Source organism: Cellulomonas sp. 73-92 (assembly GCF_001898175.1).
GTDB lineage: Bacteria > Actinomycetota > Actinomycetes > Actinomycetales > Cellulomonadaceae > Cellulomonas.
On the sequence record NZ_MKTH01000026.1, the window covers coordinates 1 to 54,829 of the forward strand.

Here is a 54,829-nt window from a genome sequence, read left to right on the forward strand (position 1 = left end):
CCCCCACACCCAAACCGGCACGAAAGCCGGACCCCGACCCCTCACGAAAGCACCCCGGCGGATCCGGGTTCAGTGGTGTCGGGGTCGGTCCAGTTGGCGGCCTCGCCACCGGGCCAGGGGGTGATGCGGGTGGGGCGGTCGCGGTCCAGGCGTGTGCCGGAGATGGCGACCCAGTCGCGCAGCCGGTCGCGGGCGAGGGCGAAGTCGTGGTGCCAGGCCAGGGCCTGGTTGCCCTTGGCTTGCGGGTCGTAGCAGAACAGCCAGTGCTGGCGCAGCGCGGACAGCTCCCAGACCAGCTCTCGGTGGCGGTGCCACAGCGGCGGGATGACCTGGGCGGGCAACCCGTACTCGTGGCGCAGCCAGTCGACCCAGGCGTTCAGGTCGAGCAGCTCCTGCTCGAGGTCTTCGGGCGGCAGGGTGCGCCAGTTGACCGGTCGGGGGACCTCGCCGAGGACCTGGCTGATGTGCTGCTCGTACTGGGCCCGCACGATGCGGCGCAGCTGCTCGCCGGTCTCCTCGGGCAGCAGCGGCAGCTGGTCGTCAGGGGTCTGGGTCATGGCGGGCAGCTCCCGGTGCTGGTTCGGCGGAGCGAGGGGATCAGGCGGAGGGGCGCCGCCGGCGGGAGGCTGCGGGTCCGGCCGGCGGCGCCCCGGCTCATCGGGCGACGGCCTGACGCGTCGGCGTGGTCTGGCTCGTCGTGGCTGGCTGGTCGGGAGTGACGGCGGCCTGCCGGGCGGCCAGCGCGCCGGTCGCCGGGGCGCGTTCGCCACCGCCGCGGCTCGGGGCGTCCCGCTCGGGGGTGTCGCGTTCGGGGCGAGTGCGGTCGACGGTGTAGGTGGTGCGGTTGTTGTCGTGGCCGATGCGGGAGGCGACGAACTGGTCACGCTCGACGTCGCGGCCGTCGACGTTCTGGGTGTAGCTGCGGGCCTCGCCCTCGGCGATGAAGTTGTCGCCCTTGCGGAACTGGTTGTAGGCACGCTCGGCGGAGCGGCGGAACATCACCAGGTCGGTGAAGGTGGGCTCGAGCGGGGTGTAGCTGCCGTCCTCCTCGCGGCGGAACTGCTCCTGGCCGACGCGGGCGTAGAAGCGGGCGTCGCCGGTGGCGGTGAACGACAGCTGCGGGTCGGAGGTGATGAACCCGGACAGCGACTGGCGGGTGTGCAGCGCCATGAGGTTCCCCTTTCGCGGGTGTGGACGCAGCCCGCGGCGCGGGCTCGCCGGTCAGGTACGCCACGCGCCCCGACGAGAACGGGTAGGTCGGCTAGACGCCCTGGTGGAGGGCGGTCTCGACGGCGGCGCGTTGCTCGCGTAGCTGGTGGGCGTCGCGGCGGGTGGTCCAGGCGCGTAGGTCGGTGATGATGGGGCGGGCGGTGCGCAGTAGGACGACCCCGGTGCCGAACGGCAGGGTCCGCAGCACGTCCGGCGGCAAGATCGCCAGCCGACGTAGCGAGCGTTGGGTGGAGCGGGCTCCGTAGGCGTCGGTGGTGACTGAGTCGGTGGACTCGTCGCGTTCGCCGATCAGGGTGGACAGGTCTTGCAGGTCACGGCTGTTGGAGGCTCCGCCGAGGACGACCTTGACGATCGAGGCGTCCCAGATCGCGTTGGCGTTGTTCTCTCCCCACTTCTCCCGTGCCTGGGCCAGCGACTGCAGGACGGGCATGGTGGTGATGCCGGTGCCGCCGCCTTCGGCCATCAGGGTCGGCAACGACGGCAGCGGCGCCAGTGCGCCGATCTCGTCCAAGGCGAGCAGCAAGGGCGGGTCCAGCCGGGCGCCGGCCGAGCGGGCGGCCAGCCGGCGGGCGGTCTCGACGAGGTCCTCGATGAACGCCGCGACCAGGGACGCGGCCGCCCCGGCGCCGGCTCCGGTGGCCAGCAGGTAGAGGGTGCCGTGCTGGCGCAGGAACTCCGCGGGGTCGAACTCCTCACCGGGATGCGGGCAGACCGCGTCCAGCACCCGCGGGTCGGCCAGCGCGGCCAGGGCGAGGGAGACGCCTTGCCAGATGGAGTCGCGGGTGCGGGGGTCGGCCTGCACCATCGCGTCCAGGGACTCGGCCCAGCCGTCGGCGGCCTGCGGGTGGGTCGACAGGACCCGGACCGCGTCGGCGGCCAGGGTGGGGCTCAACGCCCACTGGTACAGGGTGCGCGCGTCGCGGGAGTCCAGGGCAGCGGCGTGCAGCAGGGACTGCAGGGCGCTGGTGGTCTTGCCTTCCCAGAACCCGGCGTCCTGCACCCCGACGAACCCGGTCGCGGCCGACAGGCCTCGGGCGCGGATCATCGCGGTCAACGGGTCCTGACAGCCACGCACCGGCGACCAGCGCATCCCCGCCGGCAGGCCCGGGGCCAGCTGCTGGGGGTCGAACACCGCGACCGGGCCACGGTCCTGACGGGCGGTCAGGGTGGTGGTCAGGTTGTCGGGGCGGGTGCTGGTGGTGATCACCGCCCCCGGGGCGTCCAGGATCGCGTTGATCACCAGGTGCAGCCCCTTGCCCGACCGAGGTGGGCCGATCACCAAGATAGAGTCCTCGACCGTGGCCCACACCTGCCGGTCCTTGCTGCTGCCCAGCAGGTAGCCGACCTGGTCGGGTGCGACCTTGCCGGACAGCGAGGGCCGCAGCGTGCCGGCGCGTTTGAGGATCGAGCGGGCCGAGGCGGCGTGCGCGACCTCGCTGCCGGTCGCGGTGCCGGACAGCCGGTGCGGGTCGCTCGTCGAGCGTGCCCGCCGCACCGCCCGCCACCCGAGCACCGTGGCAGCGGCCCCGGCAGCGAGCAGGAGCACCGCGACCGCCCAGTAGGCGACCGGGTTGAGCCCGGGGGCGCCCAGCGCGCCGGCCGGGTCTGCCGGATGGGCCAGGACGGCCAGGCCGGCGCTGAATCCCCCGGTCGGCCGTGGTCGACCGGTGACGGCGGCCGCGACTGTCCCCGCCAGCCACAGCACGCCGCCGAGGCCAACAACGGCGAGCACGGCGCCGAGGGCGAGGTTGACCAGTGTGTCGTCGCTAGCACGCGGCTGTGCCCGGACAGCCATGACGGTGTCCTTCCTGGCCGCGCGAAGGAGCTGGGCGCAGTCAGGGGACAGGTGCGATCAGGCGGTCGGTCTCAGCAGGTCGGCCCGACGCTCATGGCAGACGGGGACATGCAGCGGAGGGGCCTCACCGCCCCAATCCAGGGCGGCGGTCGTGGCCCGGCGGCGGCTGGCTGACGGTCGGGTCGCGCCGCGCGGTCGGACCGAGCTCCATCCCCGAGGTGGACCAGGGGGGCTCGAGGAGGCTGCGGACGTCGTCGTAGTCGGTGATCAGGGTCGCCAGGTGCTCGCGCAGCAGCCGGTGGCATCCGGCCGAGGCGGCGCTGGTCACCGGCCCGGGGACCGCACCGACGGGTCGACCCAGCCGGATGGCCTGTTCGGCGGTCGTCAGCGCGCTGGACCGGTAGGCGGCCTCGACGATGACGACCGTGTCCGACAGGGCAGCCATCAGCCGGGCGCGCTGGGTGAACCGGGTCCGAGTCGGCAGTACGCCAGGTGGGGCCTGGCTGACCAGCAGGCCGCTTTGCCCGATCCGGGCGAGCAGCTCCTGGTTGCCGGCCGGGTACGGCCGGTCCAGCCCTCCGGCGAGCACGGCGACGGTTGGCCCGCCGCCGGCGAGCGCCCCCCGGTGCGCCTGGGTGTCGATCCCGTAGGCGCCGCCGGCTACCACCTGGCAGCCGTCTCGGACGGCGGCCTCGGCCAGGTCGACGGCGACCTGCTCGCCGTAGCGGGTCGCGGCCCGGGACCCGGTGAGCGTGACCCGACGAGCCACGGGCGCCGACAGCAGGTCGACCTCGCCTTTGGCCCACAGCGCGATCGGTGCCCGCGGTCCCAGGGCGCGAAGCCCGTCCGGCCAGCGCGCGTCGCCAGGGATCAGCACCGCGAGGCCGTCGCGGTCGGTGCCGTCCAGCACGTGTTGCGCCTGTGCCAGGTCCAGCCGTGAGGCTGCGTGCCGTACCCACAGCTCGCCGCTCACGCGATCGAGCTCGTCGGGCAACGCGGCGCCGGCCGCGATCGCAACGGCGCCGCGGGCCCCCACCAGCGCCACGAGCCGGCCGGTCAGGGGGTCGCCCGGCTCGCAGAACGTGGCCAAGATCATCCGCGCCGTACGCTCGTCGCTGGCTAGTGTCTCGATCCCCTGCACGCCGGGCTCCTCGTCCCTCCGCGGTCAGTACGCGCGGTAGGTGCGACGGGCACCCCGGGAGCGGCGTGGCCTTGACTGGCGGCCCTGACCGGCCCGTCCGCGGCAGAGCCGCACCCGGAGTCCGTAGTCACCGCTTACGCGATATCATCATCGCGGATATGAACACTCCAGCGCCGCGTCTGTCTCCACTGTTCCGCTCGGACACCCAGGCGGAGATCCTGGCGCGCCTGATCCTCAACCCCGACCGCAGCTACACCACGGCCGAGCTGGCCCGCGCCGCCAGCGCCCCCTACGCCACCGCCCACCGGGAGGTGCAGCGCCTGATCGACGCCGGCCTGCTCACCCAGGAGAAGGTCGGCCGGGCGATCCGGCTGTCCGCCAACCAGTCGGACCCCGCGTTCGCCCCGGTCGGCGAGCTGCTGCGCCTGTCCTATGGCCCAGCCGTCGTCGTGCCCCGGGTGCTGGCCGGCCTGGCTGGCATCCAGGAGGCGTACCTGTACGGCTCGTGGGCGGCCCGCCGAGAGGGGGAGAGGGGCAGCCCCCCCGGCGACATCGACGTACTCGTCGTCGGCAACCCACCCCGTAGCGAGATCCACGACGCCGCCGCCCACGCCGAGCAGGTGCTCGGCCGGGAGGTCAACATCCGCCTGGTCTCACCGCAGGCCTGGCGCGAGGGGACCGACCTGTTCGTCAAGACTGTGCGCGATCGGCCTCGCATCCGCCTCGACCTGCAGGAGAACTCATGGTGAGCCGGTGGGAACGCGGCCGAGCCGAGGTCGACCAGCTGCTCACCCAGGCCCGCCTGACCCGCGTCGAGCCCAACCGCGAGCTCGCCGACAGCTACCTCGACCAGGCACGCGCCCACCTGAGTGCAGCGGCGGCGGTCACCGACCTGGACGCGGCGGGCGCGTTCGTGCTCGCCTACGACGCCGCGCGCCTCGCACTGGCGGCGGTCCTGGTCAACCAGGGGCTACGCCCGCGCGGGGAGGGCGCGCACGCGGTGCTGCTCGAGGCCGTGCTCGCCCAGCTCGAACCACCACGCCAGCAGGAGTTCCGCGAGTTCGACTGGATGCGCCGGCTGCGCAACGACACCCAGTACCCGGACGCCGACCGGCCCACCGCGGTCGCCGACGACGTCGCCCAAGCCATCCCCGCCGCCCAGGCGATCCTCGAGCGCGCTGCATTGCTGCTGGACCACATGCCGCCCTACTGACCGGTCGGACCCATGTCAGCACCACGGCCGCGTAGTAGTCGGCGCCACCCGGGCAGGAGCCGGCACCTGCGACTCGCCTGTGGACGCTACTTCTTCGCGAACGTCCCCAGCGAGGCGGCGTATAGGTCGGGATCGCTGCAGGTGGTCTCGGTCACCAGGAGCACCGAGTCACTGATGATCCGTGTGTACTGGCCGCGGCACGGGATGGTGATGACCTTCGTGAGCCCCGCCTCCCACGCCGGGATCAGCGCCTGCAGTGACCGGCGCTCGGGTTCCTCGGCCAACGACCGGGGCCGCTGGCTCTTCAGGGCCAAGAGTCGGGCTCGTGACCATGCTCGGTAGCTCTCGTCGAACGCAGCATCGCCGAAGCGCTCACGCCAGGTCGGCCCGACGAGCTCACGAAGCAGCTCCGCACGCTCCTGCGGCTGCGTCGCGTTGCGGATCTGCTCCTCGAACCGTGATGGCTCGAAGGGCACCGCAGTGTGACTGACGGCGGCTTCCCACACCTCGGGCCAGGCCGCCTCCCACGCGGCACGATCCTCCGGCTCTCCCGAACGCGCAGGCACATCGACGAGCAGAGGAGGTTGGTCGCCGGCTGGGTGCAGCCCCCACGCCTCACGAACCCAGAGCAGCTCCAGGAGCTGGTCCCGGTCGGGGTCGATCGACAGGACCATGTCGTGCGGCCACGGATTGCTCCCCAGCGGAGTGACCGATCGCACCGCACCTCTCCCTTCCCACGCACCCAGGCTCGCGAACCAGTATCGTCCTCGCGCTCAGCACAGCACCGGATGCCACCGGCCCTCCACCTCGCCGCGGGCGCATCTGGTCGCTCCGGTTCCGCGAGCAGCGCCTTCGGCTGATAGGCCGCGCCGGTGGTGGGCACTCAGGTTCCCGAGATTTCCGAACGGGAACCGCGGAACCCGTGGCCTTCAATCTCTATGCGTCGAAGTTCGTTGGCTGCTCGGAGCTGCTTCATGGGGCGCCTTCCCTTGCGGTTGTAGGTTCTCTGGGTCGGAGAGCCGGGATGAAGAACCGTCACTGTGGGTGACGGTTTGTCGGTATGGTTGACGCATGGTCGGCCAGCGCGAACCCGAGCGGTCATGAAGCTCGTCGCGCTGCGCGGCGGCGCTGGTGACGATGAGGTGCTGCGGACTGCGCAGGATGTCGAGGACTTCGAGCAGGAGATCGTCGACGAGTACGCGATCGCAATGGCCGCCGCAGGTCTCAGCGACGGGCATGTGAGCCATACGCGCGCGACGGTCATCGAGTTCGCCCGGTCGCTGACGGGGCCGCTGTGGGAGGCATCGTTCCAGGACGCGGACCGCTTCCTCGCCGAGCAGCGCCGGATGGGCCATGCCGTGAGCACCCGGGCGGGCAAGGCCGGCGCGCTGGCGCAGTTCTTCGAGTTCGTCATCGCCCGCTATCAGGGCCAGATCCACCGCATGACCGGCGTGGTGGTCGCCCAGCCGATCGACGACTTCAACCGGCAGTCCGGTGCCTCGCTCGGCAAGGTGCGGGTGCCGCCAGCGGAGGCCGAGGTCGACGAACTGTTCGCCGCGTGGCGGCAGTCGATCCCCGACGCGCGGAAGTATCTGCCCGCCGCGCGTGACTACTTCGCCGCATCGCTGTGGCGCAGGGTGGGCTTGCGGATCACCGAGACGGTCATGCTCGACATCCGCGACTGGCGGCCGGACCTCAGCAGTCTCGGCAAGCTGCATGTCCGGTTCGGGAAGGGCTCGCGCGGCCGCGGGTTCAAAGCCCGCCTGGTCCCGGCGATCAACGGCGTCGACGAGCTCATGGACTGGTGGCTGGCCGAGGTGCGGCACCAGTTCGGCGACGACTGGAACAACCCCGACGCCCCGCTGCTGCCCTCGGAGCGATTCGACGAGGACCTCGGCCGCTGCGGCCGCGCGGGCGACTATGCACTGCGACGCGGCCTGTCCATCCAGACCGAGCGGTTCCTGCCGGCCTGGTCGGGACGGCTGACGCCGCATGTGCTGCGCCACTACTGCGCCTCCTCGCTCTATGGCGCGGGGATGGACCTGAAAGCGATCCAGGAGCTGCTGGGACATCAGTGGCTCTCCACGACGTCGGGCTATATCCACGTGCGCAGCGAGCACGTCGAGCTGGCCTGGCGCAACGCCAACCAGCGGGTCGAGGCCCGCTTCGCCGAGGAAAGGTGAGCCGCCCGTGCAGTGGAATCTGAGGATGCGAGCCGCCGAGCGCGGCATCTGGAAGTCCGCCGAGCTGCGGCGGATGCTCGCCGCCGCGGGCCTGGAGATCAGCGCCGGGAAGATGTCGGGCTGGTGGGCCGGGACCCCGCCGACGATCCGCCTCGACGAGCTCGACGTGCTGTGCGCGCTGCTGGAGTGCTCCCCGTCGGACTTGATGACCCCGGAGCCGGGCAAGGTCGCCGCCCGCCGACCGCAGAAGGCCGAGACCATCAACGGCGAGAACGACGCCCCGCCCCGGATCACCCCGCGCTTCGGCAAGCCCCGCTCCGAGCCGCCGTTGTGAGTCCGGCCGCGGGCAAGGACGCGCCGCTGCGCGTCCCACCGCTGTGCAACAAGTGCCAGCGGCGCCGGGTCGCGTGGAGCAAGCCCCGCGTCGACTTCTGCTACCACTGCCTGCCCGGCGGCCCGTTCACCCCGCCGCCCTGCGCCCGCTGCGGATCGACGACCGACTACTTCAGCCAGGGCCTGTGCCAGCGGTGTCATCCCCGCGCGCCGGAGAAGATCGGCTCCTGCAAGGACTGCCTCGCGTGGGGCGTGTTCCCGCAGCACAACTTCCTGTGCTGGACGTGCCGCTGGTGGCGGACCCACTACCCGCGAGGCGTGTGCGACTACTGCGGCCGAGACACCACGGTCGGCGACCAGGGCGCCTGCCGGCTGTGCTTGGAGCAGGCGCGGATGCTCCAAGAGCCTGGCCGGGCGCTCGACCTCGCCGGCGCGAACAAGCACGGCCAGCAGCTGTTCTTCGCCAACATGCAGTTCCAGCGATTCAACACCCGTCGCGCCGAGCTGCCGCCGCGCCGGGTGAACAATTGGAAGACGCCCGGAGGCTGGGGCCGCCCCGGCCCGCCGCCGAAGCGCCTCGCGCTCGACGAGTGGGTCCAGCCCACCCTCATCGACGTCGAGCCCGACCCAGAGCGGCTGCTGCAGCGCGCCCTGATCGAGAACAGCGAGCTGACCCGATACTGCGCTCCGATCGTGCGCGAGCATGCCGAACGATTCGGCTGGTCGAAGAAGCAGCGCAACGACGTCGTCCGGTCGCTGCGGCTGCTCCAGACCATCCGCGACAGTCCGACCGCGAAGATCCGGGCCTCCGATGTGCTCGTGCTGCCCCGCTGGGGTGGCAGCATCGCGTCCGCGCTCGACGTGCTCGAAGCCGCAGACCTGCTCATCGACGACCGTCCCCGCCCGCTCGAGCTCTACTTCACCACCAGGACCGCGGCCCTGCCGCCGGTCATGCGTGAGCAGCTCGAGACCTGGATGAACGTCCTGCTCGGCGGCGCGACCAGCGCACCACGGCAACGCTCCCGGCACCCGCTGACGGTGAAGACGCATCTCCGCTCCGTCGTGCCCGCCGTCACCGCATGGGCCGACGCCGGCCACCAATCCCTCGCCGAGATCACGCCCGCGCAGGTGCGCGCCGCGCTGCCCGAAGCCGGCGGCAGCCAGCGAGCCCTCGCCGAGCGCGGCCTCCGCTCCCTGTTCAAGACCCTCAAGGCCCGCAAGCTGATCTTCGCCAACCCGGCCCGCGGACTCAAAGGCACCCAGCTCAACGGCACCGTGCCGCTGCCGATGGACACCGCCCTCATCCGCGAGCACTTGAACTCGCCCAAGCCGGTCATCGCCCTGGCCGTCGCCCTCGTCGCCTTCCACGCCCTGACCGCCAAGGAGGTCTCCGAGCTGCTGCTCACCGACATCGTCGACGGGCGCCTCACCCTCGACGGCCGAGTGATCCCGCTGGCCCAGCCCGTCAGGGAGCGCCTCGCCCGGTGGCTCGACTACCGCCAGCAGAAGTGGCCGAACACGCAGAACCCGTACCTGATCGTCAACCAGCGCACCGCGCCCAGGCTCATGGCCGCCGGCCGGACCTATCCCTGGCAGCAGGCCGGCATCGGCCCGCAGAAGCTCCGCGAGGACCGCATCCTCGTCGAGGTCCGCGCCACCGGCGGTGACGCCCGCCGCCTCAGCGACCTGTTCGGCCTCGGCATCGAGAGCACCAACCGCTACGTCGACACGCTCGGACACCCCGCCCTCACCGGCGAGGACTCGCAGGTTCCGGGAACTTCGACCCCGACGTAGGCTGTAGCCGTCGTGGACCTTCATGTTCCCGCCAAAATCGTCAAGAATCGCGGGAACATCTAGCTTTTTTCGCTGAAACGTTGGCTGGTGTCGAAGGCGGCCAGCTCGGCCGGATGCAGCTGAGCCTGCACGAGATAGGACCTGTCCTTGATGCGCCACAGGCCCTGTCCGGTGCCCAGGGTGGGCAGCAGCTTCTGTTCGGTGCCGGTCAGGGCGAGCAGGTCGCCGGTGATGCCGAGCTGGTCGCTCTCCTGCCGGTAGATGATCCGGGTCTCGGCGTTCGCCAGCAGGCTGGAGGCCAGAGCGCGGGTGGCCGTTCCGGCGTCGCCGACGTTGTCCAGGTCGCTCAGCTTGTGGAAGATCAGCAGGTTCGCGATGCCCAGATGCCGGGCCAGGCGCCACTGGGCGTCCATCCGGCGCAGCAGCGCCGGGTAGGCCATCAGACGCCAGGCTTCGTCGTAGATGACCCAGCGTTGTCCGCCGTTCGGATCGGCGAGGGCAGACTCCATCCACGCGGACGAGCAGCTCATGAGGACCGACAGCAGGGCGGTGTTCTCTGCCAGGCGGGACAGGTCGAGGCTGACCATCGGCGCGGTCGGATCGAACCGAACGGTAGAAGGCCCGTCGAACAGACCTTGCAGATCGCCGGCCACCAGGCGGCGCAACGCATGCCCGACCAGCCGCCCGTCCTCAGCGAGTCGCCCGTCGGGGTCGTCACCCAGGTCGGGGGACAGGATCCGGTCGACCACCATGGGCAGGATCGGGACCGATGCTTGGGCGACGGTGGCGCGCAGTGCCAGGTCGACGGCGGTGTGCTCGAGCGGGGACAGCGGCCGGGTCAGGACGGTCTCGGCCAGGGCGCCGATCAGGTCGCGGCGGCGGGCGGCCAAGGTGGTGGCCCACTCGGTGTCGGACAGGCCGGAGGGTCGGTAGCCCTCGTCGAGCGGGTTCAGCCGGGCGGGCAGGCCGTGGCCGAGGACGATGGCCCGTCCGCCGACGAGCTCGGCGATCTTGGTGTGCTCGCCTTTGGGGTCTCCGGGCACGTAGACCCGTCTCCCGAACGGGATGGACCGGGTGTACAGGCTCTTGGCGAGGGCTGACTTGCCGGCTCCGACGATGCCGGCGAGCACGAGGTTGGGGGCGGTGATCACGCCGCGCTGGTAGAGCACCCACGGGTCGTAGACGAACGAGCCTCCGGCGTACAGGTCCTGCCCAACGAACACCCCGTCGGAGCCCAGGCCGGCCTCGGCCAAGAACGGGTAGGCGCCCTGTAGGGCGGCGGTGGTGTCCTGGTGGGCCGGCACGCGCAGCCGCCGCCAGGAGCGCAGCCCTGCCGGTCCGGGCTCCCCGGCACGCGGCAGGTACCGGATGCCGACCGCCTCCGCGCGGGCCGCGGCCTGTTCAGCGTTGTAGGCGGCTCGCCGGGCTGCCCGCTGGCTGGCGCGCAGGTCGTGTGCTTGGCGCCGGTGCTGGCGGCGCACCCGCCGGCTGGTGTGGTCGGGCTCGACCAGGAGCGCGGTGTGCAGTCGGGTGGGGTCGTGCGGGTCCATCGGGGATGTGCCTTCGACGTCGCGGACGGGCGGACGTCGATCAGGTGCGGCTCACACCCCCCGGGCCAGGGGCAGGGCGGCGGCGACGAACCCCTGGGCTTGCTGGCCGACCAGGCGGCGGGTCTCGCAGGCGGCCTGGATCGCGGCCTGCTCGATCGCCGCGACCGCACCGTCCAGCTCGCTGCTGGTGGGAGCGGAGACCGCGATCAGGCCGCTGTAGCGGACCAGGGCGTGCCCGGCGGTCAGGTCGGCCTCCTGCTGCAGCACGTCCTGGAACTCCGCTGAGAGCGCAGCGTCCTCGATCTGGCCGATCCGCTGACGTTGGGCGGTGTCGGACAGGTACTCGGTCTTCTGCTTGCGGATGTCGCGGGCGGCCTGGTCGAACCGGACCGGGTCGCACAGCAGGCTGAAACTGCGGCGGATCCCCGAGCTGAGCAGGATCGGGGCCAGGAACCCGGGATAGACCAGGGAGCGGGGCCACTGGCTGATCCACAGCACCGCATGGAAGGCGCTGTCCGAGCGGAGCCGGTCCCAGGACTCCTCGACAGCCACCGGCCCGGCGGTGGCCAGGTCCCGGCCCGCCTGCTCGGCTCGGTCCAGAGTGGGGGCGGTCTGCGGGTCGTAGGCGGTGCGCAGCATCAGCGCCAGCTGGGCGGGGGTGTACCAGGGGGAGGGGCGCAGGTCGGCGGCCCGTAGCGCGGTGGTCAGGGTGGTCATCTCCTGGGCCAGCACCCGGGCGGCACCCTTCAGGCCGCCGCCGGCGGCGCGGATCGCCCGGCTGGCGGCGTGCAGGTCGAGGGACAGCGACAGGGTGCTGGTGTGCCGTTCGCCGGCCGGTCCGGCCCGCTCGATCAGCTCGGTGTAGGTGCGGGCCGCCCAGGAGCCGTCGTCGTGGCCGTGATCTCGCCACCAGGCCGCCAGTCCGGACCCAGAGTCCGGCAGGGTGCGCTCGAGAACCTGCAGCCGTCCGATCCGCCCTGACCGGCACACGGTGGCCAGCACTCGCCCCCAGGCGTGCACCCGGCGTTCCTGCTCGGCGGGGTCCATCAACGCGAACGACGGATGGGTCACCTCCAGCAGCACGGTCAACGTTCCGGCGTGCGGGTCGTGCACCATCACCGCCCCGGTCGTGAGGTCCTGGAGCTGGCGCAGCGGGGCCGCGTCGCCGGGCAGCGCCAGCGTGCCGGCCGGCCGGGGCCGGGTTAGGTGCCGCCGGTAGCTGGTCTGCCCCACCGCCCGCCGCAACCACCAGTGCCCGACCAGCGGCACCCAGCCCACCAGCGGCCGGCCGGCCACCTTGACCAGGGCGAGCCCGACACCGCCAGCCCAGGCCGGCACGGTGTACGCCACGGCCGGGCCTCCGACGTACAGGGAGACGACGAACACCGCGGCAGCCACCGCCAAGACCGTGACCTGAGGCACTGATAGGCCGAGCAGCAGGCCACGGGTGGTCAGCCGGGAGAACTTCACCGCCGAGAGCTCGACGGGACGGCTCGATGTGGCCATGACGCTCCTTGCACGAGAAAGACCGGCATCCACTCGGGCAGGTACGTTCACTGCGCTGGCGCGACGCGGCGGTCGCGCTGGTGGCCGTCGCGCGAGCCCGGTCGGGGCGTCGGGCAACCAGGTGCGCGTGCGTACGCGCTGGCGCCACCCGCGAGGGTCATGCCGTCTCGCTCGCTGCAGAGCGTGTGGCGGCTACCGGTCGCCGGGCTCGTCGGACGGCGGCCGCGGCGTGGCGGGTGGCCGGTCCTGAGCGCGCGTCGGTGGCGCCGCGGCCGGTGGAGCAGCAGGTGCTGGCGGCAAGTCCCGGGTGGTCGCAGCGGCCTGCTCTGGCGCGGGTGGCGGGGTCTGCGCCGCCTGTGCGGCAGCCGCCTGCTCGTCGCCCGCCCGCCCCACCCCGGCGCCGAGCCGAGGGCCGGCATTGGCCACATCGGCCACGACCTCAGCGCCAGCGACCGCGACCGCCCCCACCGGCCCGGCTGCCGCCCCAGCCGCCGCGGCACTACCGCCGGCGGCGCCGCCACCGGTCGCGGCACCACCACTGACCGCACCCGTTGTCGCCCCACCACCTGCCGACCCGACGACACCCGACCCCCCAGACGGGGTCGTCGAGACCGTGGGGCTGGCACCCGAGCCGGAGTCGCCGGTGTCTGTCAACACCTGGCGGACGGTGCCCTGGTCCGGCTTGCCGGGCGTCGGGATGGGCCGGTTCATCGACTGCTTGGCTTCCTGTTCCACGCTCATCGAGTGGTACATGTCGAACCCGGCGAAGCTGATCAGCTTGTACGTCATGTACGGGGCGAAGCCGGCGATGAACATCAACACGATGCCGGCCACCGGGTCACTGATCGAGGCCAGGTCGGCGTCGATCGGGGCGTTGACCTGGTTGATCGCCACCAGGAACACGACGACCACGACCAGCTTCGAGAAGATCAAGGCGAGCACGAAGCCGGCCCACCGACCGAACCAGCCGCGGGCGGCATCCCAACTGGATCCGGACAGGGCGATCGGGGCCAGCACGACCCCGACCAGGATGAGAGCCTTGCGCACCAGCAGGCTGAACCACACGATCGCCGCCGCGGCGATCGCCAGGAACGCCAGAAAGATCGTCACGATCGCCCCCGCACCCGGGGCGGCCAGGTTGATCGCCGTCAGCCCGGTCACCAGGACGGCGATCTTGCCGCCCATCTCCTGCAGGGTGGTGCCAGTGGCTTGGATGATCCCGAGGCACAGCTGGTCAACGACCTGCAGCAGGGTCGCGGTCAGGGTCAGGACGAGGAAGGAGCCGAGCACGCTGCGGGCCAGTCCGGTCGCCGCGCGGGTCAGGGCGCTGGGGTCGCGGCGGATCAGGCCGCCGATCAGCTGCAGGCAGAAGAAGATCAGCATCAAGAACACGGCGATGCCGAAGATCACGTTGTAGACACCGACGTAGGACGGGCTGGTCAGGTCGACCAGGGTGGTGGAGTCGAACAGGCCCCACACGCCCTGGAACATCCAGGACGCGGCCTGGGCGCAGGCCTGGGCCAGCCAGTCGAACGGCGCCGAGACCAGCGTGGCCGCGCCTTCGCCGGCCACGTCGCAGACGGTCGAGATCACGGGGACGTCGCAGATGCCGGCCATCACCCACCCCTCTCCAGGTTGTTGCGGGGGCTAGGAGACGGTCTGGCCGACGGTCCAGAAGAAGTTGATCAACGCGACCGAGGCGCCGGTGATGATCGCCGCGCCGCAGGAGACCAGCACCCCGACCTTGCCTCTCGAGGCCAGATGGGGATTGGAGCTGTTGGCGCCGAACCCCCACACCACGGCCGCGATGATCAGCGCCAACACGGACAAGATGAGCCCGACCGTCATCACCGCCCCGACGATCGTGCGCAGGGCGGCGATGCCGGGCAGGCCCGAGTCGTTCGGCGTGATGTCGATTGCCGCGATCAGGACCGAGGCCGCGGTGATGATGGTGAGGCGGGACATGAGGCGGCTCCTTCACGGCGCGGCCCCGCCTGGTTCCCGGGGCTCACCGTGACAGGTGCGCATGCTGCACCGGCTACTGCCTCGCCCGTCCACGTGGGCTCACAACGGACGGGCCCGTGGGTGGAGCCGCGCCCTGGTGCCGGCAGATCCAGCGGCCAACGCCTTGTACTGCCCGTCGGCGGCGACTGACGATTGAGGCCGTTCGTCGCGAGCCCGGCGGGATCGGTCGCCACTCCTTATGATCTGCGGTCGTCAGTTCCGGCACGGCCATGGCGGGGAGTCCTCGCGTCGAGGCTCTCATCAGGTGGCTGCGTCAGCGGTCCCACGATGCCTCGCTCGTAGGCGAGGATGACGGCCTGCACCCGGTCGCGTATGCCGAGCTTGGCGAGCAGGTGGCTGACGTGCGACTTGACCGTCGTCTCGGACAGGTACAGCTCGGCGGCGATCTCGGCGTTGGACATGCCTTGGCCCAGTCGTTCGAGCACCTGCCGTTCGCGAGGGCTCAGCGAGGCGAGGACGGGGTCGACGACCGGACTGCCATCGGGTTCGGGCAGGTGGTGGGCGAAGATGTCCAGGAGCCGGCGGGTGACGCGCGGGGCGACGACCGAGTCGCCGGCGGCGACGGCGCGCACCGCAGCGACGAGCTCGGCCGGGCGGGCGTTCTTCAGTAGGAACCCGGAGGCGCCGGCGCGCAGCGCGGCGAAGGCGTACTCGTCCAGGTCGAAGGTCGTGAGGATGAGGACTCTGGCGTCGGGGTCCGCGTCGAGGATCCGCCGGGTGGCTTCGATACCGTCGACGTGCGGCATCCGTACGTCCATGAGGACGACGTCCGGGCGTAGTCGTCGAACGGCGGCCACGGCGTCCGCGCCGTCGGCGGCTTCGCCGACGACACGCAGTCCGGGCTCGGCCTCCAGTACCAGGCGAAAGCCCATCCGCAGCAGTGCCTCGTCGTCGACGAGCAGCACCCGCACCACCTGGGTCCCGTTGGGGTCGTCGGCGCCGACTCGGGCTGCCCCGGCTGCCTCGTCGGGCTTCGTCACGTGTCGCTCCTGGTCGTGTCGAAGGTGGCCCGGACCTGCCAGCCGTGCCCGCTGGGTCCCGCCGACAGGGTTCCCTGGTGCAGGGCGACCCGCTCTCGCATGCCGACCAGTCCTCGGCCGGCAGTCGCCGCCGGCCGCTGGACCGGTCGGGTGACGTGGCCGCCGTCGTCGGTCACGGTGACGCAGGAGACATCGGTGTCGACATGGATGTCCACGTCGACCTCGTGGGCGTCGGGTGCGTGCCGCAGGACGTTGGTGAGCGACTCCTGCACGATGCGGAAGACGGTCAGCCCCAGCTCGTCCGGCAGGTCGGGACCGGTGCGGAGGACCCGGACCGGCAGCCCGGCGTCTCGGAAGCCGGCCACCAGGGCCTCGAGGTCCTGCGCGGTGGGTTGCGGAGCGGTGGGCGGATGCTCCTCGCGCAGGGCACCGACGACGCGGCGCATGTCCGCCAGGGCGGTCCTGCCGCGCTCGGCCAGGCCGTCGAGCGCGTCGCGGGCTGAGGCCGGGTCGCGGTCCAGGCTGGCGCGTGCCCCGTCGGCCAGGGCGATCATCACCGACAGGCTGTGGGCGACCACGTCGTGCATCTCGCGGGCCACGACGGCGCGTTCCTCCGCCGAGGTGAGCCGGGCGCGCTGTTCGGCGGCCAGCACGCGGGCGGCGCTGCGCTGGACCAGGGCGTCGACGCGTTCGCGTCGTGCGCGCACCGAGGCACCCGCTGCCAGGCAGACGACGCCGGCCATGGCCATGGCGATCCAGGTGAGCAGGTCACGAACGCTGAGCGGGCCGAGCACGGCCAGGTCGAGCGTGCCGGTGGCGGCTCCCCCCGTCGACGGGTCGCCCGGTGGTGCGGTCCCACCGCCGGCGACTCCGATCGGGATGGGTCCCCACCGGCTGACCGTCCAGCCCGGCCCGGTTTGCTGGGCGGTCGGCCAGGCCAGGCTGCCCGCCAGGAGCGCGACGAGCGCGCCAGCCAGCGCCGCCCAGGCGACTCGGGCCGGGCGGGCTGCGGCCACCGCGTACACCGCGGCGCCGACGGCTGGGACAGCGGCGACGACGGGCCACTGGCCTGCCGACCCGGCGACCGAGCCTGCCGTGACGATGACCAGCGTGGCGAGGGGCTGGCGGCGGCGCAGCGCCAGGCCGCCGCCGGCGGCGAGCATCCCGGCCAGGCCGACCCATTGGCGTGCGTCGCCTGCCCAGTGCCCTACGAGGTCGGGCACCGCGAACGCCAACAACGACGCCGCTGCGACCAGGCAGACGGCGACGTCGGCCACAACGGGGTGCTCGGCGACGATCCGTCGCACCCGTCCCAGGTGGCGGGCCTCGGCGGCTGTCAGGGGCCGGCCGGGGTCGGTCTCGGCCGCGACGACGCGTCGATCCGGCGGGGCCGCGGCGACCGGCTCCGCTACCGGGCGGAGCCGGCTCAGACGTCCCTCCGCGACAGCGTCATCGAGGCGGCCACGAGGCACAGCACCACCCACCCGACCAGGATGGCGAAGCCGGCCCACGGCGTGAGCACCACCGTCGAATACTCTCGCGCCGCGGCGATCTCGGCGTCGGCTCGCGTCAGCTGCAGGCCGGCGGTCTGCGGCAGGAAGGCGCCGATGCGCTGCAAGGCGGGGATCGACAGGCTCGTCAACAGGGTCTCGACGACCAGCAGCTCGCCGAACAGCAGCCCCAGCGAACCGGCGGTGCTGCGCACCATCGTCGCGACGCCCACCGCCAGCGCGGCGACGGCCGCCAGGTACAACGGGCCGGAGACCAGCAGCCGCAGCGTCTGCGTGCCGTCGAGACCGAACCCGTACAGGTCACCGCTGACCGCGAGCCCGGCGCCCAACGCCGCCGCGCCGCCGACGACCGAGACCAGCGTCGTCGTGGCGGTGACCACCACGACCTTCGCCCACAGCACGGGCCGTCGTGCAGGTACGACCGCATAGGTGGTGCGGGCCAGCCCGGTGGAGTACTCGCTGGTGACCGTCAGCACCGCGAGCACGAGGACGACCAGTTGGACGATGGACAGCCCGATGACCGGGAACCTGGCGGCGTCGAATGCCGCGACCGGCACGTCGTTCTCGATGGCGGTCGTGGTCATCGGCGCGAGCCCACCGACGACCGTCTGGGCGACGACCGCGGCGACGCAGATGCCCCAGGTCGAGCGCAGCGCCCAGAGCTTGCCCCACTCGGCGCCCACCACACCGGCGAACCCCACCCGTGCATGGCTCCACGCACCGAAGTCGGCGGTGGCGCGCGGCGCCACAACGGCGCTCATCGGACCGACCCGTCGAGTTCGGGGTCGAACTGGTACTCGACGTCCCCGGACGTCAGCGCCAGGTACGCCTGCTCCAGCGAGGCGCCGACCGTCGTCAGCTCCCGCAGCACGATGCCGGCCGCCGCGGCGGCCTCGGCCACCTGCTCGGCGCTCGCCCCGGTGACCTCTAACTCGTCGGCCTCACCGGTGACCACCTGCAGCCCACGGCGTTGCAGCACCGCCGACAGCTCCGCCGGCCTTCTCGTGCGCGCCCGCACGACCTGGCCGCCGGCGGCGGCGACCACCTCATCGATCGGCGCGTCGGCCAAGATACGACCCCGGCCGATCACAAGCAGGTGATCGGCCGTCTGCCCCATCTCGCTCATCAGATGCGACGACAAGAACACGGTGCGTCCCTCGCCCGCCAGGTGCCGCACGAGGTGACGCACCCAGATCACCCCCTCCGGGTCCAGCCCGTTGACCGGCTCATCGAGCACGAGGGTGCCGGGATCACCGAGCAGCGCGGTGGCGATCCCCAGCCGCTGGCCCATCCCCAGCGAGAAGCCGCCCACCCGCTTGTCCGCCACCGGCGCCAGGCCCGTCAGCTCCAGCACCTGCTCGACCCGACGCCGCCCGATGCCGTGCGTGCGCGCGACCCCGAGGAGGTGCTGACGGGCGGTACGGCCGGGATGGAACGCCTTGGCTTCCAGCAGCGCGCCGACGACCCGCAACGGCGCGCGGCACCCGGCATACACGGCGCCGTCGACCAGCACCCGGCCGGCCGTCGGCCGGTCCAGGCCGACCACCATGCGCATCGTCGTCGACTTGCCCGCACCGTTCGGGCCGAGGAACCCCGTCACGCGGCCCGGCTGCACCGTGAACGTCACGTCGTCCACCGCGACCGTGCGCCCGAACACCTTGGACAGCCCCTCGACCTGGATCACATCGAACCCCCTTGCCGCAGACCTGGCGAACGACTCGACGCTAGACAGTCGGCCCATGTCGCCGACACATCCGCCAGGAGGATCTGTCGTCGTCCCAGACCACATCCGAAGGACGAGGGCATCCCTCGCAGGTGCCAGTTCGGATCCGCCAACACACAGGCGAGAGGCGTCGTCGCCGACCCGTTGACTCGGGCCCTGCGCTGCCGGCGATTGCGTCGAGTCTGACGCGCGCGCTGTCGATCGCGTCCGCCGACCGGTCCCGGGTGGCGCACGTGCCGTTGCGGGGCCGGTCTACCCACCGGTGATCTCGAACCCGAGCGACGTCAGGCACATCGCGGCCATGTCGCCGGTGGCGTCGAACGGGGCGTGAGCGAAGCCGTCGTCGGCGTCGTGGTTGAAGTCGTCGACGGTGTAGGTGTCGTCGACAATGTCGTACTTGGTCAGGCATCTCACCGCAGCGTGTGCCGGGTCCAGTCCGTCAGGGTTGACCACCTGCATCCGGTACAGGCTCTCGATGACCATCACTGTGCCCTGGGCACAGACGTAGGTGTCGTTGAGGTATGCCTGGTCGTTCGTGACGTTCTGCGGCTGCCAGCGGTAGATGCCGTTGGACAACTTGACCGCGTCGATCGTGTACCCCTTGCGGCTGGTGCAGTCCAGGTAGCGCGCTACCGCCTCGGCGTAGTCCGCGTCGGAGATCGAGCCGCTCGCGATCGCGCGATCGAGGACGTCGCGCTCGAAGTCGGTGGTCACCGCGTCCCGCGCGAGCCGCAGCTCGTCGGCGAAGCTCGGCCCCGACGTGGGAACTGGAGCGCTTTGGGCGGATGCACATCCTGCAGTCGCCATGAGCAGTGCCAGGGCGAGCGCCCAGACGCCCTTGCGCTGACGTGCATGCACAGCATCCCCCTTGAGCTGGTAAGCAGAGTGGCCAGTGGTCCGCCGCTGACCTTCGACGTCAGCGCCGGACCACTGGCCCCTGGTTGGCGTTCAGTCAGCCGATGTCGCTGCTGACCTGGTAGTACGCCTCCCTCGACCCGACGCCGGCCGCGTGGGCCCACGTCGAACCCTGGTACCAGCCGGTGTCGAAGGAAGCGGAGCCGACGCGCGCGTATGAACGGGTCGAGCCGTGCGTGCAGGTTCCGTAGTCCACGCTCGCGTCCGCTGTGAACAGCGTGGTGCTCGCCTTGCCTGACCAGCAGGCCGCCGCCTGGGCCGGCGCACCGAGCCCCACCACCAGCAGCGGAACGGCGAGCAGACCCGCGAGCGCTCCTCCTATGACCTTCTTGCCCTTCATGTTCGATCCCCTCGTCGTACCGATGGGCTGCCTCGCCGCTGCCTCACGACGAGACGTCTCCCAACGTAGTTCGCTGACCATACGTATGTCTAGCGAAAGGCCGGAGACGTGGCGCCAACCACCGGATTGGCCCTATGAGGGCGGACCGGTGCGCAGTGCGGCGAGCAGTGTGACATCCTGCAGCGGTCGGCTCGTGGCCAAACCGTGGGCGACCTCATGCGCGCCCTGGATGAAGGCGAACCTGTCCAGGCCGCACTGCGCCGTGCGCTCGATGCCGACAGCTGGCTCGTACTCTGCGAAGCGCAGGTAGTCGAGCGCGAGAGCTCGCATCTGCTGTCCCGGGTGGTGCCGACGCCACAGGAAGCTGACCGCCTCGACGAGCAGCAGTCCCGGCAGGTGGTCGACCTCATGGTCGAAGAAGAACGGGTCGGCCACGTCGTAGCCCAGCCGTGTCACCGGCTGTCCCTCGGCACGGCTGTCGAGCACACGTTCGAGGTCCCGAGACAGGGACAGCGTCAACGGATCGGGAGCGTTGCGTCGAAGCGCTTGGAAGTAGCGCGGCGCGAGGACCCTCATCGATCCGCCAGCCGCTGCAACCTGCCCAGCTGCGCCGTCGAGCGTGAGGTCGAGCCGCATGCCGTCGAACACGCCGCGACGCCATGAGACGTCATCGATCGAGACGGTCGCCACCAGTTCGAGTGGCCCACTGTGCGGCATCGTCGCTGAGGACTCGGTTGCCCAGGTGTACCAGGCCGATTGCAGCGTGAAGGCCCAGTCGCGCGGAACCTGGTAGCCGAGGTGCGCGATCGCAATGCCGAGTTGACGGACCACCTCGACGCCGAGGACCTCGCTCAGGCGACCGTCCGGTACCGACAGCCTGCGGTGCCCGCGCGGAACCTGTGCCCCAGCGACCCACAGCGTCGGACCCAGCTGGCGAACGTCCGTCAACAGCACTTCGGCGTTCGCTCTACGGTGGACGAGGCGCCGGTCGACTAGGCGGTCGAAACTGACCTGAGCCACGCCAGCAGCATCGCTGGCGACTTGGAGCGTCGTCATGCGCCATACTCTACCGACCGAACGATCGATCAGTCAGCGAAACGAGAGGCGGATGCATGACCCAGCGCACCGAGCAACGCGAGCGGACTCGCGCCGCCATCCTGGACACGGCGGCCGCCCAGTTCGAGGAGCGGGGGTACCTCGGGGCGTCTATCAGGGACATCTCCGAAGCCCTGGGCCTGACGGTCGGGGCGATCTTCTTCCATTTCAAGACCAAGGAGAGCATCGCCACCGAGCTCATCGCGTCCTACTACGACGAGTGGGATGACCTCATCCGGGAAGCCAACCGCCGACCGAGCAGCGCGCTCGAAGCCCTCGTCTGGCTCTCGATGCGCGTCGCCGACCGGTACCAGCACGACATCCACATCCGAGCCGCGGTCAGGCTCATTCGCGACCACTCGGTGATCAGTGCCTCGTTGCCAACCCCGTACGTCGACTGGGTCAACGTCGCTACCGCGTTCCTACAGCGGGCTCAGAAGGACGGCGAGCTGGCCGAGCACGCGGCGCTCGACATCGACCAGCTGGCCTATCAGCTGGTCTGCACCTGGTTCGGAAACCAGCACATCTCCAACGACCTGACAGGGCGAGCCGACCTCAAGGAGCGCATCGGTCAGATGTGGACGGTCTATCTTCCGGTGCTCACCGGGCGCCCTGCCGACGACCTGCCCTTTGCTCCGATCGGCGTGAAGGCCGCAGGCGCGAGGTGAGCACCGGCGCCGTCGCGTTGGAGCTCTCCGGCGGAGGGCAGGCCCGACTGCCGACGCGCGAGCTCCGATGCCCGGTCGCGACGTGAGTCAAGGAGTCTCGTGAGCAGTGCAGCGCGGGTCCTACTGACCGGGTCGACGGGATTCGTCGGCTCGGCTGCACTCGCGGCGTTGCGGGAGGCCGGGGTGCCGCTCACCCGCCTGGTGCGCACCGAGACACCGGCCAACAGTGAGGAGCGCATCGTGCTCGGCGACCTTTCGGATCGCCGCGCACTTGTCCGCGCCTGCCGGGAAGCGACCGTGGTCGTTCACAGCGCGAGCTACGTCGGCCCCGACCCAGTTCTTCAACAGCAGGTCAATATCGACGGCACCCGCGCCCTCGTCGAGGTCGCCGGTGCTGCAGGGGTCACCCGCCTCGTGTACCTCAGCACCGCGGGAGTGTATGGATCCACCTGGCCGCCAGGCGCGCGGGAAGGGGACCTACGGCCGAACCCGGGCTCTGACTTGAGTCGCAGCCGGCTGGCCGCCGAGGAGATAGTGCTCGACGCGGACGGGATCGTGGTCCGTCCGAACCTCGTGCATGGGATCGGGGACCGCTGGTTCCTAGCACCGCTGCTGGCCGTCATGCGCCGCCATGAGGCTTGGATCGGAAGTGGTGACACGCTGCTGTCGGCAATCGGACGTATCGAGCTCGGCAAGGTGCTCGCGGCGCTGGCGTGCTCCTCGGCGCCTGCCGGGGTGTACCACGCGGCGGCGTCGAAACCGGCACGACTGCGCGAGCTCGTTGAGCCGATCTACGCGCACGCTGGTCTTGTACCGCCTACTCGACGCCTCACTCCTGAGGATGCGATCACTCAGTTGGCGTTGCAGGGCGTCGCCAAACGACAAGTCACGAAGGTCGCGACCGACAACTGGTTCGACACGACGAAGCTGTGGACCGCCCTCGCCACAAACCTCGTCTCCAGCACTGAAGCCAGCTTCGACAGCGACGCGATTGAGTGGTACGCAACGGCACTGAGTCCCTAGAGCCCAGCGGCCCATCGTGTCGAAACTTGTGGGCACCCCGATCCGCCCGGGCGAAGACCGGCTAGGTATGGCGTGCAGATTGACCAACCCGCCTGAACAACACGCCTGGCGGGAGCCTAGAGCAAGTCGCCGACATGCAGCAGAAAGTTCACCCAAGCCACTCCGGCTCCCGACAGGGCGGCGGCGAGCAGGGCTACGAGTACGCCGGTGCGGCCCCGAGCCGCGGTCTGGTAGTTGCCGGTCGAGGTGGACACGGCCCAGACGACGGCTGAGATGATCAGCGTCAGGACCGCCACGATCAGGGTCACGGTCAGCAGGGCGCCGACGATGCTGATGAGCGTGGCGCGGCCGTCGACGGCGTCGAAGTTCGGGTACACGTCCTGATCAGCCAGCCGCTTCGGGCCTGAGTTTGCGGGCATTGGCACCTCCAGAGGTGAGAAGGAGTCCGGGCAGTCACGCCGACAGATGTGCTCCAAATGGTCAACCGAGGTGTCCCCTCTTCTCGGAAGGCTCGGGTGGCTGTGGTTCATGCCGTACAGCGGGGGCCGCCAGCGGTGGGTGTGGTCAGGTGTTGCAGGTCGTGGTCGGCAAGCCAGGGTTCGGGGTCGATGGCGGAGGTGTCGGGTCCGCCGGGGTGTATCTCGAAGTGCAGGTGGGGTCCGGTGGAGTGTCCGGTGCTGCCGACGTCACCGATGTGTTGGCCGGCGATGACGTGGTCGCCGGCGTGGACGTGGATGCCGTTCGTGGTCATGTGCAGGTAGACCGACGCGACGGGCTGGGCGTCGATGGTGTGCTCCAGCACGATGCGACCGGTGCCGTCCTGGGTGAGGCCGGCCTGGAGGACCAGGCCGTCGGCCAGGGCGAGGATCGGTGTGCCGGCGGGGGCGGCCCAGTCGACGCCGGCGTGCAGCCGTCGTTGTCCGGTGAGCGGGTCGTCGCGCATCCCGTAACCGGAAGTGCGCACGTAGGTCCCCGCTGGCAGGGGGAACACCAGGCTGCCGGTCTCCGGCATCGGTGACTCGGAGCTGGTCGGACTTGGGCCGGGCGCCGTGGTGAGGGTGGCCAGGATGCTGGTGGCGGCCGGCTGGTAGGTCTGGTAGCGGTCGGGGAAGGCGGAGACCTCGACGGCTTGGGCCGCCTGACCGGGGGTCAGCTGCTGCCAGCCGGGGATGTCGAGCAGGCCGCGGGGACTGCCGGCGTTGGGGCCGGCGGGTCCGCCGTAGAACGCGCGGGCCTGGTACCCGGGGTCCATGAGCTGGGCGACGGTGCCCCACCCCGCGGCCGGGCGCATCTGGAACAGGCCGAGGGAGTCGTGGTCGGCCCCGTCCCCGTCGTTCGGGTAGGTCGCCGAGTCGGGGTAGGCGCTGGTGTTGGCCAGCTGTCGCAGCCGCGACTCGGTCAAGGCCGCCATCAGGGCGACGAGGATGCCGTCGTATCCGACCCCGGGGGTGCGGGCTCCGGTGTCGATGATGGTGGCGGCGTGGGTGAGCTGTTGGTGGTCCAGGCTGATCGTGGCGCCGGTGCCGGTGGTGACCTGCAGCGCGTCCGGCACCGCCAGCACGCCCAGCCCAGGGGTCAGGCAGGCACCCTGAGCGGTCAGGGCGGGGTTGGCCAGCGTGGCCGCCCCGAGCAGCCCGACCAGCGGGGCGAACATGATCAGCACGAGCCCGACGAGCAGCGTCTTCTTCATCTCGCACGCCGGCGGTCAGGGCAGGGGGTTGTTCAGCTGGGACAGCCGCAGCAGGGCGCAGTGCTCGCTGGCGGGTGGGCAGGACAAGAACACGGTGAAGGCGACCGGGTGCTCGGAGGTGACGGGCCGGTCGAACCAGACCCCGGCCCGATGCCGGGTGCCGGCGATGGTGTAGGCGATCAGGCCGTCGCGCAGGTGGCCGGCCGCCACCGCTTGCGGCCACTGGTCGGGCACGGCGACCTGCTGGATGCTCAGCCATTGCCGGGTGCGGTAGGCGGCCAGGTCCCGCCATGTCGTGGCCGACGGCAGGTAGTGGTCCAGGTCGTCGATCAGGCCGGGGGTCTCGATGCCCGAGGGGTCCGCGGCCGCCAGGAGCACCGCCCGCACGTCGGCGGGAGTCAGGGTGGTGAAGGTGTCCCAGGTGAACAGGGCGGCCGCGACGGCGCGCGCGAACTGCTCACCATCGGCGGTGATCGGCAACTGCGGAGGCGCGCTCGGGCCAGGTGCGGGCGTGCTCTTCTGACCAGTCGGCTGGCTCGATGCGATGACCATGGGGCTGTTGATCGGGTGCGGGGTGGGGCCGGCGAGCAGCCCGTAGACGCCGACGCCGGCCAGGACCAACAGCACCGCCCCAGCCACGACGGCGACCAGCAGGCCGCGCCGGTGCCGCACGGGGCTGAGGGTGGGGTCGGTCATGGTCGGCTCCTCCTGTCGGCTGGTCTGTCCACCCGACAGGTACGGGCGCGCCCCGCCGCACGGCTGGGTCAGGAGGCCACGGCGACCGGGCCGGGTGGGCGGGCGGCGCGGGCCGTGTCCAGGAAGCCGGTGGCGCCGGCCAGGTAGGACTCGACCAGGGCCCACTGGTCGGGGTCGGCGTAGCGGGCGAACTCGACCGGGTCGTACTGGTCCCACCAGCCGTGCTCGCGGCGCAGCAGGTCGACCAGCTTGCGGATCTGGTGGCGGGGACGGGCCAGCGGGTCGGCATCGGTCCACCCCGCCCGACCCGTGGTGCTGGCGGTGGCGTCCTGGCCCAGCTCGGTGATCCGGGTCAGGGCGCGGGTCGCCTCGGCCAGGGCGTCCTTGGCTGTGGGCTGGGCCTGCACCTGGGCCAGGGCGTCGGCGGCGGCGGCGCGGACCGGGTCGGGCTGGTCGGGGTCCTGCGCCTGGCCGGTCAGGGTGCTGACCGCTTGCAGGAGCTTGACGTGCAGGTAGCGGCCGTTGACCTTGCCGTCGGTGTTCAGCTCGAGCAGCGCCTCGGCGGCGGCCTGACGTACTTGGGGGTCTTGGGCGTCGTCGGCGGCGATCTGCTGCAGCTCGACGACGTGGTCGAGCATCCCGTGCGAGTCCCTGCCGGTGACCGCCCGGGCCGCCTGGACCCGGGTCTTGCCGCCGCCGGTCGTCGTGGGTGACGGTGGTGTCGAATCGACACCACCGTCACCACTGGGCTGGGGGTCGGGGGTGGGGGCGCCGAAGCGGGTGGCCTGCTGGCGGCGGGCGGCGTCCTCGGCGAGCAGCTCCTTCAGCTCGCCGTACAGCTGTGCTTGTTCGATCGGGGACAGCAGCTTGTGCAGGGTGTGCTCGTCCTGGATGGCCAGCACGGTAGACAGCCGGTCGGACACGCCGGTGACCACCCAGACCGGGGTGGTGCGCTGGCCGAGCTGGCGCAGCGCGGCCAGCCGCCGGTTGCCGGCGATGAGCACGTTGCCGGTGGTGATGGTGATCGGAGCCAGCAGGCCGACACGACGGATCGAGTTGGCCAGCTCGCTCAGGTCGCCCAGGTCGTGCCGGTAGGCGTGCCCGACGTGGATCTCGTCGATCGCATGCTCGAGGACCAGGTGGCCGTCGCGGCTCATGGGGTACCGGCCCGTTCCCGCCCGACCCGGGCGGCCTGCCGGGAGGCGTCGACCAGGTCCTGGTCGGTGAGCAGGTCGGCGGTGCTGTCGCCGAGCAGCGCCCGGGCCAGCAGGCCGAGGCGGCCGGGACGCCGGCGGCGGGCGGTGACGCCGACGACCAGCCGCACCAGCTGCGCCCACGCCTGGGGGCTGTAGCCGAGCCGCAGGGCTAGGGTCAGGTCGCCGGACACGACGTCCAGGGCGGACTGGTGGGAGGCCAGGCTGGAGATGCGATCGGCGATGTAGTCCACTGCCGGCGCCGTGGCGTGGGCGGGCCAGCCGGTCAGGACCAGGAAGACCGCGGTGGTGCGCACCACCTGCTCGGCGCCGTCGTCGTCCTGCTCGAGCTCGGGTCCGGTCAGTGGGGTCAGGTGGGGGTGCACGTCGTAGAAGTAGTCCTCGTAGTGCCCGGCACGGACCGGCTCGAACAGGGGTCGTCTGGTGGGGCGGCGGGCCTTGTCCTGGGAGGTCAGGTTCCGTTCGGCGTGCACCTCGGCGGCGATGCCGAGCGCGACGGCGCGGGTGACCACGGCCCACGGGTCGGTGGCCTTCAGGGTGGTGGGGGTGCGCATGGCGATGAACGCCTCGTAGCCGGCGTCGGCCGGGTCGCGATGCCAGGCCTTGGCGACCGGGGTGTACTTGGCGGTGGCGTAGGCCATCAGGTCGGCCGCGACCGGGCTGGTCGACCACGCATGGTGGGTGTTCAGGTCGGTCAGGACCTGGCGCAGCCCTTCGGGGGTGGTGAAGTCCAGGCCGCGGGCACCTGGCCCGGTCGGCTCATCGCAGTAGTGGTCCATGGCGACTCCCTTTGACGGTCGTGCGGCTAGCAGGCAGGTACGAAGCCCGCACCGCACGACGGCCATCTGAGGCCTGGCCGTCCGGGTGGGTGGCCGGGTTCAGGGCGTCAAGGAGCTCGCCACGGCGGGAGGGTGTCGTGGCTGGGGGTGGTGCCGCGTGGTCAGGCGGCGGGGATGAACCGGTGGGTTCTTGCGGTGCGGGGGCCGGGCGCACGCGTGGGGCGGGCGCTCGGGAGGGCTGAGGTCACCGGCTCACCGCCCGTCTCCCCGCGGCCGGTCGGCTGGCCGGGTTGGGGGACTCGTCCGGGTCGAGCTGGGTCTGGCGGCGGGCCAGGGCGGCGCGTAGCCGGGCCTGGCCGCCGTGCGCGGCGGCCGCCAGCAGTGCTCGGGTCGTGCGGTTGGCCTGGATGCCTTGCTGCAGCAGGGCGCCGCCGGCGCGGGCGGCCAGGTCGGTCGGCTGGACCCACTGCACGCCGGTCGTGTTCCGCTCGTGCGGGCCGCGGTCTCGATGCAGCGAGGGGTCGCGGTGGGTGGCCAAGGTCGCGGCGTGCTCGCCGCCAGTCGGGTTGCCGGTCCGGGGCGCCGGCTCGGCGGTGCGTGTCGGGTGCGGGGTCTGCTGGCTCATCGGGTGTCTCCTTGCGGCTGGCGGTCAGGTGCGTGCAGCCATCGGCTGACGGTCGTGGGGTGCACCCCCAGCTCGGCCGCGATCACCCGCTGCGAGGTGCCGGCGGCCGCCAGCGCGACAGCCCGCTGGCGTCGCTGCGGGTCCCGGCGACTCGCACCGCTGGGCCGCCGTGCCCGGCCAGCAGCCGGCAGGGTGCGGCTTTCGGGCTCGACCCGGCCGCTCGCCTGCGGCATGGCCGGGTGGAGGGTCGGGCCGGTGCGGGTCAGCTCGACGCTCAGGTGGGTCATGGCGACCAGGACCAGGGGCGGGATCGAGGCGACCAGGGCGGCGACCAGGGCCGGGACACGCTCGTCGGCAGCCACCACCGCGTGGGTGATGTTCGCCGCGACGGACACCCCGGCGCCGGCGCCCAGCAGCAGCCAGGCGAATCGGCGGGCCGGGGCGCCGGCCTGGCGCAGGGCGACCACCGAGACGGTGGCTTCGAGGATGACGCCGTCGACGATCAGCGGCCAGACCCACGCCTGCCGTTCGGGCACCCCGGCCAGGGTGGCCAGGTCGCGCAGGGTGGTGAACGACAGCCAGAACGCACCCATGGCCAGCAGCAGCGTCCCGGACACGCTGGTCGCCACGACGAACCGGGGCACCCCGATCCCTGGGCTGGCCGTCTGCTGTGGTTGGGGGTGGACGACGGGGGACAGCGTGGTCAAGCTCATCGCGACACCGCCGCAGGTCGGGGGGAGGCTGGAGGGCTTGGTGGGTCGGTGGGGAACAGGGCGGCGGCGCGGTGCGCGGAGCGGATGGTCGCGGTGATCTCGCTCGCGCCCAGGCCGATGGCCTGGGCGGACGGGGCGAGCAGCTCGTGGATGTCCGGCTCGGCCAGGCCGAGCTCGGCCAGCCGGCAGGCGGCCCAGAACAAGCTGGCGTTGCGGGTGCCTTCCTGGGCCCGGGCCAGCCAATCGGCCAGCTGCCGACTAGAGCGCACCGGGCTCGGGTCGCTCGGGGTGCCGACGCGGGTGGATGCGAGGGTGGGCCGGGGTGGGGTCAGCAGGTCACGGATCTGGTCGCCGTCGATCGGAGCGGGGTCGTGGCCCAGGCCGATGATCGTGTAGCCGGCCTCGACGTCGCCCTGGCGGACCCGGGAGGGTGGGGCCACGACGTACCCGCCGGCCCCGCGGAAGTCCACATGGTGTGTGCCGCGCGACCAGGACCGGCGCGGCTGGTCGGGGTCGGTGGGGTAGTACAGGTGCAGCCCACCGGACGGGGTGCGCACCGCCGCCAACCAGCCTCCGACCAGGCCGGCGCGTTGCAGCAGCTGCAAGGTGGGGTAGCCGGCCCCGGTGGCGTGCACGTCGATGTCGAGCACGTCCAACCCGGCGCCGGTCGCCAGCCCGATGTTCGCCTCCGGCAGCCAGGTCCACCACCGGTCGACCTGCCGGACGTCGGTGCTGGCGTCCTGGAACCCATGCGCGGTCGCCGGCCGCTTGCCACCCGGCAGGCACGGGAACACCGGCACGCCGGCACGCGCGTAGGCGCGTGCGGCCTCGACCCGCGGTGGGTCACTGACGCGCAGCCCGGCCAGGACCACAGCCAGTGCCTGCATCGCGCTCACCTCCCCACCACGGGCCACAAGGACGGCGACGTCCCATGGCCCCCTGCAGGTCAGGTGCGCGCACGTGTCGGCAACCCGTAACCCGCCTCGCCTCACGGTCCTGGGCTGGTCTGCGAGAGCCCCGACAGCAAGGGAAGCGGCGTGTCCTGACCGATCGGCCGACTGCTGAGGCAGACGTAGCCCTCCGTCAACAGATGCGCGGTTCTGCACCGAACATGCGCGAAATCGTCATGTGTCGCGCTGGCGCGCACCGACGGGTGGCGAGCCCTGTCGCCACCCTTCGGGCCGGCTGGGGAACATGGCGGCGTGAGACCGCGTCGTCGAGGCGCGGGGCGCCGGGCAGGTCAGTTCGTCGCGGGCGGACCGGGGTGTGCGGGGGAGGGGTGTGGGCCGTACAGCGGTCGCAGCAGGTCGCCGAGGTCGACCTCGAGGGCGACCGCCAGCCGGAACCAGGTCTCCAGGCTGCCGCGGGTGGCTGGCTTGTTCGGGTTGCGCCGCGAGCGTCCAGACTCCAGTGTCACGAGCGTGGCTCTGCCGACGCCGGCGCGGGCGGCCAGCTCGTCGTACGACCAGCCGCGACGATGGCGCAGCTGCGCCAGGTGCAGCCTCAGCGCGTCGAAGTCCGGCTCGTCGAGGTCTGGCACGTCACCAAGCGAATCGGTCGATGCGGTTGCCCGCGTGATGGCTAGCCATCACAATTATGGCTAGCCATCATGTTTCGGAGTCGGGTCGCTCGGCGGTCTGCCATATCGGCCGGGTCCGATCCGGGCAGTGCGGTGGCCTGATGGACATCACGGATGGCTCAGGGGCCGGTCGGGCCACGGGACACCCCCTCCTCGCGACCCGACCGGTCCCGGCACCACCGCCGGCCCGGCTCGGCGGGCTAGAGTCGCCGGCCCGGCTCGCCTCGGCCGCCCTGGCCGGGGGTCGGCTCGCCTGGGGTGAGGTCCTGCTCGCGGTGTGCGAGCAGGGTCCGCATGGCGGCGCCGGGCTGCAGCGCAGGCGCGCCCAGTGTGTCGAGGTCGGCACCCTCGCGTCCGGTGTCGGCGACCACGGCGTTGATCGCGACGATCACCCGGTCCGGGTGGCTGCCGGCGTCCAGCTGGTGCAGCAGGTTGGCGATCTTGTCCAGGCTCGCCGCATCGTGCTCGTCGACTCTGAACGCGGCCGAGGCCATCACCGTGTCGGCGACCGGGGCGTGGGCGACGACCAGCCGATACTGGCCGGTCCCATCCCGGCCGGTCGCCGAGTACAGGCCCGGGGCGAGCAGCTCGTGGGCCACCGAGGCCCAGCCCTCGTAGATCGGCACGCCGGTCGGGTCGTCCGGGTCGGGCACCGAGACCACTGGATCGCGACCGGCCAGGACCGCGGCGAGCTCGTAGCTCTGCTGGGAGCTGAGCAGACCAGCGGCCGAAACAGTCCTGCCGGGTTGGGCCACGGCCCGCAGCACCTGGACTGCCAGCAGGTCGGCCGGCACCCACTCCCGCGCGAACCGCGCCGGCAGATAGGGCGAACGGCCCCCGGCCCCGGCCAGCACGGTGCGCAGCGCCTGCTCACGGTCCTCGACAACCTGGTCGAACTGGGTCCGCCAGGCACGCAGGTCGGCGCCGTAGCGGACCTCGTCGATCTCTGCAGGGTAGCGGGGGGCGGCCGTGACCTGGTAGTCCTGCCGGTTCGGTCGCACTGGCAGCGGGAACCGTTCGAGCACGTCGACCACGTCGTCACGCAGGTTCTCGGTGCGCTCGAGCCGGTCCAGCAGCTCCGGCAGCCGCGAGGCGCGCAACCCCAGCGTCAAGCACTTCTCCCGCCACTGCTCCTGGGCGTCGGCCAAGCCGTCGGCATCCAGGCTGCCGTCGTCGCGAATGTAGGCGGCGGGGGACGGTTCGGGTGGGAACATCTCGGCGACCATCTCCGGGATCCCGGAGTCCTGCAAGGCCTCCCACCCGGGCAGCGGCGCCGCAACCGGCTGCCCCGGCGGGGCGCCGTCGGTCCAGGAATGGATCGCTCGACCTGCCGGGTCGGCGCGGTCGGGGTCTAGCCCGTCCGACAGCGTGCGGTCCAGGAAGGCGCGGGCGTCGCCCCAGGTCGCGCCGGTCACGTCGAACTCGACGTTCAAGCGATAGTGGCTGACCTGTGAGGCGTCGAGGGGTGGGGTGGTCGGCTCGGTCACGATCGTGGTCTCCTTCACTCGGCAGGGGTCGGCACGCCAGCCAGGTACGGTCCTCCCACGTCATGGCCCGCCGCGTGCCGGCCAGCAGCTCGCGCCGGGCTCGGTGCCACCTCGGGCTGCAGGGCCTGTTCTCGGGTGTGCAGCAGATCTGCTAGCAGCCGGCGCACCACGGTCTGGTGGGTGCCGTCGGTGCCGCCGGCCACCGGGATCTGGTGGAAGGAGAACGCCGGGTAGGCGGTCGCCGTCCGCAGCGCCTCGAGCCACCCGTCGACGTCCTCAGGCCACGTCCAGTCCGCCGGCGCCGGATGCTCGTCCAGGAAAGCGGCGGCCCCATCGAAGCCGGGACCCTCATGCAGCTGCTCGTACAGGGTCTCGGCCAGCATCCGCGCGAGCCTGACCGGGCTGCGATGCGCGATCACCGTCGGATCGTCGTCGCTCAGGTCCGACCAGACGATCACCGCCACCGACAGCTCGGGCGGCACGTACGCCGCCCGCAGCCCAGCCGCCGCTGCGCCCGTGCGGCCGGTGGCCTGGACCAGGTCGTTGACCCGCCCCAGCACCATCGAGGCCGTCGCGGGCGAGCGCACCAGCCGCAGGCTCGCCGCAACCTCGTCGAGCAGCCTCCCCTCCGGCGAGCCGGCCTCACCGGCTGGTCCCGGGACCGAAGTGGCGCTGGGGGTCGACATGGCAGGTCTCCTTCCGATCGGCGGCGACCAGGTCGAGGCGGTCGTGTGCGTCAGGTACGGGTCCACGCTCCCTGGGTCCGCCACCCAGCCGCGTGCATCGTGGGCGTACCGCGACGTCCTTGTACGACCGTCGTGGGGCCGGCTGCTGGCGGGCCGCTATCGGCATGCTGACCAGTAGCGTGCGTGTGTGGTGTGTGGTGTCCGAACCAGCCCAGCAGGCCGAAGCTGACGTGCTCGCCCTCGAGATCGGACGGATCGTCGTACGCGCAGTCTGGGTCGACGAGGTGTGCGCGGATCTCGCCGTGGAGTTCCAGCGAGCGATCGGGGCCGTCGACCGGACGGCGGTCACCGGCCAGAGCGGCGCGACGCTGGCAACCGCGCTGCGTCGGGCCGGCGCAGCGACCTGGGCAAGCGAGTACGCCGCGCTGTACCGGCGGCGCAATGAGGTCATCCATGGTCGGTGGTCAGCCGACGCCGACCACCGACAGGTTGTTCGCCCAGTACAGGGCGGCGCTCATGCTGGCGCGTTCGCCGTGACCACCTGGGACCGGGACTTCCTCCAACAGCTCGCACGCGACCTCGACGACCTGTTCGTCCGAGCCCGCCTCGAGCTGTTCACCCGCCGTGACATCGTGCACTGGCTGACCCCCGACCGGCCCTACCAGTAGCCGGCATCATTGCGGCGGCGCTACGACGGAAGCTGGTCCTGATCTGCGCGCCGCAGCAGCACCCCAGACCGTGTTCGCTCCCACCCGTACCCGGCGGCATCCCTGAACCCGACCCGCAGTAGCGCCGTGCCATCGGCCTCGTTGACAAGCCCGGGAGCCCAAGATGTGGCGGGCTGACCGGGGAGCAGAACCGGTAGTTCCCACTCCTGAGGCTTCGCCTCGCGCTCCGTCCATCGGTAGGCCACCACAACGTGAAAGACGGGCTGGTCCGAGGTGTTCTGGACGTGGATCGTGCGCTGGCAGCCCACGACGGGCGGCGGGCCGTCGGCGACCCGATCCCACGGCTCCTCATAGATCGACTCCCCGACCTCCCACGCAGCAACATGGGAAGCCTGCCGCCGCAGCTCCCAGGCTTCCCTGGCGCGGCGCTCTCCCGACGAGCGTCGCCACTCCAAGCCCGCCACAGCCAAGGCGACAACGACAGCCAGCGCGGTGAAGATCGCGCCGAACGCGTCCGACCAGGGCACACCCCACAGCGTCCGTACCGGTGTGGGGACCGGCGCGGCCGACCCCTCGAACGGCACCAGTCGGGACAGGGGCAGCAGCAGACCGCCGGTCGGCATGCCGCCAACCTAGCGGCAGCCCCGCATCCCCGGCCCCGCTCGTCCTTCGGCTCCGCCTGCGCGCCGGTGGTGCGGTGGTCGTGTGCTGGGGCGGCGGCTCGGTTCCACCGGCAATGGTGTGACCAAATGTCGAGTGCCCAACTCCTCTTGATCACGTGGACCGCCTGCGGGGTCCGCTGATGCGGTCGATGCGAGCGATGATCAGTGGGACGTAGTCGGGGTCCTTCTCGAATGCGATCACCCGGAACCCGGTCTGCACCGCCGCTTCCACCGTGGTCCCCGACCCTGCGAACGGCTCAAGGACCAGACCGCCTCGGGGCGTGATCAGGGTGACCAGCCAGCGCATCAGCCCGAGCGGCTTGACCGTGGCATGGGAACGGCCGAAGGCTCGGGGTCGCTCGGCCGGGGAGGCCTTGCCCTCGAACCGGAAGATCGGGAACCGCGCCGACAGCGGCCGGCTCTGCCAGGTCCCGGTCAGCAGGTCCAGCGCGTCGGCCTGCTGCTGGTCGAGCGCGACGTTGGTCGGCCAGCGTCCCTCACCGAACCGGGTCCCCTCGATGTTGAGCCCGCCGACCCCGTGCGTAAGCACGTTGGTCACCAGGCTGCCGTCCGGCGGTTTGCGGGCGACAATGATCGGTTCGAACGCCGGCCGCAGTCCCGTGCCCCACCCCTCCCACGCCTGCGCCTCACCGGTGACTGGCGTGCCCCGTGACGCAACGCTGCGCGTCGTGCCCAGCACGCCTGGCGAAGTCGAGAGCTGCACGATGCGGTCGTGTCGCGTCGCACCTGAGTGCTTGTCGATCGCGTGCGAGATGTCCATCGACTTGGGCATCCCAGCGGTGTGCAGCCACGCGATCTGGTCGCGAATCTCGAAGCCTGCATCCTCGACGCCACGCACCATGCGATGCCACGTGCGCGCACCGCCGAACGCAGCCAGATGCGCACCCGGCTTCAGCGCATGCAGCGCACCGTGCGCCCACGCGGCGCACCACGCCTCGAACACCTGGGCCCCGCTCATCGCACGCACGTCCAGCCCGTGCAGCGACTCGGCGAACCCCGCCGCGGCGTCCCAGGTATGCCCCGCGAAGCCCAGCCCGTACGGCGGATCGCTGACCAGAGCGTCGGCACCTGCCGCCGGAAGCCGGGGGAGCAGCTCCACCGCGTCCCCCTGGTACACAGTCACCCGTTCGTCCTGGTAGACCGGCGCCGGCAGGCGATCTTGCTCGTCGGGGACATCCTCGCCCATGTGGGCCTCCCGCTGTCGGGCCCACCTGTCGCCGACTGCGAGCGGTCGAGCCATCCAGCAGGTACGCGGTCGCCGGCGCCTCGCGTGCTGCTGCGGAACGGGTGCCCGAGCCGCCAGCGGCTGGGCGTGCCGATCGCCGGGCCCCTCGCCCGCGAGGGCCAGGCTGTTCCACACGATTGGCAATCGACGCCAGACGATGACGAATCGCATCTGATGCGATCCCGTCACCGGCGTTGGCCGCAGCCCCACGAGCCGCTTTCCCTGGGAATCTCAGCGAGCTGACGAGCCCGGATCGTTGCCCTGACCGCCGGGCGTCGGGCGCCGGCTCGAGCCATCCAGCCGTGACCGGGGCATTCTCCCGGCCATCGCATCCAATGCGATAATCTCGCATCAGATGCGATGCGCGCGGGAGGAGCGACGTGGCCGGTGACGAAGGCGCTCTGGCGGGCTCTGCCCGCTTGGTCCTCCTGGACGGGGTGGCGCTGCTGCGGCCCGACGAGCAGCTGTTCGAGGCGATGCTGGAGGGGTGGCGCAACCAGGGCCTGGCTCGGAATCTCGCCCGATCGACGGTGCGGGCGCGGGAGCGGCAGGTGCGCGCGTTCCAGTCGCACGCCGCGACATTCCCGTGGGAGTGGACGGTGTTGCACGCGGACGAGTGGTTCGCGGATCTGCGGGCGGTGCACCATTGCACGCGCTGGACGGTGCGCGGTTACCAGGTCGCGGTGCGCGGGTTCTGCGCGTTCGCGCTCGATCCGGCGTATGGCTGGGCCGAGGAGTGCATGCGGCGCTTCGGCACGCACCCGGTGCAGATCATCACCGATGTCAACTCCGCGCAGCACGTCGCGGATGTCGAGTCCGAGCCGGCGAAGCGACCGTTCACCCGACTCGAGCTGCAGGACCTGTTCGACTACGCCGACGAACAGGTCGAGGTGAAACGCTCCCAGGGCAAGAAGGGGTGGATGGCCGCGTTCCGCGACGCGACGACTTTCAAGACCGCCTACGCCTACGGCACGCGCCGCACCGAGACGCAGATGCTCGACGTGTCCGATTTCGGCCGCAATCCGGAGGCGCCGGAGTTCGGGCGGTTCGGGGCCGTGCATGTCCGGCATGGGAAGGCGAAACGTGCCTCGCCGCCGAAGCGGCGCACGGTGCTGACGGTCTGGCCCTGGGCGGTCGACATCCTTGAGCAGTGGTTCACCGAGGTGCGGCCGCTGTTCGACGCCGACGACAACCCCGCGGCATGGCCTTCCGAGCGGGCGCCTCGGGTGAGTGCGGCGCTGCTGGATCACCGGATGGCCGACTACCGGGAAGCGGTCGGCCTGGACCCGATCCTGGACTTCCACTCGCTGCGCCGCTCCTACGTCACGCATCTGATCGAGGACGGCTGGGACCCGAGGTTCGTGCAGGATCAGGTCGGGCACGAACACGCCTCGACTACGTCGATCTACACCGGGGTCTCCTCGGACTTCCGCGTTCGCACGCTGCGGCATGCGCTGGACCAGATCATCGCCGACGCGGTCGGCCCACAACAGGAGGAGTCGCGATGACCAGGCAGCGGCGGAAGGTGTCTTACGAGTGGCGGTTGCGGGAGGTGATGGCCGCCCACAAGATCTTCGCCACCACCGAGCTGGTCCCGCTCCTGGCCGAGCGCGGCATCGTGCTGTCCGCTTCACAGGTCCACCGCCTCGTGACCGCGACTCCCGAGCGGTTGTCGCTGCCGGTGCTCGCCGCGCTCTGCGACATCTTCGACGTCACCCCGGCCGAGCTGATCCCCACAGACGCGGTCAACGTCGGCGTCCGCAAGATCGCCGCCGGCGACCGGACCGCGAAGGCAACGGGCATCGGCGACCTGCGCCCGATCCGCGCCCGGATCGTCCGCCCCGGCGAGTGACCGCAGTCGATCCCGTCAGCGAGGTCTCCAGCTGCGCGCGCTGCGGTCGGCGCGTCCGCGATCGACGCGAGCAGCCCGGCGCGAGCGACGAGGTCGTGCTGGTCTACATGCGCCGCTGGCCGGACGGGTTGATCTGCTCCGGCTGCTTCGCCAAGGCGATGGAGACCTATGGGATCTGCGACGGCTGCAGCGCCGACCGGCTCCTGCCCGGCATCGGCCCCGATGGGCAGCGCTGGTGCACCGACTGCGCCGGCGGACTGGGTGACTTCACCTGCACCCGCTGCGGCCGCGAGGGATGGCGCGAGCACGCCGGCATCTGCGGCTGGTGCGTCTTGCAGGACCAGGTCCAGGAGATCCTGAACGACGGCACCGGCAGGATCCGGCTCGAGCTGATGCCCCTGGCCGCGCAGATCCTGAGCATGAAGCGCCCCCGCTCGGGCGTCCTCTGGCTCAGCCGCCTCGAACCACAGACCGTCCTGCGCGCGATCGCCCGCGGCGAGGTGCCGCTCACGCACGAAGGCCTCCACAGCCTCCCGCACCGCCGGTCCGCCGCCTACATCCGCGACCTCATGGTCACGGCCGGAATCCTCCCGCCCGTCGACAAATGGCTGTTCTCCTTCGAGCAATGGTGGCGCGGCTGGCTCGACGAGCTCCCGGACCCCGAGCAGCGCAAGATGTTCCGGCTCTTCATCACCTGGCACTACCTGCGCATCTTCCGGGCACGCATCGACGCGCGCGGCGAACTCGGCTACGCGGCCCCGTAGCTCGCCCGGCACCAGCTCCGCGCCGCCGCCAGATTCGTCGGCGACCTCGCCGGGCAGGGACGGAGCCTGGCCGACACCGCCCAGGCAGATCTCGACCGTCTCTTCGCCGAGGGCACGCCCCGGCTGCGCGACGCCCTCCAGCCGTTCCTACGCTGGGCGATGCACACCCGGCGCATGCCGAGACTCGAGCTCCCGCCCCACCTCCAGCGGCCCGTCGCCCTCCTGACTCAGCAGCACCGCATCGCGCTCATCCGCCAGGTCCACGACGGCGACGGCATGGAGCTGACCGACCCGGTGCTCGCGCTGCTCGTCCTCCTCTACGCCCAGCCCCTGACTCGCATCCAACAGCTCACCGTCGACGACATCGGCCTCGACGAGGACGGACATGTCCTCATCCGACTCGGCGACCCACCCACGCCGGTTCCCACGCCGTTTGACAAGATCATTCGCCCAGCACGTCGTCAGGCGACGGAACAAGACGACCGCGGCCAACGCGACCAGCCCGTGGTTGTTTTCCCGGGCGCGCGTCCGGGCGGCCGCTGCACACCACGTCCCTGCGTGACCGGCTTCGCAAGCTCGGCATCCCGAACCTCAGCAACCGCAGCCGCGCGCTCCGCGAACTGCTGCGGCAAGCCCCACCCATCATCGTCGCCGGGATGCTTGGCTACGGCCCCACCGGCAGCGAGAGAATCGCGAACGAGTACGGCATCGCCTGGCACCCCTACACACCGCTCGGCAAGCCGGCCCGGCACCCACCCCGGCTCAGCGAGTAAGGAACTCGTCACTCGAGTTCATGTCAGGGCGCCAGTTTCGTGCGGTGAATGTGCCCGTCGCGCGTGGCTTCGGCACTGACCGTTCGCGCCTGATTGCACCCGACCTCGTCTGCGAGCGGGTCTCGTCGGGGCGTCCGGTCACTATTTGCGTCGAGCCGCAACTATGTGCCACCATCTGCGGTGTTCGATGGTCCCAGCGCTCCGTGGAGGGGGTGGCTCGACGTGTCGTCTTCCGATCCGCATCCGAGTACCAGCCCCCGGAGTGCGCGGCGCTGACCCGCCGCTGACGTCCGGGGTGCGCCCGGCGGGTGCCAGCCCGCCACCTCCCACTCGTCGCCGCGCCGGCGTCCTTCGTGCGTGTCCGTACCGCTCGACCTTCCCCGCGCGCGCCCTGCCCGTCCCTGGGGGTCGTCGTGATGCCGTTGACCGATCGCCGCGCGCGCATCGAGCGCGTCGCCGGCTCCGTACCGGCGCGCGTGCGCTGGGTGCTCGGCGGGTTCGGCTGGGCCGACCTCGTGGTGGCGGCCGGGGTGCTCGTCGTCTTCTATGTCGCGATCCGTACCGGCGCGGGCGTGAACGTCCGGTTCAACCCGAGCCGGCCGTTGAACATCGACACCGACCCGGCCCGCCTGCCGTACTACGCCGCGCGCAGCCTGTTGCGGATGTTCGTCGCGCTGGCGGCGTCGATCGTGTTCACCTTCGTCTACGGGTATGCCGCGGCGCGCAGCCGGCGGCTGGAGAAGGTGCTGATCCCGGCGCTGGACATCCTGCAGTCGGTGCCGATCCTCGGGTTCCTGACGATCGCGGTCACCACGCTGGTGCGCCTGTTCCCGCACTCGCTGCTCGGCCTGGAGCTGGCCTCGGTGTTCGCGATCTTCACGTCCCAGGCGTGGAACATGACGTTCTCGTTCTACAACTCCCTGATCTCGCTGCCGCGGGAGCTGGACGAGCTGTCGCGCAACCTGCGGCTGACCCGGTGGATGCGGTTCTGGAAGATCGAGGTCCCGAGCGCGACGATCGGGCTGGTCTGGAACGGGATGCTGAGCTTCGGCGGTGGCTGGTTCTTCCTGGTCGCCTCCGAGGCCATCACCGTCGCCAACCACGACTACACGCTGCCCGGGGTGGGCGCGTTCGCCGGAGCGGCCATCGCCGAGGGCAACCTCGCCGGGGTGGGCTACGCGATCGTGACGATGGCGATCCTGGTGGTCGGCGTCAACTTCCTGTTCTGGCGGCCGCTGACGGCGTGGGCCGAGAAGTTCAAGCAGGAGCAGTCCGAGGCCGTCGACGTGCCCCGGTCCCTGGTGCTGGACCTGCTGCGCCGCTCGCACTGGTCCCGGCTGTTCGCGCCGGCCGGCCACGCGGCGGGCGAGCTGCTCGACCGCGCGGGCCGGGTCTTCGGCACCGACACCCGCCCCCTGACCGGCAGCCGAGCCCGGCGGCGCGTGGGGGACGTGGTGTTCACCCTCGTCGTCGTCGGCCTGATCGCCTGGGGCCTGGTCGGCCTGCTCCGCTTCCTCACCGGGACGGGGCAAGGGCTGGCGGTGTTCGTCGAGCCGCTGCTGCTGGGGCTGGCGACGTTGGCCCGGGTGGTCGTCGTCATCGTGGCGGCGACGCTGGTGTGGGTGCCGATCGGCGTGTGGATCGGCACCAGCCCGCGCCTGGCCCGCATCGCCCAGCCCGTGGTCCAGGTGTTGTCCAGCTTCCCCGCCAACTTCCTGTTCCCCCTGGTGACCTGGGTTCTGGTGCGCACGGGCCTCAGCCTGAACATCGGCGGGGCGTTCCTGATGTCGCTGGGCGCCCAGTGGTACATCCTGTTCAACGCGATCGCCGGGGCCCAGGCCATCCCGACCGACCTGCGGGAGGCGACGAACGACCTGGGCGTGCGCGGCTGGCAGCGATGGCGGCGGCTGATCCTGCCGGCGATCTTCCCGTACTACGTCACGGGCGCCATCACGGCCTCCGGCGGGGCCTGGAACGCGTCGATCGTCGCCGAGATCGTCACCTTCGGCGCCACCACGCTGACGGCGAGCGGGCTGGGCTCCTACATCGCCGACGCCACCGCCACCGGCGACTACCCGAGGATCCTCGCCGGCATCGCCGTGATGTCGCTGTACGTCGTCGGGCTCAACCGGCTGTTCTGGAGCCGGCTGTCGACCCTGGCCGAGACCCGCTACTCCCTGACCTGACCTCGCCTCATCCCCCGAGGAGCACGCCATGACCACCATCGCGGCCACCCGCGCACCCGGCGCAGCCCTGCTGGCGACCGAGCGCCTGAGCAAGTCGTACGCCGGCGCCGACGGCGAACTGCCCGTGCTGGCCGGCATCGACCTGACCATCCGCCAGGGAGAGATCGTCGCGCTGCTCGGCCGCTCCGGGTCGGGCAAGTCGACCCTGCTGCGCTGCCTGGCCGGCCTGATCCCGCCGTCGACCGGCACCGTCACCTACCACGGCACCGAGCTGACGGGCCCCAACCCCGGCACGGCGATGGTGTTCCAGACCTTCGCGCTGCTGCCCTGGCTGACCGTGCAGCAGAACGTCGAGCTCGGCCTCGAGGCCCGCGGCATCCCGCCGCGGCAGCGCACCGCGGCCGCCCTGCAGGCGATCGACCTCATCGGGTTGGACGGCTTCGAGTCCGCCTACCCCAAGGAGCTGTCCGGCGGCATGCGCCAGCGCGTCGGGTTCGCCCGCGCCCTGGTCGTCGAGCCCGACGTGCTGCTCATGGACGAGCCGTTCTCCGCCCTCGACGTGCTCACCGCCGAGAACCTGCGCGGCGAGCTCGTCGAGCTGTGGGACTCCGGCCAGTTCCCCACCCAGGCGATCGTGCTGGTCACCCACTCCATCGAGGAGGCCGTGCTGCTCGCCGACCGCATCCTCGTGCTCGACTCCCGGCCGGGAACCATCCGCACCGAGCTCGCCGTCACCCTGCCCCGGCCCCGGCTGCGCGACACCAAGGACTTCGAGGCCCTCGTCGACGCCGTCTACGCCGTCATGACCGGGCGCGAGCGCGGCACGACGACGCCGACCGCGGTCCCTCGCCGCACCCTGGCCAACACCCCGCTGCCGCCCGCCGGGGTCGACGGCCTGTCCGGCCTGGCCGAGATCCTCGCCCAGCACCCCGAACAGATCGACCTGGGCGACCTGGCCGACGAACTCGGCCTCGAGGTCAAGCACCTCCTGCCGCTCGTCGACGCGCTCGAGCTGCTCGGCTTCGCCACGGCCGACGCCCGCGGCGTCGTGCTGACCGACACCGGGGTGGAGTTCGCCGCGGCCGACGTGCAGACGTCCAAGCAGCTGTTCGCCGCCGCGTCGGACCACGTCCCTCTCGTGCGCACGATCGTCACCAGCCTGCACCGCACGCAGGACGGCACGCTGCGCGCCGGGTTCTTCCGCGACCTGCTCGCCCACGACTACACCGACGAGCAGATCGCCACCCAGCTCGGCGTCGCCACCGACTGGGGCCGCTACGCCGAGCTGTACTCCTACGACACGCTGTCCGAGGAGTACCAGCTCGACCCGGCCCAACGCGTCACGGCGCCGTAGGGAGGCAGGGCGGTCAGGCCTCCGCGACCCGGCGCCGTGCCGGGCCCAACGCGGGCGCCGGCAGCGGCGGCGTCCGGGTCGCCGGGGCCGACTGCTCCACCGGGCCCGCCTCGAGCCGCGCCGCCGTGACGACGACCTGCTCCACGAGCCGGCTCACGTGCTCGGACGCCAGCCGGTAGAAGATCCGGGTGCCGTCGCGCCGGCTGTCCACGACGCCGGACTCCCGCAGCCGCGCCAGGTGCTGGGAGACCGCCGCCACCTGGGCGCCGAGCCTCTCGGCCAGCCGCGAAACCGGCTGCTCGCCGTCCGCCAGCAACCAGACCAGCCGCAGCCGAGTCGGGTCCGCCAACGCCCGCAACAGGACCAGGGACGGCTCGAAGCCCGACGCCGAGACGTCCGCTACTTGCGCTTGCACGCAACAAAGCCTACCGTGCTCGCCGTCGCAGCAAGAAGACGGGCGGCACCGGGCAGCTGGCACGCCCTGGAGGCGAGGCCTCGCAGCTCGGGATGTTTGCGCCTGATGGGACCACGATGTCCTCGCTTGACCTCTTGGCGATACCGGCGGTCGCCGGGCTGATCGCCGCCGGCACGCTCGCACTGCGTGCCGGAGATCCCCACCGGCGCCGAACACCTCTTCCCTGGGCCTTTCCCCACCCTCGCGTTCGTCACTGGTGTCGACACCATCGCCCTCATCATCGCGGCAGCGATCCGCCACGACCCCGTCACGGCACCGCTACTGTTCCACACCGCTGTGTTGCTGACCTACGCCGTCCACCGACGCCTGCGATCTCTCGTCCACCTGCGCAAGTAGGACGCGTACCACCGGCATTCCCACCCGGGTCGACACCGCGCCACCATTCGGACGACCACATCCAGGAGGGGTGCTCCCGGGCGCCGCGGTGGGCGGCACCTCCGGCTTCGCGGCACCCTGGAACACGGCTTTGGCAGCACCTGACGCGGTGCGTAGGTCGACCGCGGAGCGGCGAGCTGTCGGCGTGGGCGAGGGACTGTGTTGATGACAGTCCGGCCGGCGCGCTCCGCCCGCAACCGACCTTCTAGTAGTGGCGCTAGAAGTTCCAGTCGTCGTCGTGGGTGTGTTCGGCCTTGCCGATGACGTAGGAGGAGCCAGAACCGGAGAAGAAGTCGTGGTTCTCGTCGGCCGAGGGGGCCAGGGCAGCGAGGATCTCGGGACTGACGGCGGTCTCCGCGGCGGTGAAGCGTGCGGGGTAGCCGAGGTTCATCAAGGCCTTGTTTGCGTTGTAGCGGACGAAGGCGGCGACATCGCCCATCAGGCCGACCGGCTCGTAGAGCTCGCCGGAGTAGGCGAGCTCGAGCTGGTAGAGCTCGTCGAGCAGCGCGGTGGCGAACTCGCGCATCTCGTCCTGCTCGGCCGGAGTGTGGACCTGCAGGCCGCGCTGGTACTTGTAGCCCGAGTAATAGCCGTGCACCGCCTTGTCCCGCAGGATCAGCCGGATCATGTCGGCGGTGTTGGTCATTGTGGCGTGCACCGAGAAGTACAGCGGCAGGTAGAACCCCGCGTACAGCAGCAGGGACGACAGCAGCGTGGAGGCGACCTTGCGCCGCAGCGGGTCGGTGCCGACGTAGTGGTGCAGCACCGTCTTGGCTCGGGCCTGCAGCAGGTCGTTGCCGACGGCCCACCGGTAGGCGTCGTCGATCTCCGCGGTGGAGGCCAGGGTGGTGAAGACCGAGGAATAGGAGCGGGCGTGCACCGCCTGCATGAAGGCGATGTTGGTGTAGACGGCCTCCTCGTGCTCGGTGCGGGCGTCCTGGATCTGGCTGACCTCCCCGACGGTGGCCTGCACGGTGTCCAGCAGGGTCAGCCCGGTGAACACGCGCATCGTCAGGGTCCGCTCGGTCGGGCTCAGCCGGCGCCAGGCGGGCAGGTCGTTGGACAACGGCACCTTCTCCGGCAGCCAGAAGTTCGCGGTGAGGCGGTTCCACACCTCGAGGTCCTTCTCGTCCTCGACCCGGTTCCAGTTGACCGGCCGCAGCCGGGCGAGCGGGTCGCGGCGGTAGGCCGGCGGGGTGACGGAGACCTCCGTCAGCGGGCGGGGCGATGTCGTCGTAGTCATGGTGGGCTGGTCCTTCGTCTCGTGGGGTTGTACTCCTGGGAGGTCGACTGCGACGTCCTGCCGGCCTCGATCGCGCTTAGGCGGTGGCGAGTCTGGCTTGGGCCGCCCAGAACCGGGCGAGCCCCTCGCTGACATGCGCGACGTCGCGGTCGGTGCCGAGCAGCTCGAAGCGGTACAGCTCGGGCACGTGGCACTTGGCGGAGATCACCGGGCCGGCCAGGCAGTAGGACGCGCCGAAGTTCGTGTTGCCGGCGGCGATGACCCCGCGCAGCAGACCCCGGTTGGCGGGTTCGTTGAGGAAGCCGATCACCTGCTTAGGCACCGCCCCGGACCGCTCCCCGCCGCCGTAGGTCGGCACGACGAGCACGAACGGGCGCGCGACGCAGATCGCCCCTTCGACGCGGGGTCGCAGTGGGATTCGCACTGCCGGCCGGTCGAGCCGCTCCACGAAGCGACGGGTGTTCTCCGAAGCGCTGGAGAAGAACACCAGGTCCGCCGACTCTTGCACGTCCAGGAGCCGGGCCGGCACCGGCGGGGATTCGACGAGGTTGGTGATGCTCGGCACGAGCAGTCCCTCCTATCGTCCGGCGGACCGTCCACACAGGATGTCGCGGTCAAGTCACCGCCCGACTACTAGATCTAGTAGTACCGCGCGAGAGCGACCGCAGTATGCAGACACGCCACAGAGAGTTCGGCTAACCGAACTTTCGCTTTGGACGTCCCCCGTCGAGGGCCTGGGCGAAGAGCCAGAGTGACGCTGTCGCCCCGCGCCATGTCGTTCTCAGTCAGGCTTGTCATGGCGGGCCTGGTCGAGCCGTGGCGGGCGGGCGCGAGGCTCGCCGCCCGCGGCGGCGCGAGCGGGGTGCGCGTCGGCCGTAGCGCTCGTCGCGCTCGTGCTGGCGGTCGGCGCCGGAGCGGCCAGCATCGCGCTGCACGGGGCATCCCCGGTGACCGAGGACTTCTACGCCGCCCCGTGCGAGGTCCCCGCCAGCCGGGTCGCCTGGTGCGGTCCGCGCCGTTCCTCCCGCTCGTTGCCGTGGGCGGCCGCCGTGTCGATGTGCCGGTAGCCGACCGCCAGTGCGGTCTCGGCCGCGGCGGTGGTCTCCGCCGGTGGGCTCTGGAAGACGCCGAGTCCCAGGGCGGGCATGACGACGCCGTTGTTCAGCGTCACGGTGGGCTGAGTCACGACTGCTCCTGTTCAGGCATGGTCGGCCGGGACGATCTGGATGGTGACGTCGCGCACGGCGGTGCCGACGATGCCCGCGACGATCGAGGGGTAGCGGGCGTACTTCTCCCCGTAGGCGGCGTCGATCACGTCCTGAGGCCCCGCCGCCGCATGGACGAAGACGACGTCGCGCTCGAGGCCACCGGCACGGATCCGCCCGGTTCCGCGTGCCAGGGCGCGCCGGTACCAGCCGTTGTCGGCGCGCGTACGCCGAGCGTGCGTAGAGACCGCCCTCGGCCACGACCGCCCAGATGGTGACCTCGGGGCTCAGCGTGCCATCCGTCCGGCGGGAGGCGATGGCCAGCTCCTCGGCCCGGCCGATCCGGTCGAGCTCGTCCTGGGTCCACGTACGCGTACTCGTCACGGCCGCACCATGACCTTCAGCGCCGTGCGGTCGTTCATCGCCGCGTACCCGGCCGGGGTCGCCTCCAGGCCGACCTCGCGGTCGAAGACCCTGCCGGGCCGGACCGTGACATCGGGCACCCTCTCGACCGCGCGGATCGACGTAGGTTCACGTCCATGAGTCACGTCGACGACGTGCGCGAGTTTCTCTTCAGCCGCTGCGCTCGCCTGCCCCCCGAGCAGGCCGGCCTGAGGTCGAACAGGTACTCCTGCTCGACCTTGTCGAATTGAAGCGTGCGGGCGAGTGATTCCAGGACGGAGTCGAAGGCGCCGGACAGGCTGCCCCGTTCCATGCGCCCGTAGTAGTCGACGCCGACCCCGGCGAGCAGGGCGACCTCCTCGCGACGCAGACCGCTCACGCGCCGGCGGCCGCCGTACGCAGGCAGGGGTCGAGGTAGACGAAGCGGGCACCGTTGGCCGGGTGCGGCTGGTGGTCGAGCATCGGGGCGTGCAGAGCACGGGCCATCTGGTTGGTGGCCAGGAAGTCGTGCCGGTTGTTGCGCACCCAGGCGGGCGCATCCGTGATCGCGTCCAGCACCTGCTGGACCACCCGGCCGCAGCCTCGGTGAAGCGGCTGCGGCGCGGCGGCCCGGGGTCGAAGACCGTCTCACTTCCGATTCCCGCGGCTCTTGCAGATCAACCCGCGCCTTTGGCAAACGTTCTCGGACTGACACCGTACCGGCCGCGGAAGGCTCGACTTGCCGAAGGGCGGCTGTCCCAACCGACGGCTTGGCTTGCCTCGGCCACCGAAGTCTGAGTGGTGGCTAGGATTTGAGCCATTGTCTCGACTCGTACCAGTCGTAGGTAGGCGGCCGGGCTAACACCAAGCTCATTGTGGAACAGGCGGCGCAGTTGCGACTCCGACAGGCCCACGGCGGTAGCCAACTCGTGGACCGTCCAGTGGTGAGCCAATCGGGCGCGCAGTAGGTCAATTGCAGCAATCACCTCCCGGCGCGCCATTCTAGTGGTACCGGCTTCCGCACTGGCGCCGTGCGGGGGACCAGCAACGACCTGCAGCACTTCGGCAACGCGTGCCGCGATGGCGAACTCGTTGCCCCGACACCGGTGGAACTGTGCCAGCCATCTCAGCGTCGGGACCAGTTCGAGCATCCGGTGCTCCCCAATGCCGATCACTCCCGGACGATGATCGCCGCGAAGGGCGTCCCGCAGCATGTGGGTTAGCGGATGAGCAAACGGCATCCACGTCAGCTGAGCGCTTAAGAACTCCTTGAGCACATGCATCGTCACGGCCTGAACTGGCTCGCCGGGAGTGAGCCACACTTCTGTCTCTCCCGGAATTGTGACGACATCTCCAGCGCGAAGGTCAATCTCAGCTGTGGTGAGCCGTATGCGTGTCCACCCGGAGGTGATGAAGGCCACGACGACGTCTGCGGTCTCGACCGGCCCCATAGCCGACGTGAGGTGGCTCTCGCGTATGGTGATCGGTGCGACCCCGAGGAGGCTTCGCGTCCTAATTGTGCCGTCGTGGTGGTGATCTGCCGAGTGCGATGCGGGGCTGGCTTGGGAGAGCGGCGAGTGCGTCAAGGTGCCGTGCCCAAGGCGCCGCTACTTGGTGCCCAAGAGCTTGGCCATGAGGTCGATCTCGGCGGTCTGGTCGATGATGATCTTGTGGGCGAGTGCCGTGGCTGCGGCGTTCTGGCCGGCATCGACTTCGGCTTCGGCCATGTCTACGGCGCCCTGGTGATGGACGGTCATCAGCTGCAGGAAGAGACGGTCGAAGTCCGCCCCGGAGGCGCTCTGCAACTGGGTCATGGACTGGTCGCTGGCCATGCCGCCCGCGCCGGACTCGCTCATCGCGCCGTGGTCCATGCCGGGCATCGCGCCGCCGGTGGGCAGGGGGGAGGCGTCCCACTCGGTCAGCCAGCCGGTCATGGTGTCGATCTCGGGTTGCTGGGCCGCCTCGATGTTCGCGGCGAGCTCGCGCACGTCCGAGCTGGCGGCGCGGTCGGCCGCCAGCCGGGCCATGTCGAGGGCGCCTTGGTGGTGCACGATCATCATCTGAGCGAACTGCACGTCGGCCTGGTTGGCTGCGCCGACCGTGGCGGCCGGGCTGGGAGCCTGCTCGGTGGAGGTCGCCGTCGGGCCAGGGGCCGCAGGCTCGGAGCCGGTGGCGGAGCAGCCGGCCAGGGCGAGCCCGGCAGCCAGGAGCGAGGCGGTCAGGGCGGCGGTGTGTCGGTTGCGCAACAGGATCTCCTCGGGGTTGATCTGGCGCCCCACGTTCCGGGACGTTGGTCCCACCTTCCGGGGTGGTCGATTGCGGTCCGACTGAGATGTGGTCAAGCCTCAGTGAAGGTCGATGCCGTCGGCGCGTGTCCTGGCGATGTGGTGGGTTTGTCGTGGCGGGCGTACAGGCGGCCGTGCGCGATGATCGCCGTGCCGGCGAGGATGCTGGCCAGCGCCCACAGTTGCGGCTGGGTCAGCCCGAACAGTGCGGGGGTGTTGATCCGCAGGAACTCCACGAGGAACCGGGAAAGACCAGACAGGATCAGGTAGGCCCCGAGCATCTCCAATGGTGGGCGGGTGCGTCGCTGCAGCCCCCACAGGATGGCGGCGATGAGCATGGCGGCGAACACCTCGTACAGCGGGGTGGGGTGCACCCGCACGTCGGTGGCGACCATGCCGTTGGGGAACGCCTGGCCCCAGGGCAGGGTGGTGGGCTTTCCGTAGGTGCCGTCGCCGGACAGCCAGCAGCCGATGCGTCCGACGCCGTAGGCCAGGGTCAGGGGGATGGCGGCGGCGTCGATGACGAAGGCGGCGGGTAGCTGGCGGCGGCGGATGATGATCAGGAACGTGGCGATGCCGCCGATCAGTCCGCCGTACCAGGTGAAGCCAGACCCGCCGAGGTGGTGCAGGCTGATCTCGTCGGTGTGCTCGAGCAGGAAGTAGATCTTGGCGCCGACGAAGCCCCAGATCGTCGCCCACATCACCAGGGAGTAGGCGTCGTCCGTCTTCAGCCCGCGCCGCTGGAAGGCGCGGCCGAGGAGCCATGCGGCGAGCAGTGCGGCGGCGGCCTTGCTGACGCCGTAGGACTGGACGTCGAAGCCGAAGATGGAGAACAGGACCGGTCGCATGTGGTGGTTCCTCTCCGGCGGCCGGCCCGGTGTGGGTCAGGCCGCCTGGGTGGGGGGCTCAGGGCTGTGGTGGGCGGGCTGCGCGGTGTCGTCGTGGACGGCGACCAGCACCGCTGGGGTGCCGTGCTGGCAGGTGCACTCGCCGGTGCAGGTGTGGTCGGACTGCTCTTCGTGGCGGCAGCATCCGGGCATGACGGTTCCTCCAAAGGTCGGGTGGTGGTGGGCTACTGGCCGAGCTTGCCCTTGACGAGGTTGAGCAGGTCCTTGGGGTCGATCCACATCGAGGGGTAGTCGGCCTTCCAGATCTGGTTGCCGTCAGCGTCGATGAGGACGAAGCCGTGGCCCGGTAGGCCGGCGTGCATGCCAGTGCCCAGGACGTCATACTCCTTGGACACGGTGCCGTCGTCGAGCAGGTAGGCGGCCTTGCCGCCGAGACGTTGCCGGTCGGCGTTGATCTGCTCGGCGGTGTTCATCACGATCGGCAGCTCGGTGATGCCCGCGGCGGCGAACCCGGGTTCGGCTTCGATCTTGGCCTGTTGCACGATGCAGGCGTCGCAGCCGGCGCCTTCGGAGAAGTAGAGCAGAACGGGACCGCCGCGCAGGGCGGACAGGGTGTGGCTGGCGCCGTCGGAGTCGGTGAGCGTGAAGTCCGGGGCGATCCGGCTGGCAGTGTCCTGTGTCGGACGAGAGCTCAGCAGGGCGTAGGTGACTAGTCCGGCGACAACCAGGAGGGCAACGGCCCAGATGCCGCCGACGAGCAGGCGACGGCGACGGTTGACTGCGCCCTGCTTGGCCTGCACCTGGTGGAGGATCTCCTGGCGCTCCTTGGCGCGTTTGGTGGCCGATCCGGAGGTCATGACTGGTTCCTCGATGCGGGGGCGGGTGATGTGTGGCAGGACGGAGTGTCGGCGCCGTCCTGGAGGGAGGGGTGACCCTCGACGGGCGCGAGCTCGTCAGAGGTGGTGCCCGCGGGGCCGTCGCCAGAGGGGGCGCCGGCGCCGACCCCGCGGCGTCTTCCGGTCAGAGTGGCCGCGACCAGCGCGCCGACCACGAGGAACAGCAGGAGGGCCTGCAGCACCTCGGGCACTGGTGAGGCCCAGTCCTGGATGCGCAGGAAGGCGGTGGTCAGTCGGTCGGAGATCCAGGTCTGGGCGGCCGACCCCCGCGACATGTCCTTCTGGTTGGCCAACGCGATGACCGCGATGCCCATGGCGGCGAATCCGACTGCAACCACGAGGTTGACGGTGTTGGTCACCAGGACCCGGCCGGCCAGACGCAGGCGCACCAGCCTGGCGCGCCAGAACCGGCGCTCGTTGAGCTTGGCCTTGTCCCAGACCAGGGCCATCACGAACAGCGGGAACACCATGCCGAACACGTAGGCCAGGCCGAGCACGACCCCGCCGGCCGGGGAGGCCGACAACGCGGACAAGGTCATGACGCCGATCAGCACCGGGGCGCAGCAGGAGGAGGCGATCCCGGAGAACACGCCGAGGGCGAAGAAGCTCGCCGTGTCCGCGCGAGACGTGTCCGGTGCTCGGACGAAGGACGGCAGCGACCACATCCGACCCGAGACCGCGAGGATCGCCAGCGCGATCATCAGGGCGCCACCGGAGTAGTACAGCGGGGCGTGGTAGCGGGCGATCGCCCCGGACAGCACGCTGGCTCCGAGTGTCAACGGCACGAGCACCAGGGCCAGGCCGGCGGCGAAGACAAACGTCAGCGGCAGCAGCCGCCAGCGTCGGTTCTTCACCGCCGCCGCCAGGTAGCTGGGTGCGAGGAAGACGATGCAGCAGGGCGCGAACAGCGCCACACCGCCGGCGAGGAACGCGGCCACGACACTGCCGGTAGTCAGCAGGTCGCCGCCGACCGGAGCGGCGAGCAGCTCAGCGACCATCGGGGCCTACCGCCGTGAGCCGCGCGCCGCGGTCCGTCAGCAGCTTGATCAGCTTCTTGCGCGGCAGTCGCCCGGCGCTGAAGTAGGCCCCATCGACCAGCACGAGCGGGTTGAGAGCGGGTCGGTGGGCTGCGATGAGCCGCAGGCCCTCGGGCGTCTCCGCCGGCACACGGTCGACCTCGAACGCGAACGACGAGGCGAGCTCGGTCAGTGCCTCGTCCGCGTCCTCGCAGAAGTGGCATGCCGGGGCCGGCACCAGCGTGATCCGGACCGTGCCCGGGGAGGTTGAACTCACCATGTCTCCGATCTGCCTGGGCGCGGACCTGGCAGACGTGACAGACCGGCACCACGATCGATCGTCGGGCCACAGCCCTGCGCTGCCGGTGTCGTTTCCATCAAGGTTCGATGAAGTCGCGGCTCACCGGGCCCGCGGTGATGCCATTTGGTGGGGGCCGGTGCTCACACTGGCGACATGGACGCCCCGACATCCCCCCTTCGACGGGCGCTCGTCGTTGATGACGAGCAGCCCCTGGCGCGGCTGATCGCCGGCTACCTGGAGCGTGAGGGCTTCGAGGTCGCCCTGGCGTTCGACGGCCCCAGCGCGGTGGCGCTGGCCCGCGAGCACGACCCGGAGGTGATCGTGCTCGACCTGGGCCTGCCCGGCCTAGACGGTGTGGAGGTGTGCCGGCAGGTGCGCACGTTCTCCGACGCCTATGTCGTCATGCTGACCGCCCGCAGCGAGGAGGTCGACACCCTCATCGGGTTGTCGGTCGGCGCGGACGACTACATGACCAAGCCGTTTCGGCCGCGTGAGCTCGTCGCCCGCATCAACGCCCTGCTGCGCCGACCCCGACGGGCCGTTGCGGAGCCGCCCGCGGTGGTCGACGCGCCCGCGATGTCGTTCGGAGAGCTCCGGATTGACCCGGTCGGTCGGGAGGTCTTCCTCGGCGACGATCTGGTTCCGTTGACCCGCACCGAGTTCGACTTGTTGGCGACCTTGGCGGCCAACCCGCAGCGGGCGTTCAGCCGCCGCGCCCTGATCGCCGCGGTGTGGGGCGATGAGTGGGTGGGTGACGAGCACCTGGTCGACGTGCACCTGCTGCACGTGCGCCGCAAGCTGGCCGACACCACGACCGAGCAGCGTTTCATCCGCACGGTGCGTGGGGTGGGCTACCGGATGGGTGCCGGCGGATGAGCCGGTTGGCGCACGCTGGGATCGCGGCCCGGCTCATGGCCGCCATGGCGCTGGTCATGGTGGCGGCGGCGTTGGCAGCCTGGCTGGTGGCCGGTGCGATCGGGCCAGGGCTGTTCCACCGCCACATGGCCGAGGCCGAAGGTTCACCGGGCACCGTCGTCGAGCATGCCGAATCGGCGTTCGCCTCTGCCAGCGCCCTGACGCTGGCTGTGGCGCTGACCGCGGCCGTCCTGACGGCGTTGATCGTCTCCGTGGTGCTTGCCCGGCGGATCGGGGCCTCGCTGGGCAGCCTGTCGGGTGCGGCCGGTGAGGTGGCCGCAGGTCGGTTCGAGGTGCGGTTGGCCCAGCCACGCGTCGGAGCCGAGTTCGACGACCTTGCCGACGCGTTCAACACCATGGCGGCCCGGCTGCACCAGGACGAACAGCTGCGCCGCCGGCTCATGGCCGACGTCGCCCACGAGCTGCGCACCCCGGTGGCGACGATCTCGGCCTACGTCGACGCCCTGGAGGACGGCGTGCAGGAACTGACCCCGACCACGATCGACGTGCTACGGACCCAGGCGTCGCGGCTGACCAGACTCGCCGCCGACCTGGCCGCGGTCACCAAGGCGGAGAGCGGAGCCTTGGAGCTCAACGTGCAGACCGTGGCGCCGGCCGACCTGGTGGCGACCGCGATCTCGGCCGCGACGGTCCCTGCCGAGCAGGCCGGCGTCGACCTGGTGGTCCAGACCGAGACCGCCCTGCCGCAGATCCGGGTGGACCGCGACCGGTTCGCCCAGGTCTTGGGCAACCTGCTGGACAACGCGATCCGACACACCCCGACCGGCGGGCACATCACGGTGCACGCACAGGCCTCAGCATCGGGGGTGCGGTTCACCGTGACCGACACCGGCGAGGGCATCGGCCCCGAGCACTTGCCGCACGTCTTCGAACGCTTCTACCGGGTCGACACCGCCCGCGACCGCAGCCACGGCGGCTCAGGCATCGGCCTGGCGATCGTCAAGGCCCTCGTCACCGCACACGGCGGCACCGTCGTAGCCCACAGCGACGGACTGGGCCATGGATCCAGCTTCGTCGTCGACCTTCCCACCACCTGAGGGTGATGGGAAGGTCGACGACCACGCGCAGGTCGAGCAGCCTCACGGGACGCTCGAGGCGTGGTGTGTGACGAATTCATGCCCTTCTGACCAGGACCCGTCGTCCGCCAATGACCGCCGGTGACCTGCCCCAGATACGGCGCCTCGACACACGCTCGACAGGTCGCTTCAGGGCGCTGACCTGCCCACGGGTCAGGCAATGCGCAACACGACGGGCGGTCACCGCCGGGCCGTCGTTGGGCACCTCACGGGGAACCTTACCGCCGGCTGCAAGGCTCTGGCTCCGCAGCAGAACCGACCCCACACGCCCCATGCAGATCCGGGGACGGGTCTTCAGCAAGCCTTCATGGTCTGCAACCTGGAAGTTGATCCACGGGCACGCACCCTAGATCGCGAGTGGTTCCTCACGCCGCTCACCCGCGGCGAGGAGGGCTCGATGGGCCGGGGCGGTCACCGAAGCGACCGGCAACGGCAAGCTGTGTGACCCGGGTCCCACGCCCTCGGCGCTGTGCGCAACGGATCACCTACCCGCATTCGGCCTTCGATGCCCGCCTTGTCGCGGCAGCCACGACCTGACCGCCTGCCGACCGCATCACCAGCTGGCCGGTTGGCCGGGCGCGACGAAAGGAACCGCGGTGAGGCACCAGTTCACCCACGTGGGAATCGCTCAGGGCGCCCATGCCTACTGCACGTCTGGGCACCGTCCGGTGCCTCTCGGCGCCTGCGCGTCTGTCGCGTCGCATGGCCAGTCGCCCCACGAGATCGATGAGCGCGCCCGGTGAGCAACGATGCCGCCGTCCACCACGTCGACGGGGACGCCCCTTCTGGCGGGTCCGGCGAACACGTCGCCGCGCACGCCAGAACACGTGCCGTTCGACGTCGTAGCCGGACCGGATCGCGGGTGGGTCTGTCCGTGCTGCTGGTTGTGGTGCCGTTGGCGCTTGCTTCGGTGATCGGCATCGCGGTGACCTGGCCACCGGCGGCCAGCCAGGCTGCCTCCAGCGCCGGCTTGGTCGACACCGGGGTGCAGTTTTTCCGGGCCACCGTCACCGCTGCCGTCGAGACGACGTGTCAGGGCACGCAGGAGAACGTGCAGCCGGACGGCACCGTCCCGCAGACCGTGCCGTGCCTGCGGGTCCAGGCACGCGTCAGCGAGGGTCCTTGGGCCGGCAAACAGGTCACGGTCTATCCCACCGTCGGCACCGTGAACCGAGCCGTTCGCCAAGGCGCCCCGGTCGTCGTGGAGCACTATCCGGCGACCGACGGCGCAGAGGACATCTGGGCCTTTGCCGACGTCGAACGCACTGTGCCCCTGGCGAGCCTGGCGCTGGCGTTCCTGCTGGTGACCGCACTCGTGGCGGGCTGGCGTGGGATGCGGGCGCTGATCGGCCTGGTGCTGGCGATGGTGCTGCTGTGGATCTATCTGCTGCCCGGCCTGATCGCCGGTGAGAACGCCCTCCTTCTGACGTTGTCGGCGTCCGTAGCGATCATGACGGTGGTCGGCTACCTCACACACGGCCTGTCGCTGCGCACCTCCACCGCGCTGCTGGGCACCTTTGTCGGACTGGCGCTCATCGCTGGTCTCGGGGCCCTCGGCGCGTGGACGGCCAGCCTGAACCCCATCACCGGGCAGGAGGACTACCAGCTGGCCGCCCTGCTGGGCGACCACGGTCTGACCGCACTGCGCGCCATCTTCCTGGCCGGGGTCGTCCTGGCCGGCCTGGGCGTGCTCAACGACGTCACCATCACCCAGGTCTCCGCGGTCTGGGAACTGCGCACCGCCAACCCTGCCGCCACCTGGCAGGATCTGTTCGCCGGCGGCATGCGCATCG

At 71.1% G+C, this 54,829-nt stretch carries 60 protein-coding genes and 3 pseudogenes (1 of these 63 cut by a window edge); 17 read left to right on the forward strand and 46 right to left on the reverse strand.

Annotated elements, in window-relative coordinates:
* Nucleotides 1-41 precede the first annotated feature (41 nt).
* The 4 genes from BGO37_RS16895 to BGO37_RS16910 form a co-directional block, all read right to left on the reverse strand.
* The gene (locus BGO37_RS16895) at nt 42-557 is read right to left on the reverse strand and encodes a hypothetical protein (RefSeq protein WP_291756860.1); all 516 of its coding nucleotides are present in this window, start codon (nt 555-557) and stop codon (nt 42-44) included.
* A 97-nt stretch (nt 558-654) separates the two neighbouring features.
* The gene (locus BGO37_RS16900) at nt 655-1,170 is read right to left on the reverse strand and encodes a single-stranded DNA-binding protein (RefSeq protein ID WP_291756862.1); all 516 of its coding nucleotides are present in this window, start codon (nt 1,168-1,170) and stop codon (nt 655-657) included.
* 91 nt (nt 1,171-1,261) lie between these two features.
* On the reverse strand, nt 1,262-3,025 hold the full coding sequence (locus tag BGO37_RS16905; protein ID WP_291756863.1) for a TraM recognition domain-containing protein: 1,764 nt from the start codon (nt 3,023-3,025) through the stop codon (nt 1,262-1,264).
* A gap of 124 nt (nt 3,026-3,149) precedes the next feature.
* Nucleotides 3,150-4,166 (reverse strand): DNA-processing protein DprA, encoded by a 1,017-nt coding sequence (locus BGO37_RS16910; protein ID WP_291756865.1) that lies wholly within the window; start codon nt 4,164-4,166, stop codon nt 3,150-3,152.
* 158 nt (nt 4,167-4,324) lie between these two features.
* Here BGO37_RS16910 and BGO37_RS16915 point away from each other — a divergent pair, with 158 nt between their 5' ends.
* Both BGO37_RS16915 and BGO37_RS16920 read left to right on the forward strand, forming a co-directional pair.
* Nucleotides 4,325-4,915, forward strand: a complete 591-nt coding sequence (locus tag BGO37_RS16915) for an ArsR family transcriptional regulator (RefSeq protein ID WP_291756868.1) — start codon at nt 4,325-4,327, stop codon at nt 4,913-4,915.
* Entirely contained in the window at nt 4,909-5,379 is a 471-nt protein-coding gene (locus BGO37_RS16920) for a HEPN domain-containing protein (RefSeq protein ID WP_291756870.1), read from the forward strand. The genes BGO37_RS16915 and BGO37_RS16920 overlap by 7 nt, the downstream gene beginning before the upstream one ends.
* An 86-nt stretch (nt 5,380-5,465) precedes the next feature.
* On the opposite strand, the gene BGO37_RS16925 is transcribed toward BGO37_RS16920, so the two are convergent.
* Entirely contained in the window at nt 5,466-6,053 is a 588-nt protein-coding gene (locus BGO37_RS16925) for a hypothetical protein (protein ID WP_291756872.1), read from the reverse strand.
* A gap of 426 nt (nt 6,054-6,479) precedes the next feature.
* Here BGO37_RS16925 and BGO37_RS16930 point away from each other — a divergent pair, with 426 nt between their 5' ends.
* From BGO37_RS16930 to xerC, 3 genes are read left to right on the forward strand one after another with little or no spacing between them, the layout of a single operon-like run.
* On the forward strand, nt 6,480-7,562 hold the full coding sequence (locus BGO37_RS16930; protein WP_291756874.1) for a tyrosine-type recombinase/integrase: 1,083 nt from the start codon (nt 6,480-6,482) through the stop codon (nt 7,560-7,562).
* Between the two features lie 7 nt (nt 7,563-7,569).
* Nucleotides 7,570-7,896, forward strand: a complete 327-nt coding sequence (locus BGO37_RS16935) for a helix-turn-helix transcriptional regulator (protein ID WP_291756876.1) — start codon at nt 7,570-7,572, stop codon at nt 7,894-7,896.
* Nucleotides 7,893-9,689 carry a hypothetical protein gene (xerC, locus tag BGO37_RS16940; protein WP_291756879.1) on the forward strand — a complete coding sequence of 599 codons (1,797 nt, stop codon included), beginning with the start codon at nt 7,893-7,895 and terminating at the stop codon, nt 9,687-9,689. Before BGO37_RS16935 ends, xerC begins: the two co-directional genes overlap by 4 nt.
* A gap of 59 nt (nt 9,690-9,748) precedes the next feature.
* Here the strand turns inward: xerC and BGO37_RS16945 are convergent, their stop codons facing one another.
* The 11 genes from BGO37_RS16945 to BGO37_RS16995 all read right to left on the reverse strand — a co-directional run bounded on the left by BGO37_RS16945 (nt 9,749) and on the right by BGO37_RS16995 (nt 21,295).
* Entirely contained in the window at nt 9,749-11,239 is a 1,491-nt protein-coding gene (locus BGO37_RS16945; RefSeq protein ID WP_291756882.1) for an ATP-binding protein, read from the reverse strand.
* 51 nt (nt 11,240-11,290) lie between these two features.
* A complete protein-coding gene (locus BGO37_RS16950; RefSeq protein ID WP_291756885.1) occupies nt 11,291-12,745 on the reverse strand; it encodes an SCO6880 family protein in 1,455 nt (484 codons plus the stop codon).
* Between the two features lie 192 nt (nt 12,746-12,937).
* Nucleotides 12,938-14,362, reverse strand: coding sequence for a conjugal transfer protein TrbL (locus tag BGO37_RS16955; RefSeq protein ID WP_291756887.1), 1,425 nt, complete (start codon nt 14,360-14,362; stop codon nt 12,938-12,940).
* Between the two features lie 30 nt (nt 14,363-14,392).
* Nucleotides 14,393-14,710 carry a DUF6112 family protein gene (locus tag BGO37_RS16960; protein ID WP_291756889.1) on the reverse strand — a complete coding sequence of 106 codons (318 nt, stop codon included), beginning with the start codon at nt 14,708-14,710 and terminating at the stop codon, nt 14,393-14,395.
* Nucleotides 14,711-14,946: 236 nt separating this feature from the next.
* A complete protein-coding gene (locus BGO37_RS16965) occupies nt 14,947-15,684 on the reverse strand; it encodes a response regulator transcription factor (protein ID WP_291756988.1) in 738 nt (245 codons plus the stop codon).
* A 62-nt stretch (nt 15,685-15,746) separates the two neighbouring features.
* Complete coding sequence (locus BGO37_RS16970) at nt 15,747-17,027, reverse strand: histidine kinase (RefSeq protein WP_291756891.1); 1,281 nt, start codon at nt 17,025-17,027, stop codon at nt 15,747-15,749.
* Between the two features lie 149 nt (nt 17,028-17,176).
* The gene (locus tag BGO37_RS16975; RefSeq protein WP_291756893.1) at nt 17,177-18,022 is read right to left on the reverse strand and encodes a hypothetical protein; all 846 of its coding nucleotides are present in this window, start codon (nt 18,020-18,022) and stop codon (nt 17,177-17,179) included.
* Nucleotides 18,019-18,945, reverse strand: a complete 927-nt coding sequence (locus BGO37_RS16980; protein WP_291756896.1) for an ABC transporter ATP-binding protein — start codon at nt 18,943-18,945, stop codon at nt 18,019-18,021. Before BGO37_RS16980 ends, BGO37_RS16975 begins: the two co-directional genes overlap by 4 nt.
* 291 nt (nt 18,946-19,236) lie before the next feature.
* Complete coding sequence (locus BGO37_RS16985; RefSeq protein ID WP_291756899.1) at nt 19,237-19,842, reverse strand: hypothetical protein; 606 nt, start codon at nt 19,840-19,842, stop codon at nt 19,237-19,239.
* 94 nt (nt 19,843-19,936) lie between these two features.
* On the reverse strand, nt 19,937-20,239 hold the full coding sequence (locus BGO37_RS16990) for a hypothetical protein (RefSeq protein ID WP_291756901.1): 303 nt from the start codon (nt 20,237-20,239) through the stop codon (nt 19,937-19,939).
* Nucleotides 20,240-20,371: 132 nt separating this feature from the next.
* The gene (locus tag BGO37_RS16995) at nt 20,372-21,295 is read right to left on the reverse strand and encodes an AfsA-related hotdog domain-containing protein (RefSeq protein WP_291756904.1); all 924 of its coding nucleotides are present in this window, start codon (nt 21,293-21,295) and stop codon (nt 20,372-20,374) included.
* 56 nt (nt 21,296-21,351) lie between these two features.
* On the opposite strand from BGO37_RS16995, the gene BGO37_RS17000 reads away from it, so the two are divergent.
* Nucleotides 21,352-22,002 (forward strand): ScbR family autoregulator-binding transcription factor, encoded by a 651-nt coding sequence (locus tag BGO37_RS17000; protein WP_291756906.1) that lies wholly within the window; start codon nt 21,352-21,354, stop codon nt 22,000-22,002.
* A gap of 99 nt (nt 22,003-22,101) precedes the next feature.
* Complete coding sequence (locus BGO37_RS17005) at nt 22,102-23,025, forward strand: NAD(P)-dependent oxidoreductase (protein WP_291756908.1); 924 nt, start codon at nt 22,102-22,104, stop codon at nt 23,023-23,025.
* Nucleotides 23,026-23,141: 116 nt separating this feature from the next.
* Here BGO37_RS17005 and BGO37_RS17010 read toward each other — a convergent pair whose 3' ends face one another.
* The 11 genes from BGO37_RS17010 to BGO37_RS17060 form a co-directional block, all read right to left on the reverse strand.
* Nucleotides 23,142-23,444 (reverse strand): DUF6112 family protein, encoded by a 303-nt coding sequence (locus BGO37_RS17010; protein ID WP_291756909.1) that lies wholly within the window; start codon nt 23,442-23,444, stop codon nt 23,142-23,144.
* Between the two features lie 107 nt (nt 23,445-23,551).
* Complete coding sequence (locus tag BGO37_RS17015) at nt 23,552-24,715, reverse strand: M23 family metallopeptidase (RefSeq protein ID WP_291756911.1); 1,164 nt, start codon at nt 24,713-24,715, stop codon at nt 23,552-23,554.
* A gap of 15 nt (nt 24,716-24,730) precedes the next feature.
* The gene (locus BGO37_RS17020) at nt 24,731-25,411 is read right to left on the reverse strand and encodes a hypothetical protein (protein ID WP_291756912.1); all 681 of its coding nucleotides are present in this window, start codon (nt 25,409-25,411) and stop codon (nt 24,731-24,733) included.
* Between the two features lie 68 nt (nt 25,412-25,479).
* The gene (locus BGO37_RS17025) at nt 25,480-26,568 is read right to left on the reverse strand and encodes a ParB N-terminal domain-containing protein (protein ID WP_291756914.1); all 1,089 of its coding nucleotides are present in this window, start codon (nt 26,566-26,568) and stop codon (nt 25,480-25,482) included.
* Entirely contained in the window at nt 26,565-27,404 is an 840-nt protein-coding gene (locus BGO37_RS17030; RefSeq protein ID WP_291756916.1) for a hypothetical protein, read from the reverse strand. Before BGO37_RS17030 ends, BGO37_RS17025 begins: the two co-directional genes overlap by 4 nt.
* A gap of 244 nt (nt 27,405-27,648) precedes the next feature.
* Nucleotides 27,649-28,029 (reverse strand): hypothetical protein, encoded by a 381-nt coding sequence (locus BGO37_RS17035; protein WP_291756918.1) that lies wholly within the window; start codon nt 28,027-28,029, stop codon nt 27,649-27,651.
* Nucleotides 28,026-28,742, reverse strand: a complete 717-nt coding sequence (locus tag BGO37_RS17040; RefSeq protein ID WP_291756920.1) for a DUF2637 domain-containing protein — start codon at nt 28,740-28,742, stop codon at nt 28,026-28,028. Before BGO37_RS17040 ends, BGO37_RS17035 begins: the two co-directional genes overlap by 4 nt.
* A complete protein-coding gene (locus tag BGO37_RS17045) occupies nt 28,739-29,629 on the reverse strand; it encodes a bifunctional DNA primase/polymerase (RefSeq protein ID WP_291756923.1) in 891 nt (296 codons plus the stop codon). The genes BGO37_RS17040 and BGO37_RS17045 overlap by 4 nt, the downstream gene beginning before the upstream one ends.
* A gap of 353 nt (nt 29,630-29,982) precedes the next feature.
* Nucleotides 29,983-30,282 carry a helix-turn-helix transcriptional regulator gene (locus tag BGO37_RS17050; RefSeq protein ID WP_291756925.1) on the reverse strand — a complete coding sequence of 100 codons (300 nt, stop codon included), beginning with the start codon at nt 30,280-30,282 and terminating at the stop codon, nt 29,983-29,985.
* A 239-nt stretch (nt 30,283-30,521) separates the two neighbouring features.
* Nucleotides 30,522-31,808, reverse strand: coding sequence for a hypothetical protein (locus BGO37_RS17055; RefSeq protein WP_291756928.1), 1,287 nt, complete (start codon nt 31,806-31,808; stop codon nt 30,522-30,524).
* Between the two features lie 14 nt (nt 31,809-31,822).
* Nucleotides 31,823-32,494, reverse strand: a complete 672-nt coding sequence (locus BGO37_RS17060) for a hypothetical protein (protein WP_291756931.1) — start codon at nt 32,492-32,494, stop codon at nt 31,823-31,825.
* 164 nt (nt 32,495-32,658) lie between these two features.
* Between BGO37_RS17060 and BGO37_RS17065 the strand changes: the two genes are divergently transcribed.
* Nucleotides 32,659-33,162, forward strand: coding sequence for a hypothetical protein (locus BGO37_RS17065; RefSeq protein WP_291756933.1), 504 nt, complete (start codon nt 32,659-32,661; stop codon nt 33,160-33,162).
* A 20-nt stretch (nt 33,163-33,182) separates the two neighbouring features.
* Here the strand turns inward: BGO37_RS17065 and BGO37_RS17070 are convergent, their stop codons facing one another.
* Both BGO37_RS17070 and BGO37_RS17075 read right to left on the reverse strand, forming a co-directional pair.
* On the reverse strand, nt 33,183-33,785 hold the full coding sequence (locus BGO37_RS17070; protein WP_291756935.1) for a hypothetical protein: 603 nt from the start codon (nt 33,783-33,785) through the stop codon (nt 33,183-33,185).
* Between the two features lie 151 nt (nt 33,786-33,936).
* Nucleotides 33,937-35,031: a site-specific DNA-methyltransferase gene (locus tag BGO37_RS17075; RefSeq protein WP_291756937.1), complete on the reverse strand. Its 1,095-nt coding sequence runs from the start codon at nt 35,029-35,031 to the stop codon at nt 33,937-33,939.
* Between the two features lie 419 nt (nt 35,032-35,450).
* On the opposite strand from BGO37_RS17075, the gene BGO37_RS17080 reads away from it, so the two are divergent.
* From BGO37_RS17080 to BGO37_RS17090, 3 genes are all read left to right on the forward strand, one after another.
* On the forward strand, nt 35,451-36,578 hold the full coding sequence (locus BGO37_RS17080) for a site-specific integrase (RefSeq protein ID WP_291756939.1): 1,128 nt from the start codon (nt 35,451-35,453) through the stop codon (nt 36,576-36,578).
* A complete protein-coding gene (locus tag BGO37_RS17085) occupies nt 36,575-36,922 on the forward strand; it encodes a helix-turn-helix transcriptional regulator (protein WP_291756941.1) in 348 nt (115 codons plus the stop codon). The genes BGO37_RS17080 and BGO37_RS17085 overlap by 4 nt, the downstream gene beginning before the upstream one ends.
* Nucleotides 36,923-37,017: 95 nt before the next feature.
* Complete coding sequence (locus BGO37_RS17090; protein ID WP_291756944.1) at nt 37,018-37,686, forward strand: hypothetical protein; 669 nt, start codon at nt 37,018-37,020, stop codon at nt 37,684-37,686.
* Nucleotides 37,687-37,833: 147 nt separating this feature from the next.
* Here BGO37_RS17090 and BGO37_RS17095 read toward each other — a convergent pair whose 3' ends face one another.
* Nucleotides 37,834-38,073, reverse strand: coding sequence for a hypothetical protein (locus tag BGO37_RS17095; RefSeq protein WP_291756945.1), 240 nt, complete (start codon nt 38,071-38,073; stop codon nt 37,834-37,836).
* An 802-nt stretch (nt 38,074-38,875) separates the two neighbouring features.
* Here BGO37_RS17095 and BGO37_RS17100 point away from each other — a divergent pair.
* Both BGO37_RS17100 and BGO37_RS17105 read left to right on the forward strand, forming a co-directional pair.
* The gene (locus BGO37_RS17100; protein ID WP_291756946.1) at nt 38,876-40,645 is read left to right on the forward strand and encodes an ABC transporter permease subunit; all 1,770 of its coding nucleotides are present in this window, start codon (nt 38,876-38,878) and stop codon (nt 40,643-40,645) included.
* Between the two features lie 28 nt (nt 40,646-40,673).
* The gene (locus BGO37_RS17105) at nt 40,674-41,999 is read left to right on the forward strand and encodes a nitrate/sulfonate/bicarbonate ABC transporter ATP-binding protein (RefSeq protein ID WP_291756949.1); all 1,326 of its coding nucleotides are present in this window, start codon (nt 40,674-40,676) and stop codon (nt 41,997-41,999) included.
* Between the two features lie 13 nt (nt 42,000-42,012).
* Here BGO37_RS17105 and BGO37_RS17110 read toward each other — a convergent pair whose 3' ends face one another.
* The gene (locus BGO37_RS17110) at nt 42,013-42,414 is read right to left on the reverse strand and encodes a helix-turn-helix transcriptional regulator (protein WP_291756951.1); all 402 of its coding nucleotides are present in this window, start codon (nt 42,412-42,414) and stop codon (nt 42,013-42,015) included.
* 186 nt (nt 42,415-42,600) lie between these two features.
* Between BGO37_RS17110 and BGO37_RS17115 the strand changes: the two genes are divergently transcribed.
* A complete protein-coding gene (locus BGO37_RS17115) occupies nt 42,601-42,810 on the forward strand; it encodes a hypothetical protein (protein WP_291756953.1) in 210 nt (69 codons plus the stop codon).
* A 256-nt stretch (nt 42,811-43,066) separates the two neighbouring features.
* Here the strand turns inward: BGO37_RS17115 and nrdF are convergent, their stop codons facing one another.
* From nrdF to BGO37_RS17190, 15 genes and pseudogenes are all read right to left on the reverse strand, one after another.
* Nucleotides 43,067-44,092 (reverse strand): class 1b ribonucleoside-diphosphate reductase subunit beta, encoded by a 1,026-nt coding sequence (gene nrdF, locus BGO37_RS17120; protein WP_291756955.1) that lies wholly within the window; start codon nt 44,090-44,092, stop codon nt 43,067-43,069.
* Between the two features lie 76 nt (nt 44,093-44,168).
* Nucleotides 44,169-44,648, reverse strand: coding sequence for a class Ib ribonucleoside-diphosphate reductase assembly flavoprotein NrdI (gene nrdI / locus BGO37_RS17125; RefSeq protein ID WP_291756989.1), 480 nt, complete (start codon nt 44,646-44,648; stop codon nt 44,169-44,171).
* Between the two features lie 465 nt (nt 44,649-45,113).
* Nucleotides 45,114-45,239: pseudogene (locus BGO37_RS17130) on the reverse strand (aldo/keto reductase); the annotation flags it as partial.
* 51 nt (nt 45,240-45,290) lie between these two features.
* Nucleotides 45,291-45,491, reverse strand: coding sequence for a DUF2255 family protein (locus BGO37_RS17135; RefSeq protein ID WP_367188123.1), 201 nt, complete (start codon nt 45,489-45,491; stop codon nt 45,291-45,293).
* Nucleotides 45,492-45,573: 82 nt separating this feature from the next.
* Nucleotides 45,574-45,681, reverse strand: a pseudogene (locus BGO37_RS17140) (hypothetical protein); the annotation flags it as partial.
* On the reverse strand, nt 45,678-45,800 hold the full coding sequence (locus BGO37_RS17145) for a hypothetical protein (RefSeq protein ID WP_291756957.1): 123 nt from the start codon (nt 45,798-45,800) through the stop codon (nt 45,678-45,680). The gene BGO37_RS17145 and the pseudogene BGO37_RS17140, both read right to left, overlap by 4 nt.
* 110 nt (nt 45,801-45,910) lie before the next feature.
* A pseudogene (locus BGO37_RS17150) lies at nt 45,911-46,105 on the reverse strand (helix-turn-helix domain-containing protein); the annotation flags it as partial.
* Nucleotides 46,075-46,269, reverse strand: a complete 195-nt coding sequence (locus BGO37_RS17155) for a hypothetical protein (protein ID WP_367188122.1) — start codon at nt 46,267-46,269, stop codon at nt 46,075-46,077. The gene BGO37_RS17155 and the pseudogene BGO37_RS17150, both read right to left, overlap by 31 nt.
* An 86-nt stretch (nt 46,270-46,355) precedes the next feature.
* On the reverse strand, nt 46,356-47,099 hold the full coding sequence (locus BGO37_RS17160; RefSeq protein ID WP_291756959.1) for an AraC family transcriptional regulator: 744 nt from the start codon (nt 47,097-47,099) through the stop codon (nt 46,356-46,358).
* A gap of 186 nt (nt 47,100-47,285) precedes the next feature.
* Nucleotides 47,286-47,957 carry a DUF305 domain-containing protein gene (locus tag BGO37_RS17165; protein ID WP_291756961.1) on the reverse strand — a complete coding sequence of 224 codons (672 nt, stop codon included), beginning with the start codon at nt 47,955-47,957 and terminating at the stop codon, nt 47,286-47,288.
* A gap of 59 nt (nt 47,958-48,016) precedes the next feature.
* Complete coding sequence (locus BGO37_RS17170; protein WP_291756963.1) at nt 48,017-48,811, reverse strand: prolipoprotein diacylglyceryl transferase; 795 nt, start codon at nt 48,809-48,811, stop codon at nt 48,017-48,019.
* 36 nt (nt 48,812-48,847) lie between these two features.
* Nucleotides 48,848-49,003, reverse strand: coding sequence for a hypothetical protein (locus tag BGO37_RS17175; protein ID WP_291756964.1), 156 nt, complete (start codon nt 49,001-49,003; stop codon nt 48,848-48,850).
* A gap of 32 nt (nt 49,004-49,035) precedes the next feature.
* Nucleotides 49,036-49,668 (reverse strand): redoxin domain-containing protein, encoded by a 633-nt coding sequence (locus BGO37_RS17180; RefSeq protein ID WP_291756966.1) that lies wholly within the window; start codon nt 49,666-49,668, stop codon nt 49,036-49,038.
* The gene (locus tag BGO37_RS17185) at nt 49,665-50,705 is read right to left on the reverse strand and encodes a cytochrome c biogenesis CcdA family protein (RefSeq protein ID WP_291756968.1); all 1,041 of its coding nucleotides are present in this window, start codon (nt 50,703-50,705) and stop codon (nt 49,665-49,667) included. The genes BGO37_RS17180 and BGO37_RS17185 overlap by 4 nt, the downstream gene beginning before the upstream one ends.
* The gene (locus tag BGO37_RS17190; protein ID WP_291756970.1) at nt 50,695-51,000 is read right to left on the reverse strand and encodes a glutaredoxin; all 306 of its coding nucleotides are present in this window, start codon (nt 50,998-51,000) and stop codon (nt 50,695-50,697) included. The genes BGO37_RS17185 and BGO37_RS17190 overlap by 11 nt, the downstream gene beginning before the upstream one ends.
* A 177-nt stretch (nt 51,001-51,177) precedes the next feature.
* Here BGO37_RS17190 and BGO37_RS17195 point away from each other — a divergent pair, with 177 nt between their 5' ends.
* The 3 genes from BGO37_RS17195 to BGO37_RS17205 all read left to right on the forward strand — a co-directional run.
* Nucleotides 51,178-51,900 carry a response regulator transcription factor gene (locus BGO37_RS17195; protein ID WP_291756972.1) on the forward strand — a complete coding sequence of 241 codons (723 nt, stop codon included), beginning with the start codon at nt 51,178-51,180 and terminating at the stop codon, nt 51,898-51,900.
* A complete protein-coding gene (locus BGO37_RS17200) occupies nt 51,897-52,997 on the forward strand; it encodes an ATP-binding protein (protein ID WP_291756974.1) in 1,101 nt (366 codons plus the stop codon). The genes BGO37_RS17195 and BGO37_RS17200 overlap by 4 nt, the downstream gene beginning before the upstream one ends.
* Before the next feature lie 778 nt (nt 52,998-53,775).
* A protein-coding gene (locus tag BGO37_RS17205) for a YibE/F family protein (protein ID WP_291756975.1) crosses the window boundary here: on the forward strand, nt 53,776-54,829 show its 5' portion. Its footprint extends 278 nt past the window's final position; only the first 1,054 of its 1,332 coding nucleotides appear in the window; the start codon lies at nt 53,776-53,778; its stop codon lies off the right edge, out of view.

Bases quoted from the DNA above. Each gene is read 5' to 3' on its own strand.
- BGO37_RS16895 (WP_291756860.1), bottom strand. From the start codon at position 557: ATGACCCAGACCCCTGACGACCAGCTGCCGCTGCTGCCCGAGGAGACC.
- BGO37_RS16900 (WP_291756862.1), bottom strand. From the start codon at position 1,170: ATGGCGCTGCACACCCGCCAGTCGCTGTCCGGGTTCATCACCTCCGAC.
- BGO37_RS16905 (WP_291756863.1), bottom strand. From the start codon at position 3,025: ATGGCTGTCCGGGCACAGCCGCGTGCTAGCGACGACACACTGGTCAAC.
- BGO37_RS16915 (WP_291756868.1), top strand. From the start codon at position 4,325: ATGAACACTCCAGCGCCGCGTCTGTCTCCACTGTTCCGCTCGGACACC.
- BGO37_RS16920 (WP_291756870.1), top strand. From the start codon at position 4,909: ATGGTGAGCCGGTGGGAACGCGGCCGAGCCGAGGTCGACCAGCTGCTC.
- BGO37_RS16925 (WP_291756872.1), bottom strand. From the start codon at position 6,053: ATGGTCCTGTCGATCGACCCCGACCGGGACCAGCTCCTGGAGCTGCTC.
- BGO37_RS16930 (WP_291756874.1), top strand. From the start codon at position 6,480: ATGAAGCTCGTCGCGCTGCGCGGCGGCGCTGGTGACGATGAGGTGCTG.
- BGO37_RS16945 (WP_291756882.1), bottom strand. From the start codon at position 11,239: ATGGACCCGCACGACCCCACCCGACTGCACACCGCGCTCCTGGTCGAG.
- BGO37_RS16950 (WP_291756885.1), bottom strand. From the start codon at position 12,745: ATGGCCACATCGAGCCGTCCCGTCGAGCTCTCGGCGGTGAAGTTCTCC.
- BGO37_RS16955 (WP_291756887.1), bottom strand. From the start codon at position 14,362: ATGGCCGGCATCTGCGACGTCCCCGTGATCTCGACCGTCTGCGACGTG.
- BGO37_RS16960 (WP_291756889.1), bottom strand. From the start codon at position 14,710: ATGTCCCGCCTCACCATCATCACCGCGGCCTCGGTCCTGATCGCGGCA.
- BGO37_RS16975 (WP_291756893.1), bottom strand. From the start codon at position 18,022: ATGAGCGCCGTTGTGGCGCCGCGCGCCACCGCCGACTTCGGTGCGTGG.
- BGO37_RS16990 (WP_291756901.1), bottom strand. From the start codon at position 20,239: ATGAAGGGCAAGAAGGTCATAGGAGGAGCGCTCGCGGGTCTGCTCGCC.
- BGO37_RS16995 (WP_291756904.1), bottom strand. From the start codon at position 21,295: ATGACGACGCTCCAAGTCGCCAGCGATGCTGCTGGCGTGGCTCAGGTC.
- BGO37_RS17000 (WP_291756906.1), top strand. From the start codon at position 21,352: ATGACCCAGCGCACCGAGCAACGCGAGCGGACTCGCGCCGCCATCCTG.
- BGO37_RS17010 (WP_291756909.1), bottom strand. From the start codon at position 23,444: ATGCCCGCAAACTCAGGCCCGAAGCGGCTGGCTGATCAGGACGTGTAC.
- BGO37_RS17015 (WP_291756911.1), bottom strand. From the start codon at position 24,715: ATGAAGAAGACGCTGCTCGTCGGGCTCGTGCTGATCATGTTCGCCCCG.
- BGO37_RS17020 (WP_291756912.1), bottom strand. From the start codon at position 25,411: ATGACCGACCCCACCCTCAGCCCCGTGCGGCACCGGCGCGGCCTGCTG.
- BGO37_RS17025 (WP_291756914.1), bottom strand. From the start codon at position 26,568: ATGAGCCGCGACGGCCACCTGGTCCTCGAGCATGCGATCGACGAGATC.
- BGO37_RS17030 (WP_291756916.1), bottom strand. From the start codon at position 27,404: ATGGACCACTACTGCGATGAGCCGACCGGGCCAGGTGCCCGCGGCCTG.
- BGO37_RS17035 (WP_291756918.1), bottom strand. From the start codon at position 28,029: ATGAGCCAGCAGACCCCGCACCCGACACGCACCGCCGAGCCGGCGCCC.
- BGO37_RS17040 (WP_291756920.1), bottom strand. From the start codon at position 28,742: ATGAGCTTGACCACGCTGTCCCCCGTCGTCCACCCCCAACCACAGCAG.
- BGO37_RS17045 (WP_291756923.1), bottom strand. From the start codon at position 29,629: ATGCAGGCACTGGCTGTGGTCCTGGCCGGGCTGCGCGTCAGTGACCCA.
- BGO37_RS17060 (WP_291756931.1), bottom strand. From the start codon at position 32,494: ATGTCGACCCCCAGCGCCACTTCGGTCCCGGGACCAGCCGGTGAGGCC.
- BGO37_RS17065 (WP_291756933.1), top strand. From the start codon at position 32,659: ATGCTGACCAGTAGCGTGCGTGTGTGGTGTGTGGTGTCCGAACCAGCC.
- BGO37_RS17070 (WP_291756935.1), bottom strand. From the start codon at position 33,785: ATGCCGACCGGCGGTCTGCTGCTGCCCCTGTCCCGACTGGTGCCGTTC.
- BGO37_RS17075 (WP_291756937.1), bottom strand. From the start codon at position 35,031: ATGGGCGAGGATGTCCCCGACGAGCAAGATCGCCTGCCGGCGCCGGTC.
- BGO37_RS17085 (WP_291756941.1), top strand. From the start codon at position 36,575: ATGACCAGGCAGCGGCGGAAGGTGTCTTACGAGTGGCGGTTGCGGGAG.
- BGO37_RS17095 (WP_291756945.1), bottom strand. From the start codon at position 38,073: ATGTCCGTCCTCGTCGAGGCCGATGTCGTCGACGGTGAGCTGTTGGAT.
- BGO37_RS17100 (WP_291756946.1), top strand. From the start codon at position 38,876: ATGCCGTTGACCGATCGCCGCGCGCGCATCGAGCGCGTCGCCGGCTCC.
- BGO37_RS17105 (WP_291756949.1), top strand. From the start codon at position 40,674: ATGACCACCATCGCGGCCACCCGCGCACCCGGCGCAGCCCTGCTGGCG.
- nrdF (WP_291756955.1), bottom strand. From the start codon at position 44,092: ATGACTACGACGACATCGCCCCGCCCGCTGACGGAGGTCTCCGTCACC.
- BGO37_RS17170 (WP_291756963.1), bottom strand. From the start codon at position 48,811: ATGCGACCGGTCCTGTTCTCCATCTTCGGCTTCGACGTCCAGTCCTAC.
- BGO37_RS17175 (WP_291756964.1), bottom strand. From the start codon at position 49,003: ATGCCCGGATGCTGCCGCCACGAAGAGCAGTCCGACCACACCTGCACC.
- BGO37_RS17180 (WP_291756966.1), bottom strand. From the start codon at position 49,668: ATGACCTCCGGATCGGCCACCAAACGCGCCAAGGAGCGCCAGGAGATC.
- BGO37_RS17185 (WP_291756968.1), bottom strand. From the start codon at position 50,705: ATGGTCGCTGAGCTGCTCGCCGCTCCGGTCGGCGGCGACCTGCTGACT.
- BGO37_RS17195 (WP_291756972.1), top strand. From the start codon at position 51,178: ATGGACGCCCCGACATCCCCCCTTCGACGGGCGCTCGTCGTTGATGAC.
- BGO37_RS17200 (WP_291756974.1), top strand. From the start codon at position 51,897: ATGAGCCGGTTGGCGCACGCTGGGATCGCGGCCCGGCTCATGGCCGCC.